The following is a 52,238-nucleotide window of genomic DNA, read 5'->3' on the forward strand; positions in this document are numbered from 1 at the left end:
TCGGCGGGTTCGGAGACCTGTCGTCGGCGCCGCTGAGCGTGGTTCCCGAGCGCACGGACGCACGATACGAGCGCACTGCCGGACGAGCGGATCGCGCCGCAGAGCGAGCCGAACTGAATGAGGCGACCGCCGTGGCAGAGGGTGCGCGCCGTGCGGTCGAGCATGCGCGCACCACCGCGACGGAAGCAGATGAGGAACTCGCCCGCCACGAGGCGGAGGTCGCGGCACTGCAGGAGAAACTGCTCCACGCCGAACAACAACGCAAGTTCGCACGTCGCGCGGTCGCGGCGGCGAAGAAGGACGTCACCGCTGCGGAACGCGAGGCAGCCGCAGCCGAAGCCGCCGTGGTGCGGCTCGAGAGGCGTCATTCACCCGAGTGACGGGAACCGTGCGACGAAGCGGCGTTGCCACGGGGTTTCGACCGCGCGCGGGTGGTAATGGCGGCGGACGAATGCGACTGCTTCCTTCGCCGGAACGCCGTCGAGTACCGCGAGGCACGCAAGTGCGGTTCCGGTGCGCCCCCGCCCACCCGTGCAGGCGACTTCCACCCGTTGCCGTCCTGCACGGACCCACGCCTCGTACAGGGTGTCGTATGCGTCCTGGGAGTCGGACGGCACCCGGAAGTCGGGCCAACGGACCCAGCGCGAATCCCAGTCGATGGCGACCAGCGGACGCCCCTGGAGGTAGACACCGAATTCGGGTAGTGGGATTTCGGGTAGGGGGGCACGCAACGAGCGACCACGAACGAGCCGCCCCGACGGGAGCTGCAGCACGCCGGGGGAGGCGATGTCCCATTCCTCTTGCACGGTGGAAACCTACCTGTGCTCGTGTGGTCGACCTGTCTCACACGCTTCGTGTCGGTGGTGTGTGTCAAGGTGCACTGTGGCTACCGGCACTCTGACCGATCGGGCGCTCGGGCGCGCGACCCTTGCTCGTCAGCATCTGCTGCGTCGGAGCGACACGGATCCGCTGGCCATGATCGAGCATCTACTGGGGCTGCAGGCCCAGGCCCCGACCCCGCCCTACTACGCACTGTGGACTCGTCTCCGCGGCTTCCGCCCCGAGTCGCTGTCGGCGCTTCTCGAGTCCCGACGTGTGGTGCGGATCGTGCTGATGCGCGGCACCGTGTTCGCGGTGTCCGCGGCCGACGCACACGCACTGCGTCCATGGGTGCAACCGCTGCTCGACAACGACCTCGACGCCAACCCGATCCACGGCGCCGGCCTGCGCGGCGTCGATCGGACGGCCCTCGCGTCGCTTGCGCGAGAGCTGCTGTCCGACACCCCGCGAACCCAGGCTGAGCTCCGGCCGCTGCTGGCTGATCATTTCCCCGGTCAGGACCCTGCAGCGCTCGCACACGGTGTGCGGTGCCTGCTTCCGCTGGTGCAGGTCACGCCGCGCGGGTTATGGGGGCGCTCGGGGCAGCCGCGTCTCGCACCCCTGGACGTATGGGCCGGCCCGCCGGAATCGGACCTCCCGAGCCCGGACCGACTCGTTCTGCGATACCTCGCGGCGTTCGGCCCCGCGAGCGTTCGCGACGTGCAGGCATGGTGCGGCCTGACCAGGTTGTCGGAGATCGTCGATCGGCTGCGCCCGCAACTCGCGACCTTCCGCGACGAGCGTGGGATCGAACTGTTCGATCTGCCCGACGCCCCGCGCCCCGACCCGTCCACCCCCGCACCGGTGCGGATCCTCGCTCCGTTCGACAATGCGCTGCTCTCGCACGCCGATCGCCGACGGTTCATTTCGGACGAACACCGTGCCCGCACGATGACGAAGAACGGAATCATCGCTCCTCTGGTGCTCGTCGGCGGTCGAGTCGCCGGAGCCGCGAAGCTGACCATCGGCGGCACATCCGCGGTGCTGGAAGTCACGCCGTGGCGCTCGCTGACGTCATCGAACCGGTCGGCGATCGAGACCGAAGGGATGAAGCTGGTGAGGTTCGCCGCCCCGGCGGCAGGCGACCACGATGTACGGCTCGGTACCGACTCTGCGTGAGAGGGCCGACCAGCCATGAATCGAGGCCCCAGGGTCGGGCGTATGAGAGTGTCGGGCGTATGAGTGAACACCCTGACGTCGCGATCCGAGTACTCGAATCCGAGGAGGAGTTGCGGCAGGCGATGGCGCTGTTCCGCACGGCCATGGTCGGTCTCCCCTCCGGGCCGGACTATCCCGAGGGACGCATGGGCGACTACCTCGAGAAGGGCCGCACCGTCGGCGCATTCATCGACGGCGCACTCGTCGGAACCGTCGATGCGACGTCGGGGTTCCTGGTGCTGCCGGGCGGCGAGCGCGTCACCCACGCCGCTGTCACCCACATCGGGGTGCTCCCCACCCACACACGTCGCGGTGTGGTCACGTCGCTGGTGCATCGGCAGTTGCGCGACGCCCGCGACCGTGGCGACGTCGTCGCCACGCTCCGGGCCTCCGAGGCCACGATCTACGGACGATTCGGCTACGGCATCGCGTCGACGTCGACGACCCTCGAAGTCGAGCGACGCCGCGCGGTGCTGCACCCGGGTGTGCCCGAGGGCGGTCCGGTCAGCTTCGCGGAGCTTCCCGAATCCTGGGATCTGTTGGAGCGCATCTATTCCGAGTATGTGGCGCATCGTCCGGGGCGCATCGAGCGCACCTCGTTCTGGTGGGCTTCGCAGCGCTTCCGTTTCTCGGCCACGAACGGACCCTCGTACGTCGCAGTGCACGGCGGCGCAGGAGCCGAGGACGGGTTCGTCCGGTATCGCCCGGAGAACACCGGGGCATGGTTCGGAGGGCGCGACCGGACCATCGTCGTGAGTGACTTCTTCGCTCCCACCGCGGAAGCGCACGCGGGACTCGTCCGTTTTCTGCTGAACCTCGACCTCGTCGACCGGATCGTCTTCGATGCGGTGCCCGCGGATGATCCACTGCCGTGGATGCTGGCGGACCACCGCGCAGCGAATGTTCGTTCGGTATCGGACGAGACCTGGTTGCGGATCCTCGACGTGCCCCGCGCACTCGAAGCACGCTCGTTCGTGGGCGCCGGGAGGGTCCGGGTTGCGGTGACCGACACTCTCTTCGCGGAGAACACCGGGGTCTTCGAGGTCTCCGCCGATGGTGTATCGACCTCGACCGAACCTGCGCAGCTCGAATTCGGAGTCGCCGAACTCGGATCGGTGTTGCTCGGCGGGGTGGGGTGCCACGAGCTGGCGGCGGCGGGACGGATCACGGTGCACGACCGGGCAGCGCTTCCGGTCGCCGAGGCGCTGTTCGCGTGGCCGCTGGCACCGTTCGCGGGAACCATGTTCTGAGGGGTGTGCTCGCAGCTCCCGCTGCCGCCCCGGCATCGGATCCCTCGGGAGCGATAGATTGCAGAGGTGACCGAAGCCGTTCTCACCGCAGTCCATGCCCACCTCGCTGCGAATCTGTCCGACGCGACCGGATCGGCGCCCGAATCGGCGTCGGTGACGTTCCTCGGTCTCGAGCCGATCGAGATTCTGCGGTTCCACGCGAGCGATGACCTCACCCGATTCGCGACGCTGGGTTGTTCGCGTCATCCGATGGGCGACCCCACCACCATCGTCGCCGACCCGACCCGCGGTCCACGAGCCGAACTCGTGTTGAGCCTGCGCAGGGCGGAAGGGCTCACAGCCGGTGTGCACCGCAGCCTGGCGGTGCTGGCGGCGCTCCCGGCCGTGGAGGGAGTGGTACTCACCGACGATGCACTCCTCGATCTCGGTGAGCCACTGTGGGAGGGTGCGCCGTTCACCGCGGTGCTTCTCGAAGCGAGTGACGTGCCCGAGTTGGAGTTGCCCGAGCCCGCCGATCCGGTGCGGTTCTTCGAAGCGGTTCCGATCACGGCGAACGAGGCGGCGTGGAAGCGACTGCGCGGCGCCGATGCCCTCCGCGAGGCATGGGTGGAGGCAGGCATCGATGTCCGAGATCCCGAGCGTGGCGCTGCTCGCATGTGACGGTCAGCTCGGGACTACGACACCCATGGATCCGCCGCCGATGCACACGTTCAGGCCCGGTGTCGCCGACTCGACCTGCAGCGCAGCGCCGCCGCCGGGGATTCGCACGTAGACCGAGCCGAGTCCTTCGGTGACGGGCACGGAGACACTGGGACGACCGGGGAATCCGAGATCGATCGCACCGTCGTCGGCGGCCATGTAGTGGAGCTCCACAGTCCACTCCCAGTCGCCGGCAGGCTCGTTCAAGAGCAGTGGTGTCACCACATCGTCGGCCACCGCGTACCCGCACTCGGGCACCGGACCGGGGAGGACGCCGCGCAGCGGCATGAGTTCGGCGGGCACCAGTGCGCCGCGATCGTCGAGGACACGCAGCGCGGTGGTGTGGTCGCTGATGTCGGAGCGTCCGGGCAACGAGGAGAAGACCGACCCGACGAGATTGTGCGGGTACGTGACGGGCAGGAGGACCCACACCGACACCGGGTGGTCGAGGACCGGATCCTGCGGGTGTTCGGTGAGTGCAGCTTTCGCGGTCGCGAGGTATTCGCCGGTGGGGTTGTCGGTCCAGCTGCGGGCGAACGTGACGGTCGACCACGCCGAGCTCACGAGGAACGCGACCGCGCAGGCGAGGGCGACCGCACGCGACCGCAGCCCCCATGTTCTGCGTTCGGCGCTGCGGAGGATGAGTGCAGCGGCCACCGCGACGATCACGGACGAGTCAGCGAAGTAGCGCAGGGTCTGCGCCAACTCGTATGTCGTCTCGGGACCGAACCGTGTGCTGATCATGGCCACGAGAGAGGCGCACACGTACGCGGTCGCCGCGATCCACACCCACCCGGTCCGGGTCCGGCACCGCAGGCTCCACACCAGCGCACCCGCGACAGCGACCCACGCGGCGACTACGAGGACCATCGGTGGGTCGGCCCATGGCGGACTCGGATTCCAGCGGTCCCATTGCCACGGCCCACCGAGCAGCGACGGCGCGAGACCGTACGACAGGCCGTGGTGGGTCAGTCCTGCCACCATCGACCAGGGCGGCACACCGAACCGCGATGCGACGACGGTGGTGTACCACGCGGCCCAGACCGCCAGCACGACTCCGGATCCGAGCCACAGGGGGCGTGCTCGCTGCCACGCGACACGGACCGGCCGCACAACACCGTCGACGCGATACAACAGCGCGACCGTCGCGAACGCGACCAGAGGTACGAGGATCGACTTCTCGAAGAACGCCAATGCGCAGAGGGCGACGACGACGCCGGACACGGCATGACGTCGCCGGCCCGTCCGCGCGAGCTGCAGGGCGTCACCGGCCACCCAAGCGAGTGCAGCCTGCATGGGGAGTGAGTTGAGGCCGGCAGCCCACCATGCGAACGCGGGCAGCGTCAACGGCGAGAACAGGTAGAACAGCAGGGGGCCCCACAACACCCGACGCGGTCCGAGTATCAGCCACAACAGACGTAACACCGCGAGAGACGCCAGCAGCTGGGCCACGACGAGAGTCATTGCGGCAGGCCACCATTGCATCGGTGCGAGCCACGTGCCCAGCGATGCGACCGCGAACGCCCCGGGCATCAGGTGACCGTCGTGGTCGTAGTTCAACAGTTCCGGTGACGACAGCGGGTAGGTCCCCGCGCGACCGATCAGAATGAGGTCGTCCCAATAGAATTCGCCCCGGAATGCGAGGACGCCGCGGATCGCCACCTGTAGTGCGATGAGCGCGAGTGCGACGACCGGCACCGAACGCGTACCCGGGCGCGAACCGGATGAACCAGGTTCGCGTTCGAGAAGTGCAGTGCTCACAGCCACTTGTTGTGGCGGAACAGGACGAACAGCACCGTCACGATCAGGGCGATGATGCCGACCACCACGTAATAGGAGTACTCCCAGTGCAACTCCGGCATGTGGTCGAAGTTCATGCCGTACACACCCGCGATCATCGTGGGCACCGCCGCAATGGCGACCCACGCGGAGATTCGGCGCATATCGGTGTTCTGCTGAACCGTGACCTTGGCGATCGCGGCGTCGAGCAGAGTGCTCAGCGTTTCGTCGAAGGTCGCGATGCGGTCGGACACCGTCGTGTGATGGTCGGCGACATCGCGGAAGTAACGCCGAATGTCCTTGGGGATCGGATTGCCGGGTGAGCGGATCAGTCGTTGGAGCGGCTCCGCGAGTGGCACCACCGCCCGGCGAAGCTGGACGATCTCGCGTTTGAGGAGATAGATCTGCTCGACCGCAATCCTGGTGTCGGGGGTGAAGACGAACTCCTCGAGATCATCGACGTCCGGTTCCACCGCGGTGGTGACCGCAAGATACGTGTCGACGACATGATCTGCGATCGCATGCAGCACCGCTGCAGGCCCGAGACCGAGTTGCTCCGGGTCGGCTTCGAGGTGGGCGCGTACTGCCGACAGTTCCGAATGATCGCCGTGACGCACGCTGATGATGAAGTCGGGGCCGGTGAACAGGAGGACCTCCCCGGTTTCGACGATGTCGTTGGTGGTGGTCACCGATTCGTGCTCGACATAGGTCACGGTGCGCAGAACCAGGAACAGCAGATCGTCGTAGCGCTCGAGTTTCGGGCGCTGATGGGCGTGTACCGCGTCCTCGACCATCAGTTCGTGCAGATCGAACGTGCGGGCCACGCTCGTCATCTGGTGTTCGTCCGGTTGGTGGAGGCCGAGCCAGACGAAGCCCTCGCCGCGTCGGCGAACCTCCGCGAGGGCGGCGGCGTGGGCGTACCGGCCGGGGAGTCGCTTGCCGTCGATGTAGATCGCGCAGTCGACCACCGCACGTTCGGCGGGGACGTGGATCGTCGGTATGTCCGTTGTCGTGCGGCGTCCCGGACGCGGCAGGGAGGGATTCGGCAACGGGTTCCCTTCCGTGTCGAGGTGCCTTCGGCACGTTCCGAGGTGTCATCGGCACGTGCCCGTAGGGTGCTTTCGGCATGAGTCGAAGGCGCTGTCCGGTCGCTGGACCATCGTAGTCGCTGCACCTGACACACTTGTGTGGTGCGCATCGATCTTCACTCCCATTCGGCCGCCTCCGACGGTACGGACACCCCCACCGGGTTGGTCCGGAATGCGGCGGCCGCGGGCCTCGACGTGGTGGCCCTGACAGACCACGACACCACAGCGGGATGGGACGAGGCTGTGGGTGCTCTACCCTCCGGCCTGCGGTTGGTCCGGGGAATGGAGATGTCGTGCACCGGTCGCGGCGAGGACGGCGATCCCGTCGCGGTGCACCTGCTGGCATATCTGTTCGATCCCACGGATCAGGTGTTCGTCGACGAACTCGAGCGATTGCGCGGTGAGCGCGTGTCGCGGCTGCGAGTGATGGCGGAACGCATGGCGGCGGACGGGCTGCCCATCGACGCGGATCATGTTCTGGAGCAGGCGGGACCGGCGGCCGGTCGCCCGCATCTGGCGCGCGCCCTCGTCGAGGCCGGCGTCGTGTCGACGATCGGAGATGCCTTCACCGAGCTGTTGGCGCCGCGGGGCCGCTACTACATCGACAAGAGCGACACTCCGCTGGCCGAGGCGGTGAAGATGGTGACGGCGGCCGGTGGCGTCGCGGTCGTCGCACATGCCCGGGCGAGATCTCGCGGGCGGTTACTGGCGCTCGACCAGATCGAGGAGCTCGCCGAGAGCGGTCTCGGCGGTGTCGAGGCCGACCATCCCGACCACAGCGACGCGGATGCTCGGCTGATGAAAGACCTGGCGTCGAATCTGGGACTGTTCGTCACGGGTTCGTCCGACTATCACGGCGACAACAAGTCGGTCGGGCTCGGCCGGTTCACGACCGATCGCGACGCGTTCGAGGACCTGCTCGATCGTGCGCACGGTGCCGAGGTGGTCGAGGGATGAGGTCGCGGGGCCCGCGTCGCGACGACGCACATCAGAATGAAATCTACCGGGACAGTAACTATTACGACGATAAGTACTACGCAGACGAGTACTACTCGGGAGAGTATTACGGCGACGGTGCGCGCTACGGAACTCCTCCCGGGCGGGCGGGCATCGTGGTGAGGGCGGCACGCGTCGTCTCGGGGATCGTGACCGGCGCTGTCCTGGTGCTCATGATCGTTGTGTGCGGTGCCCACTATCTCGGGGGAGATGGCAGTTTTCCCGGTCCGGGGACCACGTCGGTGGTGGCGCACGTCGTGGCGGCGGTCGTCGCGGTGGTGGCGCAGGTGATCGCGGACCGTCGGAGAGGGCCGATTTCCGTCATTGCCGCAATTGTGGTGGTTTTCACTGCATCGATTCTGTTGGTCACCCAGTGGTGGGGTTGAGGACGTGAAATCTTCGCGCTACTCGCCGGTAGCTCGGGCGTAACCCCAGGAGTCGCTGAGGAATCACCGAAAAATAGGCGGTCGCAGTTGCAAACTCACAGGTAGGGAGTGCAAATCGGTGAGAACCTTCGCAACCAACACCGATTTGATGTTTGGTCTGTGAAGGTGGCAAACTTCTGTGTGGTTCGAGGTGGTGCTACCGCCCCGCTTCGGGCAGAAGATGGCAGGTCCTGCTGAAGGGCCGCCGCCAGGGCCACCCTCCTAGGCGCCATCACGCTCCGGAAGTCGTACAGCGTTGTACAGCGGCAATCGTGATCGCGCCCGGAAGCTTCACCGAACCCGTCCTTGGCGAAGCTGCTGCAACTACATAGACGGTCGATGCACACTGGTGCATACCAATGATGTTCTGTTGCAGTTACTTCGCAGTAACCGGGACCCGACTGGTCTCGGAACACGCAGGAGTGTCATCGTGTCAATTGTGTCCGACGCACAAACCCCTCAGAAGCTCGCGTTGACGGACGACGAGATCTTCGGCAGCCACGTCGACGGCAAGCTCTCCGTCGAACTCACCTCGCCGCTGGACACCCAGCGCGACCTGTCCATCGCATACACCCCGGGCGTTGCCCAGGTCAGCCGCGCGATCGCGGCCGACGCGACGCTCGCCGAGCGTTACACCTGGACCAACCGTCTCGTGGTTGTCGTGTCCGACGGCACCGCCGTGCTCGGCCTCGGCGACATCGGCCCGCGTGCCTCCCTTCCGGTCATGGAGGGCAAGGCCGCACTGTTCAAGAAGTTCGCCGGGCTCAACTCCATCCCGCTCGTCCTCGACACCAAGGACCCCGACGAAATCGTCGAGACCATCGTCCGGTTGCGTCCGAGCTTCGGCGCCGTCAACCTCGAGGACATCTCCGCTCCGCGTTGCTTCGAGATCGAGAAGCGTCTGATCGAGGCACTCGATTGCCCGGTCATGCACGACGACCAGCACGGCACGGCCATCGTCCTCCTCGCGGCGCTCAAGGGCGCAGTGAAGGTGCAGGGCCGCGACATCACGAAGCTGCGGGTCGTCATCTCCGGCGCCGGCGCAGCTGGTGTGGCGTGCGCAAACATCCTGCTCGCCGCAGGAATCGAGGATGTCACGGTGCTCGATTCGAAGGGCATCATCTCGCACGAGCGCACAGACCTGTCGGGCGTGAAGACCGATCTGGCCGACCGTACCAACCCGGCCGGTCGCCACGGCGGAATCGTCGAGGCGCTCGACGGTGCCGATGTGTTCGTCGGTGTGTCGGCGGGCACCGTGCCGGAGGAGATCGTCGCGACGATGTCCGACGACGCGATCGTGTTCGCGCTGTCGAACCCGGATCCCGAGATCCACCCCGACGTCGCCTCCAAGCACGTGGCGATCGTCGCGACGGGACGCAGCGACTTCCCGAACCAGATCAACAACGTGCTCGCCTTCCCCGGTGTGTTCAAGGGTGCGCTCGACGCAGGCGCCCGCCGCATCACCGAGGGCATGAAACTCGCCGCCGCCGAGGCCATCCTCTCGGTCGTCGGTGATGAGTTGGCTGTGGACAAGATCGTTCCGAGCCCGCTCGATCCGCGTGTCGCGCCCGCTGTTGCAGAGGCCGTTGCGGCCGCTGCAAGGGCAGAAGGTGTCGCCGACTGACGTGATCGCACCGTGCGCCCCGGCTCGAACCCGCACCAAGGTTCGGACTGGGGCGTTCGGCGTCCGTACACCGGGCGCCCGGCCCGTGCCGGCGATGCGCGACAATGACCGCCGTGGGAATCCAGTGGATGCGAAACCGGTTGTCGATCGTGGCGGTCGCGGCCGTGTTGCCGCTCTCGGCCGGATGCGCATCGTCGGTACTCGACCCGGCGGAAGTGTCCGGTCCCGTCGTCGTCGGGGCACGGGACGGCGCCGACGGGGCGCTCCTTGCGCACCTCTACGCCGGGGTGCTGCGCACAACCGGTATCGACGTACAGGTGCGTGACGGTCTCGGCAGCCGCGCCGCCGCCCTCGCTTCGCTCGATACCGCAGACGTGACGGTGGTCCCCGACTACACCGGTCTGCTGCTGCAGCACTACGACCCCGGAGTCACCTTCGGTGATGTCACTTCGGGGGATACCGAGGACGTCTTCGAGGCGCTGGCTCGTGCGCTCCCCGACGAACTGACGATCGCGGACTATGCGTCCGCACAGAATCGCGCTGTGCTGGCCGCAGGCACCGAACTCGCCTCACAGCAGGACGTTGCCGGCCTCGCCGGCCGCTGCACCGGCCTGACGTTCATCGTGACCCCGGAGTTCGAGGCCGTGGGTGGGCTCGAGGCGCTCATCGAAAGCGGGTGCGAGCCGCTGTCGGTGGAACGCGCAGACCCCACCGAGGCCTTCGCCGCTGCATCCGGCGAGACCGTCGCGGGACTGACCACCCTCGCGCCGGTGTTCGCGGAGGAGGGCGGCGGAAGCGATGTGATCACCGTGCCCGACGTCCCGGATCGCGCTCCTATGGAGGAGGCCTCCGCCGATGCGGAGACACCGGTGTTCGTCGCGCAGAACGTCGTCCCGGTCTTCCGTAAGGACGTATTCGGTGAGGCCCAACTCGATGCGTTGCGCACTGTTGCCGGCGACCTCACCACCGCGGATCTGGCCGAGATGCTCGCCCGCGTCGACGACGGCGACGACATCACCGCAGTCGCCGACACCTGGCTCGCCGAGCACGCCTGACCGCGCCGGCCGATCAGGGCAGTGACGGCGCTGCCATGTGCGAACGCAGGAATTCTCCGAACTCGACCACGGCATCCGCAGCCTCCTTCACGAGAGACGCCTGCAGGCCCGCGACGTGCCACAGCTCCGGTTGCTCCACCAATGTCAGATCCACACCGGCTGCGCGCAGCTTGCCCGAGAACTCGATGATCTGCGGATGGAGCACCTCGGTGGTGCCGACCTGGATCAGCGTCGGCGGGAGGCCCGTCGGGTCCGCGCGGATTGGTGCGTAACCCGGGTCGCTGGGGTTTCCGTCGCCGAGATACGCCTCGGCAGAGGTGTACGCCCATCGGGTGTTGACGACGACATCCCGGTCGATGGTTGCCGAGCGTGAACCCGGATCCACCCACGGCGAGAACAGACCCAGAGCCGCCGGGGTGACGCCGTGATCGCTGATGAGCCTGTTCGCGGTGGCAACGGTGAGCCCGCCCCCTGCGGAATCTCCGGCGATGGACAGGGATCCGGGAGTGAATCCCCGCCGGTCGAGGAGTTCGAGGTAGGCGCCGACAGCGTCGTCCAGCGCGGCCGGGTACGGATGCTCCGGCGCGAGACGGTAGTCCACCGCATAGACCACGGCACCGCTGGCGGCGGCGAGGTGGGCCACGAGCGACCGGTGTGTGGCCGGCGACGCGCAGGTGTAGGCACCGCCGTGCAGGTACAGCACCGCGGTGGGTCGTTCGGTGGCGCCCACCGTCACCCGTTCGGCCGGCCGGCCCGCCAGGGTGGTCGGTCGGACCACAGTGCCGGCGGGCAGGGTCTGGATCGGCGCGGCGGCCTCGAGCAGGCGTCGTTGCACGGGATAGGGGAGTCGCGCGTTGAGCGTGAGCGCGTACAGGGGCCGGAGTGCGGCGCGGACGAGCGGCAGCGGCAGGTGGGGCATGGCGAACGCTAACCCTTCGGCAGGACGCGCGCCGTCACGAACGCGACGACACGCTGATACGCCGGACCGACGAGACGCACCCATCCGTCGAGCAGTTTCGCGTCGGCGCCGATCAGCACGCGGCCCTTGTTCTTCCGGACGCCATTGACGATCGTCGCCGCCGCATCCTCGGGGGTCGTGCGGGCCAGCTTACTGTCGAAGAACTGCGCGAAGCTCACCTGATCGTCGCCGTCGGGCACGGCTGCGTTGCGCGCGATCGCCGTCTTGATTCCGCCGGGATGCACGCACGTGACCTGGACGGGATACTTCGCGACGAGCATCTCCTGCCGCAACGATTCGGTGAACCCGCGTACCGCGAACTTGGCTGCGTTGTACGCGCTTTGGCCGGGAATGGACAGTAGCCCGAACAAGGACGACACATTGATCAGGTGCCCGTCGCCCGAGTCGATGAGGTGGGGAAGAAAAGCCTTGGTGCCGTTGACGACCCCCCAGAAGTCGACATCCACGACGCGCTCGAAGTCCTTGAACTCCGTGCGCTCGAACTCCCCGTGGTAGGCGACACCCGCGTTGTTGTAGACCTGGTTGACCACGCCGAAGTGCTCGGCGATCTTGTCTGCGTAGTCCATGACCTTCTCGCGCTGCGTGACGTCGAGCGGGTCTGCCTGAACCTCGGCACCGAGATCGCGTGCGCGACGAGCGGTTTCCTCGAGCCCGACGGTGTCGACATCGGACAGTGCCAGCCGGGCGCCCTTCGCTGCAAGATTGAGCGCGAGGGCACGCCCGATGCCCGAGCCGGCGCCGGTGATGACGACGACCCTGCCGGTGAATTCACTCATTGTGCTGCAACCTCTCGGGTGGTGTCGGCTTCCGCTGCTCGAGCGGGAACAGGTGAGGGAAGATCGGTGGCGGCGACGCTACGGTACGCCTCGAGATCGAATTGCTTCGTGATGTTGCGGAATTCGAAGGTGAATCCGGGCCATACCGTGGTGTTGTTGCCGTGCTTGTCGAGGTACCAGCTCGCGCAGCCACCGGTGTTCCACACGCTCGATTCGAGGGCATGCTGGAGGGTGCGGTTGTAGTCGTCCTGGACGTCCTCGCGTACCTCGATGGTGCCGATGCGGTGCTGGTCGATGGTGCGGATCGCGTCGACGAGGTAGTTGAGCTGCGATTCGATCATGTAGACCATCGAGGTATGGCCGAGCCCGGTGTTGGGCCCGACGAGGAAGAACATGTTCGGGAACCCGGCGACGGTGGTGCCCTTGTATCCCTGCATGCCGGTGTCGTCGAAGACTTCGGCGAGGGAGCGCCCGTCCTTGCCGAAGATGCCGGCGAACGTGGGGGAGTCGGTGACGTGGAAGCCGGTGGCGACGACGATCGCGTCCACCTTGCGGGCGGTGCCGTCCGTCGTGACGATGCCGTCGGCTGTCACCTCGCTGATGCCGGCGGTGACAAGGTCGACGTTCGGCCGCGTTAGTGTGGGGTAGTAGGCGTTGGAGATGAGCATGCGCTTGCAGCCGATCTTGAAGGTCGGGGTGACCTTGCGTCGTAGCACCGGGTCGGAGATCTGACGACGGATCTGGGCGCGGGCCGCAATCTCGAGGGGTTTCATGAAGATCGGGGCTTTGGCGAGACCGACGACCTGCGTCTCGCGCGTCAGGTACTGCATGGTGCGCGAGAGACGCTGGAAGCCCGGTACGTAGCGGAACGCGAATCGCTCGGCCTTGGTGTATTCGCGGTCGGCGCGGGGGAGGATCCACGGTGCGGTGCGCTGGTAGACGTCGAGATGCGAGACCTTGCCGGCGATCGCGGGGACGATCTGAATGGCGGACGCGCCGGTGCCGATCACGGCGACGCGCTTGCCGGAGAGATCGGCATCGTGGTTCCAGCGCGCCGAATGGAAGATCTCGCCTTCGAAGCTGTTGATTCCCTTGATTTCGGGCAGTGACGGCTCGCACAGTGCGCCGACCGCGGAGACGAGGATCTTCGCACTGAACGCGCCCTTGGTGGTCTCGACGTCCCACCGGAAGGTCGTCGTGTTCCAGTTTGCGGAGTGCACGTCGCAGCCGAAGACCGTGCGGCGGCGGACATCGTACTTGTCGGCGACGGAGGAGATGTATGCCTGGATCTCGGGTTGGGGGGAGAACGAGCGGGTCCAGCCGGGGTTGAGGGCGAAGGAGTACGAGTACAGGTTCGACGGCACGTCGCACGCGGCGCCGGGGTAGGTGTTGTCGCGCCAGGTGCCGCCCACCTCGTTGCCGCGTTCGAGTACGAGGAAGTTCTTACCCGCACGCGTGAGTTCGATAGCGGCGCCGAGTCCGGCGAATCCGCTGCCGATGATCAGCGTGTCGACCAGGCGGGGGCTCGTGTCGGCCGCGGCATTGTCTGTAACCGTGAGACTCATGTAACTCAGCGTAGGCACTTGTTGAGCGGCGGTCAATAGTCTTGTTGACTCTAATTCAGTAAGGCGGTTGCATGGAAGCGTGAAAGGCACCGACACCAAACGAAAAAGGCTCGGACCGGCAGAACGTCGTGCCCAGTTGATCGACCTCGGAATGCGGATGCTCGCCGAACGTCCGCTGGATCAGATCTCCGTCGAAGACATCGCAGACGAAGCGGGAGTGTCGCGCGGACTGCTCTTCCACTACTTCTCGTCCAAGCACGAGTTCCACGTCGAACTCGTCCGGCATATCAGCCGCGACATGCTCGAATGCACCGCACCGGACGAGACTCTCGACCCCTTCGACATGCTGCGCGGCACCATCGTCGCCTATGCCGACTACGTGACCGAGCGCCGCGACACCTACGTGTCGATGCTGCGCGGAACCGCGAGCGGAGACCCGGACATGCGCGAGGTCTTCGAACAGACGCGCACCGCGATGGTCGAGCGAACACTTCGATACCTGCCGGACATCGGGATCGACGCCGGTCCCGCGGTCCGCCTCGCCGTACGTGGCTGGGTGGCCTTCGTCGAAGACATCACCATCGCGTGGCTCCGGGAACCGGCCATCGACCGCGACGAGTTCATCGCACTCGCGGTCGGTGCACTCCCCGCCGTCACCTACGCAGCCGTCGCACTCGGTGAAACGGCGCGAGCCGGGTCGGTCGTCCCGAAGGACGAACCGACCCGGCTCGCATGAGAACCGTCATGCCCTGATCGAGCACGAACGGGGCTTGCGTGGCACTCGAGCGACTATCTTCCCGTCGCTTCGCTCGCTCTTGTCAGTGCTCGAACGCCTTGTCGAGGATCTCCTGCTGCTCGACCGCGTGCACCTTGCTCGAGCCCGACGACGGAGCCGACATCGCGCGACGCGACACCCGCTTCACACCGGAGAGGTGATCGGGAAGGAGCTCCGGCAGAGCCAGGCCGAGGAACGGCCAGGCACCCTGGTTGGCCGGCTCCTCCTGCACCCAGAAGAACTCGGACGCATTCGGGTACTTGTCGAGGGTCTCGGCGATCCGGCGACGCGGTACCGGGTACAGCTGCTCGACACGGACGATCGCGATGTCGTCGCGGCCTTCCTTCTGCTTCTTCGCGAGCAGCTCCCAGTAGATCTTGCCCGAGGTCAGCAGCACACGCGTCACCTTGGACCGATCCGCTGTCTCGTTCTCGTACGGGACCTCTTCGAGGATCGAGCGGAACTTGCCCTGCGTGAAGTCCTCGACGTTGCTGACCGCAGCCTTGTTGCGCAGCATCGACTTCGGTGTGAAGACCACCAGCGGGCGGCGGATGCCGTCGAGGTGGTGGCGACGCAGCAGGTGGAAGTAGCTCGCCGGGGTGGACGGCACGGCCACCGTCATCGAGCCCTCGGCGCACAGCTGCAGCCAGCGCTCGATACGACCGGAGGTGTGGTCGGGGCCCTGACCCTCGTGGCCGTGCGGCAGGAGCATCACGACGTCGGAGAGCTGACCCCACTTGGCCTCACCGGACGAGATGAACTCGTCGATGATCGACTGCGCGCCGTTGACGAAGTCGCCGAACTGCGCCTCCCACAGCACCAGCGCCTCGGGGTTGCCCACCGAGTAGCCGTACTCGAAGCCCACGCCCGCGAACTCGGTCAGCGCCGAGTCGTACACCATGAAGCGGCCACCGTTACCGGAGTTCGCAGCGAGCTCCGCGAGCGGGTTGTACTCCTCGCCGGTCTTGCGGTCGATGAGGACCGAGTGGCGCTGCGTGAACGTGCCGCGCCGCGAGTCCTGTCCGGCCAGGCGCACGAGTGCACCCTGCTCGGCGAGCGACCCGAATGCGAGCAGCTCCGCGTAGGCCCAGTCGATGTGGCCCTCGCGGGACATCTCGCGACGCTTCTCGATCACCGGCTTGACACGCGGGTGCACGCTGAAGCCCTCGGGAACGTTGACGAACGCATCGCCGATGCGGTCGAGGACACTCTGGTCGACGGCCGTGGTCAGGCGCGGTGCGGGCGTCTGGTCGAGCTCGACGGACTCGGACGGTTCCGGCTGGAACTTCTCGAGCTCGCGAACCTCGTTGAACACACGCTCCAACTGACCCTGGTAGTCGCGCAGTGCGTCTTCGGCTTCCTTGAGCGAGATGTCGCCGCGGCCGATGAGGGCCTCGGTGTAGCTCTTACGGACGCTGCGCTTGGTGTCGATCACGTCGTACATGGCCGGCTGCGTCATCGACGGATCGTCGCCCTCGTTGTGGCCGCGACGGCGGTAGCAGATCATGTCGATCACGACGTCCTTGTGGAACGTCTCGCGGAAGTCCACGGCGAGCTGCGCAACCCACACACAGGCCTCGGGATCGTCACCGTTGACGTGGAAGATCGGTGCGCCGATCATCTTGGCGACGTCGGTGCAGTACTCGGACGAACGCGAGTGCTCCGGCGCGGTGGTGAAGCCGACCTGGTTGTTGACCACGATGTGCACGGTGCCGCCGGTACGGTACCCGCGCAGCAGCGCGAGGTTCAGCGTCTCGGCGACCACGCCCTGGCCTGCGAACGCGGCGTCGCCGTGCAGGAGCAGCGGCAGGACCGTGAAGCCGCTCTCACCCTTGTCGAGAATGTCCTGCTTGGCGCGGACGAGGCCCTCGAGAACCGGGTTGACCGCTTCGAGGTGTGACGGGTTCGCGGTCAGCGAGACCTTGATGTCGTTCTCGCCGAACATCTGGATGTAGGTGCCCTCGGCGCCCAGGTGGTACTTCACGTCACCGGAGCCGTGTGCGGCCGACGGGTTCAGGTTGCCCTCGAACTCCGTGAAGATCTTCGAGTACGGCTTGCCGACGATATTGGCGAGCACGTTCAGGCGACCACGGTGCGGCATGGCGATCGCGACCTCGTCGAGCTGATGCTCCGCGGCCTGATCGATGATGCTGTCCATCATCGGAATGACGGACTCGGCGCCCTCGAGCGAGAACCGCTTCTGGCCGACGTACTTGGTCTGCAGGAACGTCTCGAAGGCCTCGGCGGCGTTGAGGCGGCTCAGGATGTACTTCTGCTGCGCGACCGTCGGCTTGACGTGGTGCGCCTCGACCCGCTCTTGCAGCCACTGCTGCTGTTCGGGTTCGAGGATGTGCGTGTACTCGATGCCGACGTGGCGGCAGTACGCGTCGCGCAGCACCGACAGCACGTCCCGCAGCTTCATGCGCTGCTGGCCGTGGAAACCGCCGACGTTGAACTCGCGGTCGAGATCCCACAGGGTCAGGTCGTGGGTCGTGACGTCGAGGTCGGGGTGCGAACGGAACTTGTCGCGAACGAACTGCAACGGATCGGTGTCGGCCATCAGATGGCCGCGGTTGCGATACGCCGCGATCAGCTCGAGCACTCGGGTGTGCTTGTCGACGAGGCCTTCCGGCACGTCCTTGCGCCAGCGAACCGGCTCGTAAGGAATATGCAGCGTGTGGAAGATCTCGTCGTAGAACTCGTCGGAGATCAGCAGCTGATGGATCTGACGGAGGAACTCGCCCGATTCGGCGCCCTGAATGACGCGGTGATCGTACGTCGAGGTCAGGGTCAGCAGCTTGCCGATACCCATATCGGCGATGCGCTCGTCGGAGGCCCCCTGGAACTCCGCGGGGTACTCCATCGCACCTGCACCGATGATCGCGCCCTGGCCGTTCATCAGACGCGGGACCGAATGCACGGTACCGATGCCGCCCGGGTTGGTCAGCGAGATCGTGACACCGGAGAAGTCCTCACCGGTGAGCTTGCCGTCGCGGGCACGACGGACGATGTCCTCGTACGCCGAGTAGAACTGCGCGAAGTTCATCGTCTCGCAGTTGCGGATAGCAGCGACGACGAGGGAACGCTGCCCGTTCTTGCCGGGCAGGTCGATGGCGAGACCGAGGTTGGTGTGGGCCGGGGTGACGAGGTTCGGCTTGCCGTCGATCTCGGCGTAGTGGTTGTTCATGTTCGGGTACGCCTGGATCGCCTGGACGATCGCGTAACCGAGCAAGTGAGTGAACGACACCTTGCCGCCGCGCGTGCGCGCGAGGTGATTGTTGATGACGATCCGGTTGTCGAACATCAGCTTTGCAGGGACCGCGCGGACGCTCGTGGCAGTGGGGATCGACAGCGAGGCGTTCATGTTCTTCGCGACCGCGCCGGCAGCACCGCGGAGAACCTTCTTCTCCTCGGTTGCGGGTGTGGCGGAAGGCGCGGCAGCAGCCTTGGGTGCGGGCTTCGTCGCGGCGGGCTTTGCTGCGGCAGGCTTCGCAGCCGGCGCCGCCTGGGATGCAGGCGCAGCCTTCGGTGCTGCAGCCTTAGGAGCAGGGGTGGCCGAAGCAGTCGTGGCGGGTGCGGACTTCGCCGGTGCGGGCTTCTCGGGTGCCGTGGTGTCGGATCCGTTCACACCTCCCGCAACCGCTGCTTCCGGCGAGTAGTCGGTCAGAAACTCGTGCCAGCTCGCATCCACGGACGACGGGTCGTCCTGGAAACGCTGGTACATTTCGTCAACCAACCACTGGTTCTGTCCGAACTGTGATGTAGAGCTGCTGCTCACGGCAGTTGTTCGCCTCGTTTCTTTCTTCGGTACCCGATCGGAGCGCCTGTGGTTATGAGGCTAGCCCTCGGCATGTGACGATTCGAACCGATCTTGCATGCCGGAGAGCCACCTCACAATCTCGAGTCGACGGGGTCTCCATCGATGACGGTTCTCGACCGCAGATTATTCCCTGTTACGTGCATCGCCGCAGCACGGACCCCGTTACAAAGTCGAGCTGCGCGGGGTCGCAACCGGTTCGGGGTCCCGCTTCGGCGTGTCGTCCTCGACGTCCGGTACCAGCCCCGCGGTCGCGAGTTGCCACAAAGTGGTGTACAGGCCACCCGCGCGACGCAACGTCTCGTGCGGTCCACGCTCGACCACCCGGCCTCCCTCGATCACGACGACCAGGTCGGCCCGAGCTGCGGTGGCCAGCCGGTGCGCGACGATCACCGCCGTCCGCGACCGCGAGACCGACGCGCCGGCCTCGAGCACCGCCTGCTCGGTGGCCGGATCGAGGGTGGCCGTCGCTTCGTCGAGCAACAGCAGGTCAGGATCGACGAGTTCGGCCCGGGCCAACGCGATCAACTGACGCTGACCGGCCGACAGACCCTGACCACGCTCGCCGACGGGATGAAGCATCCCTCCGCCGAGGCCGGCGATCATGCCGAGTGCTCCCACCGTGCGAGCCGCGGATTCGATGTCGGACCGGCTCGCGTCGGGTCGGCCGTACGCGATGTTGCTCGCCACAGTTCCGGTGAACAGGTGCGCCTCCTGCGGCACCACACCGAGCCTGCCGCGGTACTCGGGTAGCCGATACTCGCGCAGATCCGTCCCGTCGACGCGCACCGAACCGGACGTCGGGTCGTAGAAGCGGGCGAGCAATTTGACGATCGTCGACTTCCCGGCCCCCGTGCGACCCACCAACGCGACCGTCGATCCCGGAGGGAAGCTCAGGTCGACGTCGGCGAGCGCATCGGTGTCGGCGCCGCTGTACCGGAACCCGACATCCTCGAGACGAACGTCGCCGCGAAGGTGCCCGGACACATCGACGGTGCCCGCCGGTCCGGACTCGAGCGAACTCTCGGTGCGCAGGAGGTCGCCGATTCGGCGCAATCCGACACGTGCCTGCTGATAGCCGTCGAACACCTGTGACAACTGCTGGATGGGACCGAACAACAGATTCAGGTACAGGACGAACGCGATCAGGACACCGGCAGTGGTGGCGCCGGACGAGACCTCGCGGGCACCCACGAACACGACAGCAGCCAATGCCAGATCCGACAGGAACGTGATGAACGGGAAGAACAGGGAGATCGCCCGCTGCGACCGCATGCGGCTGCGGCGGTACGCATCGGCACGTTCGGCAAACCGGCGCGCGGAGGTCTCCTCGCGGCGGTACGCCTGAGCTGCGCGCAATCCGGTGATGTTCTCCTGGAAATCGGCGTTGACCAGGGAGATCCGTTCCCGCGAGACCGCATAGGCCACGCCCGAGACCTTCCGGAACCACAGCGTGGCCGCCACCAACACCGGGATGACACCGAGGACCACCACCGCGAGCGAGGCGTCGGTGGCCAGCAGCGCCACGGAGATACCCAGCAGAGTCAGTACGCTGACCACCGCGGTCGACAACCCCGTCTGGATGAACTGCGACAGTGCGTCGACGTCGGTCGTCATCCGCGTCATGATCCGGCCCGACAGTTCGCGCTCGTAATAGTCGAGGCCCAGTCGCTGCAGGTGTGCGTAGCTACGCACCCGCAATCCGAGCAGCACTCGTTCCCCGGCCCGGGCGGTGAGCACCGTCAGGACGGCCACCGCGGCCCACCCGAGCAGCGCGAGTCCCACGCCCATCGCCGCAGCGAACCACAGCATGTCGGGGTCGCCGGGGGTCACACCCCGGTCTACGGCGAACCGCACGATCGACGGAAACGCGATGTTGATCGCGGACTCGACCGCGAGACACACCATCACTGCGGCGAGCAGCCGGCGCACCGGACGCAGCGTTCTCAGGAGCCGGAACTGCGGGTCGGGTCGGCGCAACGCACGCGACTGCAGGTCGGGGTCGGCGCCGGGTTGCTCCGTGGCAGGTGGCAACGCGGCGACCGCTGCGCGCAGTTCGGGGGTGGGCGCCACCGCGCCGAGCGCGCCGCTCATGGGCCCGGCCCCTCCACGGCCACCACCGGGACCGCGGTTCACGGGAGCGAGAGCCGCCGGCCTGCTCGGGGAATGGTCGTCGGATGGGGTCTCGGTCTCGGGCCACAGTGCGTGCGGGCCGTTCGAAGCGCCCTCCCGGGGCGATATGGAGTGTTCTGAGGGGGCTGGTCGCTCGGAATGGGAATCGGGTGATGCGCCCGTCAACAAGCGGCGGAACACAGGACTGCGCCGATCGAGTTCGTCGACGGTCCCGATGTCGACGATCGTGCCGCCGTCGAGTACCGCGACACGGTCGGCGAGCGTCAGTGTCGACCGGCGGTGTGCGAGCACCAGGGTGGTGCGGTCGGGCTGCGCGCGGAGCGCGGCGTAGATCGCGGCCTCCGTCTCGGCATCCACCGCGGATGTCGCATCGTCGAGGAGCAGCACTCTGGGACTGAGCAGCAGCGCGCGGGCCAGCGCGACTCGTTGCCGTTGCCCACCCGAGAGTGTGAGGCCGCGTTCGCCGACGACGGTGTCGTACCCGTCGGGCAAGGACTCGATGAACTCGTCGGCACGTGCTGCGACGGCGGCGGCGCGGATCTCCTCATCGGTGGCGTCGTGCCGGCCCAGCGCGATATTCGACGCGATGGTGTCGGAGAACAGGAACGGCTCGTCGAACACGAGGCTCACCGCTTCGCGCAGCCGGTCGGCGCGCAGCGAGGTCACATCGATGTCGCGGCCGTCGGATGTCAGGCACACCGCGCCCGCCGACGGGGTGTAGAAGCGCGGTGCGAGCAGCGACAGGGCGGTCTTGCCCGAGCCTGCAGGACCGACGATCGCGACGGTCTCACCGGGCAGCACCTCGAGGTCCATCCCGTCGATCACATCGCGGCCTTCGTCGAAACCGAAGGTCACATTGCGGAACGCGAGTCCGAGCGGTCCGTCGGGAAGCGGTACGGGATGCGCAGGATCAGCGACGTCGGGCTCGGTGTCGATCACCTCGTACACCCGCTCGACCGCGGCGCGTGACAGCTGCGCCATGATCACGACCTGAGCCAGCGTGCGGGTCGTTGCGCTCATCGTCGCGACGTACGCGGTGAACGCGACGAAGGTGCCGACGGTGATCGTGCCGTTCAAGGTGAGCCAGCCGCCGAGCGCGATCGTCGCGACCAGACCGAGCTGCGGGATCGCACCCATCGGCGCGGCGAACCGTGCGTTGATCCGGGCCGCCCGCATGCGCTCGGAGTACAGGATCCGGCCGTGGTCCTCGAGCTGGTCGACGGCGCGGTCCTCCTGGCCGAAGCCCTTGACCACCCGGACACCGGTGACGGTTTCCTCGACGTGCTGCGCGAGGTCGGCGGCCCGCTGCTGCGCCGACCACGTCGCGGCGAAGACCTTGGGGCGGACCACCCGGACGATGGTCACGATGACGGGCACGGTGGCGACGGCGATCAGCGTCAGCAGCGGCGAGAGGGACGTCATGATCACCAGAGCCAGCGCGAGCTGCAGCAATGCGCCCGCCGACATAGGGACCATCGCGAGCAGACCTTGGATGAGCTGTAGATCCGTGATCGAGCGCGACACCACCTGTCCGGTGCGGATTCGATCCTGACCGTGGCCGTCGAGGCGTTGCAGCGATCCGAGCAGGCGTAATCGAAGGTCGTGCTGGACGTCCAGCGAGAGCCTGCCCGCCAGCATCCGACGACCGTACTGGCATCCGAACCGGACGGCCGCGCCCACCGCTATTGCCGCGGCCGCGAGCCCGATCACGTTCGGGACAGAGGTGAATTCGGTGGCCTCACCTGTAGCGCTGTCGAGTGCGATCTTGGTGAGCAGCGGGAATGCGATATCTATCAGGGCGGCGATCGCCGTGAGTGCGAGTGCGCCGATCGCCGTTCTGCGGTGGCGCATGCATTCCGCGCCGAGGCGACGGACCCAACCTTGATCGTGTGTGTCGTGTGGCATTTCCTCCGACAGTAGCGCCGGGCTACGACAGCAGCGCTCAGGTGAGATCGCGACTGCGGGTCCGCCACCATCCGAGCCCGCAGACCAACGCGGTCCAGAAGATCAGGACGAGCGGGGCAAGCGGCCACGACACCGGCATCTCGGCCTCGCCGGACAGGTCCACGACACCGAACAGCGTGTACCAGGTGATCTGGGCAGGCAGGAACTGCGCGACGCCACCGAGACCCATGCCGTGGAGCACGAGGGAGACGGTCAGCTCCCCGAACGGAACCCACGCGCAGATCGCGAGAACGCTGCCCACCATCGAGCCGGTGAACAGTGCCAGACCGGAACCGATGAGCGCCCACAGCACCGCGCAGAGCAGACCGGCGCCGAGGACGCCCGCGATACTGCCGAGGTCGGCGCCCGAGAATCCACCACCGAACATGAGGATTGTCAGAGCCGACACGACCTCGGCGATCACGCAGTACAGCAGTCCGAACAACGCCGCGGTCGTGTACTTGGAGGCGATCACCAGATCGCGTCCGCGGGTGGTGAGGAAAGTGGTGATGATGGTGCGGTGCTGGTATTCACCACCGGAATTGACGACCCCGAACAGCCCGGCGAACAGGAACACCAGGGCAAGCGTGAACGAGATGCCCACCGCTGCGGCCGCAGCCTCGGCGAAGCCGGGCCCGAGGACGTCCTCGACCTGACGCATCACCGGGAGCGTCAGTGCCCCGCAGAACAACCCCACCACCAGCGGTGCGATACCCAGGATCCACCAGAATCGCAGACCGAGCACCTTGCGGAACTCAGCTGTCAGGAGTGCGGTCACGAGTGTCCCCCGGATCCGGTCGGCGGTTGCTGGAAGTTCGGTTGGCCAGGGTAGTTTGGTTGGCCCGGAAAGCTCGGGGTGTTCTGGGGCGCGCCGAAGCTCTGCGGTGCCGCCGTGTACTGGCCGGCCGTCATAGCGAGGAAGACCTGTTCGAGGTCGACATGCTCGATGCTCGTGCCGAACAGCGTGATGCCGTGTTCACCCGCCAGTGCGGCAATTCGATCGGGTTCGACGCCCACGACGGCCAGCCGGCCGTCGGGCTGGATCTGCGCATCGGTGAAACCGCTCGCCGCAAGTGCCGTCGCCAGCTTTACGGGATCGGATACCGCGACGAGCACGCGCGAACGGTAGGCGTTGCGCAGATCCGCCATGCTGGTCTGCATCACGAGCGCTCCGCGGCTGATGATCACGAGGTGGTCGGCCATCTGCTCGACCTCCCGGAGGATGTGACTCGAGATCAGGACGGTGCCGCCGTTTCTCGCGAACGTCACGAGGAAGTCGCGAAGCCACGCCATTCCCTCGGGATCGAGACCGTTGGCAGGTTCGTCGAGGACGAGGTAGCGCGGTTGGCCGAGCAGCGCGGTCGCCAACGCGAGTCGCTGACGCATACCGAGCGAGAACTCGCCGACCCGTCGACGCGCCACGGAGGTCAGTCCCACGAGGTCGAGCATCCGGGTGGCCCGATCGTCCGGCACACCCATCGCCGCGCAGTATGCCTTCAGATGTGTGGCTGCGGTGTGCTTCGGATGTGCGCTGTGTGCGTCGAGCACCGCACCCACGACCTGAGCGGGCTGTTCGAGCCGGGTGAACGGCACACCGTCGATATAGGCCGCGCCGGCTGTGGGTCGTACCAGCCCCGTCAACATGCTCAGCGTCGTCGTCTTGCCCGACCCGTTCGGGCCGAGAAACCCGGTGATCGAACCCCGAGGCACGGTGAAGCTCAGGTTCGACACCGCGGTGACATTGCGGAACGTCTTGGTCAGGCCGTCCACTGCAATCCCGGGAGGGGGGCCACTTGCCGGTGCCGTGAAATGCGGCTGCCCGTGCGGAGTGTTCGCTGACGGTGCTGTCACAGAAATGTTCCCCCGGTTGCCTCTCGCTGTTGTGTCGCCGCGAGCATACGTGCAGGCAGGGTCGCGGCCCGTACCTCAGGCTTCCGAAGCCGACGTGGGGCGGGACGGCAGCAGCGCGCTCTGCTCGGCAGGCCACGTCGTGGGAGGCGCTCCGAATGCCTCGCGCGCGTTGATGATCGTGCGCTTGCCGATCGTCCGGTTGCCGGCACCACCGATCGCAGCCCCGATACCTGCAGGTACGAGCTTGCCGAGCAGAAGTGCCCCCCGCCTGGCCGCGTACTTCCGGACGAACTTCTTCACGAGTGTGTTGTTCATCAGCTTGAGCTGCTTTGTACCGACCTGGCCCGTCAGGGCCTTCGGCCAGTTCTTCAGTGACGTTCCGGTGGCGGCCGCGACGATCTCCTTGCCGGAATCCCCGAGCGCGATCGCGAGCACGAGCGCGCGCCGCTGGTTGTGGTCGTGGGGTTCGATTCCGTACACTGACGCGACAGCGAGCGTGAGCAGCGCCGATGCTTCGAGGAAGAACACCGACTCGGCGCCGATCGCACCGATGGCAGCGATGGTGCCGACGCCGGGGAAGGCCGCGGTGGCGCCTGCTGCGGCACCACTTCCCGTGATGGTGGTGAGGAACTGCTTCTCGAGCCGCGTGATGATCTGCGCGGGCGACTCGTCGGGATGCGCGCGACGCAGCCTCTCGACGTACTTCGCGACCGCGGGGCCCTGCAGCCGGCTGCCGTTGTCGAGCAGCGTGATGAGTGCGCGTTCGATCGCGCCACCCTTGATGGGCTCACCGTTCTTGTCGACGGCGCGGGACTTTTCGCTCATTTCGATCCTTGTCGTGTGTCCGCCGGTGGTTACGCTGGTGATTGTGGCCCGGTCGTCAACTGTTGTCGGCATTTCCGACGGCGCCCGGCAGCGGCCCGCGCCGTTGCTGCAACCTTACGTGCGTTGGTACGAAGGATATCGGCTGACGGGTTTCCCACCGGGGCAGCATCTGGGCTTGTCGTCGCCGGATCTCACCGTCGTCCTCAGCCTCGACCGACCCGTCGACATCACCAGGGCGGCCGCGCCCGGCCAGCAACCGGGTCGGTTCACCGCATTGGCGAGTGGACTGACGACGTCGGCGGTGACGATCGCGCACGACGGCAACCAGCACGGTATCCAGCTCGCGCTGACGCCGGCGGGAGCCCGTGCCCTCCTCGGGGTTCCGACATCCGCGCTCGGTGCGTGGGTGGTCGAACTCGACGACCTGCTGGGTCCCGACGCGCAGGAACTGCTCGAGCGGATCGCCGCGACACCCGGGTGGCAGGAACGGTTCGCGGTCCTCGATGGCGTCCTCACCCGGCGACTGCTCGAGGCCCGCGATACCGCGCAGATGGATGCGCGTGTGGCGCACGCATGGCAGCAGCTCGTCGCCCGACCCGGCACCGCAGTGCGCGACGTGGCCGACGACCTCGGGTGGAGTCGCCGCTACCTGACCGCCCGCTTCACCGCGGAACTCGGGATCACACCCAAGGAATCCGCGCGCATCGCCAGATTCGACCGGTCGAAGGCGATGTTGCGCAGGCCCGCAGCGCGGCTGTCGGAGGTGGCAGTGCAATGCGGGTTCTACGACCAGTCCCACCTCGCCCGCGAGTGGCGTGAGTTCGCGGGCGTGCCGCCGTCGCGCTGGAGACAGGACGAGGTGTTCCCATTCGTCCAAGACTCCGACGCCTGATCCGAGGACGCTTGTCCCATGTCCAGCACAGCAGCAAATCCGGAACGCATCAGCACCGACAACCACGCCCCGAACGTATGGCCGTGCCTGGCATATACCGACGCCCGGGGCGCCATCCGCTTTCTCGTCGAGACTCTCGGATTCACAGAATCCGCCTGTTACGGGGACGGCGACACCGTGGACCACGCAGAACTGACGTGGCCGTACGGCGGTGGAGTCATGCTCGGCTCCGCCGGACGCGACACCCCACTCGATCAGCACGCCGACTCGGGATCGGTGTACCTCGTCGTTCCCGACAACACACTCGCCGATGCCCTCTACGAAAGGGTCCGCGCCTCCGCCGCGACCATCACCGTGGAACTCCGCGACGAGGACTACGGCTCACACGGTTTCTCGTGTCGTGACCCGCAGGGGGTGTACTGGAGCATCGGTACCTATGCAGGGCACGGATTCGGTGAGTGAGATTCACCGGTGAGTGAGATTCACAGCGGAGTGTGATCGGACGGCACCGTCTCCTCCGCGCGCGGCGGGGGCGGAGGGGTGCCGTCGCCGAACGGCCGGCCACCGAGTTCTTCCCGGCCGTGCGGCGTCACCCAGCCCGACAGGTCAGGGCCCTTCGGCACGATCTGCGTGGGATTCACGTCGGTGTGCACGATGTAGTAGTGCTGTTTGATCTGCACGAAATCGGTCGTATCGCCGAATCCGGGTGTCTGGAACAGGTCGCGCGCGTAGCCCCACAGCGCCGGGAACGCGGTGAGCGGATTCCGGTTGCATTTGAAATGGCCGTGATAGACAGGATCGAATCGCGCGAGGGTTGTGAACAACCGGACGTCGGCCTCGGTGATCGTGTCGCCCACCAGATAGCGCTGCTGGGTGAGCCGGTCCTCGAGCCAATCGAGCCGAGCGAACAACCGGTCGAATGCGACGTCGTACTTGTCCTGTGAACCGGCGAATCCGCACCGGTAGACGCCGTTGTTGACATCGCGATACACAAGATCAGCGACCTCGTCGATCTCGCTCCGCAGCGACTCCGGATACAGGTCCGGTGCACCGTCGCGGTGGAACGCGGTCCATTCGGTCGAGAAGTCCAGCGTGATCTGCGCGTAGTCGTTGGTCACGACCTTCCCCGTCGGCACGTCGACGATGGCCGGCACCGTGATGCCCCGGGGATATTCGGGCTGCCGCGCGAAGTACGCGTCCTGGAGGCGTTCGATGCCCAGCACCGGGTCGACGCCACCGGGGTCGAGGTCGAAGGTCCAGCTGCGCTGGTCGTGCGTCGGACCGCACAGCCCCAGCGACAGTGCGTCCTCGAGACCGAGCAGCCGTCGCACGATCAACGTGCGGTTTGCCCACGGGCAGGCACGTGCTGCGACGAGACGGTAGCGCCCCGCTTCGACCGGGTATCCGTCGCGGCCGTCGGAGGTGATCCGCGTCGAGATGTAGTTCGTGTCGCGGGTGAATTCGGCACCCGGCTCGACGTAGCTCGCCTGGTCTGCCGTGCCTGTCGTGTCTGTGGCTTTGCTGCTCATGAGGCTCCCTCGAATCGAATTGGTCACCGGCCCGAGTCGGCTACCCGGCCGACGTACGCACTGTGATGAGAGTTCCCCACTCGACGTACCCACACACCGCGGCCAGCCCCCGCGCCGAGAGATTGTCGCGGCGGGCCCGCCACTGGGGGATCAGCCCGGCGTCGAGCGCGTCGTGCGTGCACAGCGTCGCGACGGTGGCGCCCAGCCCGAGGCGCCGATTCTCCGGTGTCGTCAGCACCCGCACGTCCGCGAGAAGCGACTGGAGTTCGCGGTAGCCCGCAACGGCAAGCGGCTGGTGGTCGTCGTCGAGCAGGACGAATGCCCGATCGGGCACATCCGCGCCCACCTCGCTGCTGTCGTCGGGTGGGCAGCGTCGTACCAGTTCGGCCAGGTCTGCGGTGTCGTGCGAGATCAACGGATCCTTCAGCCGTACCGCATCCGTCCACTCCGGGCACAGGCAGAGCACCTCGGTGCGAGCGGCGAAGCCGCCGGCCGCAGCGCGTACCGCGCCTTCGTCCGAACGCGTCGACAGTGCTGCTACGGCAGAGACGGCGGGGGCAGGGCCCACCACCGCGACGGTATCGCCGACGTCGAGCACTCGGACCGTGCTGAGCGTGTCGGCCACCTTCGTCACGAGTCCGCCGGAGGAGAGTGCGTCGTCGGCGAGGCCGAGTTCGCGACACCACGCGAGGGCCGCGATGCTCGAGAGATGGGGGTCCACGCGGATACCGTATCCCGCAGACCGCGGAGGGGGACGTGCAGTGGGATCAGGAGCAGAGCCGCCCGCACCTGATTCTCATTGGGCCGTGCTCGGTGCGTTGTGCTTGGGCTTCTTCATGATTCTGGTCGACAGCACGATCGTGTCGGTGGCGAACCCGGCGATCATGCGTGCCCTGGACGCCGATATCGAGAGCGTCGTGTGGGTCACCAGCGCCTATCTGCTTGCGTACGCGGTGCCGTTGCTGATCACCGGTCGCCTCGGCGACAGATTCGGTCAGCGCCGGCTCTACCTGTCGGGCCTGGTGGTGTTCACCGTCGCGTCGTTGTGGTGCGGAATGTCATCGACGATCGAGGCGCTCATAGCGGCGCGTGTGCTGCAAGGGCTCGGGGCTGCACTGATGTCTCCGCAGACCATGGCGGTGATCACCCGCGTGTTTCCGCCCGACCGGCGCGGCCGGGCGATGGGGCTCTGGGGCGCGGTCGGAGGGGTCGCAACTCTCGTCGGGCCACTCGCGGGTGGGGTGCTCGTCGACAGGCTCGGCTGGGAATGGATTTTCTTCGTCAACGTTCCGATCGGACTGGCCGGTGTCGTGCTGGCCTTGCGATTCGTGCCCGTCCTCCCGACGCAGGCCCACCGATTCGATGTCCCGGGGGTGGTCCTCAGCGGCGTGGGTATGTTCTTTCTGGTGTTCGGGCTGCAGGGGGCCGACGAGTACCCGTGGTCGTCCGACGTGTGGGCGAGCATCGTCATCGGCGTCGTGTTCCTTGTGATCTTCGTGTGGTGCCAGGCGCGGGGGCGGGGTGAACGGCTGGTGCCGCCGACACTGTTCCGCGACCGGAACTTCGCGCTCGCCAACATCGGGATCGCGTCGATCGGCTTCGCGATCACCGCTTTCATGCTTCCGCTGATGTTCTACGCGCAGGATGTCCGCGGGCTCGGTCCCACCGAGTCGGCGCTCCTCATGGTCCCGATGGCGGTGTTGAGCGGTGGGCTCGCGCCGTTCGTCGGCAGCCTCGTCGATCGGGTGCATCCGCGATATGTCGCGGGCCCCGGTTTCGCGCTCCTGGCCGTCGCGTTCGTGTGGCTCTCACTGGCGATGACGCCGGACGCGAGCATATGGCAGTTGCTGTTGCCGATCGGATTGACCGGATTCGCGTCGGCGGGCATCTGGTCGACGCTGTCGACGACTGCCACTCGCAACCTCGATCTCCGGCTGGCGGGTGCCGGTTCGGGTGTCTACAACGCCACCCGGCAGCTGGGCGCGGTCCTCGGCAGCGCGGCGATCGCGGCCGTGATGGCAGCGTCGCTGTCGGGACGCGGACTCGGAAACGGTGTGTCGCAGAACCCTGTCGGTGAACTGCCCGGACCGATACGCGAGGCATATGCGGCGGCGATGGCGCACTCGATGTGGCTGCCGGCGGCAGCATTGACAGTGGGGTTCGTCGCGTCGGTGTGCTTCGCGCGCCCCCCAGCAGCCGGAAAACCGGCGCACCTCGGAACGCAGTTCTCCGGCCAGAATGTGACCCACACCATATAGTGCAAGCACGGACGGCGTTGGGAGGTGGCGATGTCGCTGGCGGTCGTCGGAGTTTCCGTGGGAGCGGGTTGGCTGCAGGGTGAGCGCGTCATGCATCGCTGCGGCGGGATTCTGCACTACGACGATCTCGAACCGTGCCTGGCGGAACTGCTCGATCGCAGTGCATTGCGGTACTCGAACCGTGTCGCTGCGGTCGACGGGGGCGGTCGCGCGGTCACCTATCGTGACCTGTGGACCGAAGCGGCGAAAGTTGCGGGAGGGCTCCTCGACCAGGGCGTCGGCCCGGCCGACCGCGTCCTGGTGCATCACCGGAACGGCTTCGAATGGCTGCATGCGTTCCTCGGGGTCGTACTCGCCGGAGGCGTGCCGGTTCTGCCTGATCCCACCTGCAGCGACACCGAAATCGACTGGATGGCCTTCGACAGTGGTGCCGTGCTCATTCTCGACGGTCCCCTCCCCGAAGGAGTTCCGTTCCTCGATGGCGGTGCCTCACCCGACGAATTGGCGCTGCTCTACTACGTCCGAGGCTATGGCGGTGACCTGCGCGGCGTGGAACTGACCAACACGAACGTCCTGTCGACGATCGAGGCCGTCGGGCACGCCATGGATCTGGTGAACGAACCCGGCCGCACCGTGATCACCGCACCGCTGTGCACGGCGGTGGGTTGCAGCGTGCAGCTGCTCCCGACCCTCGCGTTCGGAGGAACCGTCGTCGCGGCGGGCGCACGAGGGACACGAGTGCCGTGGCGGCACCTTCGAGCGTCGTTTCCCGCCTCGCGTTGCATCCGAGGTTGGGGTGTGGCCGAGACCGGAGGGATCGGTCTTCTGCTTCCGTCCGAGCATCGCCGCAGACATCCGCGCAGTGTCGGCGTGCCTTTCGGTGGGATCGAGGTCGCCTTGCTCGGCCCGGAGGCCGAGGAAGGGCGGGGCGAACTGCTGTGCCGCGGGCCGAGCGTCGCCCGCGGCTATTGGAACAATCCGGCGGCGACTGCAGAGATGTTCGACGACGGCTGGTTTCGTACCGGCGACCAGGTATCCATCGACGCCGCCGGCTTCGTCAATCCTGTCGCAGTGCGGGTGTCGTGACGTACGACTGCTTTCCGCGGTGTTTTGTGACCCAGTGCGCTTTCGCAGGTCAGGTATTCTTTTCCGGAGCCGCGTGAGGGTGCACTGGCATTCGCGGAGAGGCACACACCCGTCCGGAAGGCGATGGATCAATGGTCGAGGAAGGCGCGGTGCTGCACGAGCACGGCTTGGCGGAACTGCATGTGCACATCGAAGGAACCTTCGAACCCGAGCTGATCTTCGCCCTCGCGGAACGCAATCGCATCGAGCTTCCATACCGGGACCTCGATGATCTGCGTGGCCGATACGAGTTCGGTGACCTCGCGTCGTTCCTCGACCTCTACTACGCCAACATGGAAGTCCTGCGCACGGCAGAGGATTTCGCCGACCTCGCCCGCGCGTACTTCGCGAGGGCGGCGCAGGCCGGAATCACGCGGGCCGAATTCTTCTTCGATCCGCAGGCCCACACGGCTCGCGGAGTGGAGTTGCGTGAGGTCGTCGACGGTCTCGCGGATGCCGCCGCCGGTGCGCGCAGCGAGTACGGCATCGACGCCGCGATGATCGCGTCGATCGTGCGTGATCGTCCCGTGGCCGAAGCGAACGACACCTTCACCGGTCTGATGAAGATGCAGGCCCCGATCATCGCCCTCGGACTCGACTCGGCGGAGGTCGGATACCCGCCGTCGCTGTTCGAGGATGTGTTCGCCCGTGCCCGCGCAGAGGGTTTGCACATCACGGCGCACGCGGGGGAGGAGGGACCTCCGGAGTATGTCCGGCAGGCACTGGATCTACTCGGCGCCGAGCGCATCGACCACGGCATCCGGTCCCTCGAAGATCCGGAACTCGTCGCACGGCTGGTGGACGAACAGATTCCGTTGACGGCGTGCCCGTTGTCGAATGTCCGGTTGCGAGTGGTCGATACGCTTGCAGATCATCCGTTGCGCCGCATGCTCGCGGCCGGGTTGTCGGTGAGCGTGAACTCCGACGACCCCGCGTACTTCGGCGGCTATGTGGACGATACGTTCTCCGCGCTGCGCGAACAGCTGGGATTGACCGATGAGGAAAGACAGGTCCTGGCCCACAATTCGATGCGCGCTGCCTTCCTCTGAATCCGATCCGGACCCTTACTCGCCGAGTACGCGCTGCAGGTAGGCGTTGTCGAACACGCGCCGTGGATCGACACGGTTGCGCACCGCGAGGACGTCGTCGAATCGGGGATACGCCGTGCTCAGTTCGGCGGCGGTGAGGCCATGGAGCTTTCCCCAGTGTGGGCGTCCGCCGACGGACCGTGCGATGGCCTCGACTGCCGAGAAGTACTCGCGATGCTCGCCCCGGTGGAACTGGTGTACCGCCACATAGGCGGTGTCGCGTCCGTGGGCGGTTGACAACCAGACATCGTCCGCGGCTGCGAATCGCACCTCGATCGGGAATCCGATCCGCACGTCGGAGCGGCTCAGCCATGTCGCGATCTCGCCCAGGACCGTGGGTAGCGCGTCTACCGGTATCGCGTACTCCATCTCCTTGAACCGCACACGCCGCTTCGACGCGAACACACGGTGGCTGCGATCGGTGTACGTGCGTTCCGACAGCGCACGCGACGACACTGAGTTGAGTCCGGGGATCAATGCGGGCACCCGGGTGCCCAGGTGCTGGAACGCATTGAACACGCCGTTGGAGAGGATCTCGTCGTCGACGAATCCCCGAATCCGACCGACGGGGTCGACCGGCGCGGCACCGGGCAGCCGGGTGTTGGTCTTGGTGAGCACGCCCTCGGTGTGGGGGAACCAGTAGAACTCGAAATGGTCGGCGCGGAGCCGGTCGTCGAGGCCGTCGAGTGTGTCACTCAGCGAGGCCGGCGCCTCGTGGGCGCGCAGCCGGAATGCGGAGACGCAGTCGAACGTCACGCTCGAGAGAACGCCGAAGGCGCCCACCCCGAGCCGCGAGACCTCGAACAGTTCGGGTTCGTGGTCGGGGGAGCACTCGACGACCGATCCGTCGGCGAGCACCGTCGTCACTGCACGAACCTGTGCTGCGAGGCCGGTGAAACCCGCTCCGGTTCCGTGGGTTCCGGTGGAAATCGCTCCGGCGACGGACTGGACGTCGATGTCGCCGAGGTTGGGTAGCGCGAGACCGAGTGCCCACAGTTGGTCGCTCAGGTCGTGCAGGCGCGTCCCCGCCTGCACGCTCACGAGTGCACCGGTCGCCGTGGGCAACACGGTCTCGATCCCCGTCATCCGGTCGAGTGAGAGCAGAACTCCGTCGGTGACGGCGACGCCGGTGAACGAATGGCCCGCGCCGACGGCCTTGACGTGTCGGCCCTGTTCGGCGGCGCGCGCGACCACTGTTGCGAGTTCGCCCGTGCTTTCCGGTGTGTCGAATCGTCGGGGGCTCGAGTGCTCGTTTCGCGCCCAGTTGTGCCACGTCGCCATTCCCACATGATCGACCTGGACACGCGTTCAGGTCAATACACCGCTTCTGACCCCGTCGCGAACTACCATCGGGACATGTCGAACCGGTTACCTGCGGACGAGCGTCGAACCCAACTCGTCGAATCTGCACTGGAACTCGCCGAAGGCGGTGGCGTCGGCGCGGTCACCGTCCGGGCAGTTGCGGAGAACGCCGGAGTGTCGTTGGGGGTGGTGCACTACTGTTTCGACAGCAAGGAAGCCCTCGTCGTCGCGATGGCAGAGGCGTTGATTCAGCAGCTCGCCGACACCATGCGCACGGCGTTCGACATCCCCCACGACGAGCCCGCGCCGCAGGGCGTTCGCGGTCTGCGAGAACTGTTGTTCAAAGGGCTCAGTGCTGCGTGGCCGTCGATCGAGGCCACCGCCGGACGTCAACTCCTCACCTACGAGATCACCACCTACTCGCTTCGTCACCGCAATGAGGCCGCGCTCGGTGGTGACATAGCCCTGCAGCAGTACCGCATCATGGACGAACAGGCGCACGCGTTCCTGACGGCGTGTGCCGAACAGACCGGAACGACGTGGACGGAGCCGATCGAATGTGTGGCGCGCATCGCGCTCGCGCTCATCGACGGACTGACGCTGCGCTGGCTCGTCGACCGGGAAAGTGATTCGATCGTCAGCGAACTCGACGACATGGCAGCGATCATCGCATCCCGTGCCATCGGGAAACCCTGACACTCACCCCTGCACCACACTCACCCTCGCACCGATGGGATCACCCTTGAGCACTGCTGTACCCGGCAACACGGCTGTACCCGGCAACACGGCTGTTCTCGACCGCATCGATGCAGCGACGTCGGATCTGGATCCACCCTTCGCGGCATTGGACCTGACGACATTGCGGTCCAATGCGGACGATCTCGTCCATCGTGCGTCGGGCACCCCCGTCCGGGTCGCGAGTAAGTCGGTGCGCTGCCGAACCGTGCTCGAGGAGGTGCTCGGTTCCGGTCTCACCGCGCAGGGCGGGTTCCGCGGCATCATGGCGTATTCGTTGCGTGAGGCGCTCTGGCTCGTCGGGCGCGGTGCACGCGACATCTTGCTCGGGTATCCCACCGTCGACCGCGGGGGCCTCGCGGAACTCGCTGCCGACCCTGTCGCGCTCGGGTCGGTGACCCTGATGGTCGATGCGCCCGCGCAGCTGGATCTGATCCGAAATGCCTTGGGCACCGGAACTGTTCGCCCACGCGTGTGTCTCGACGTCGATGCGTCACTGCGTGTCGGACCGATCCACCTGGGGGTGCGGCGGTCACCGCTGCGCACCCCTGATCGAGCGGCCGAACTCGCGAGGCTCGCTGTGGCGGGCAGTTTCGACGTCGTCGGAATCATGTTCTACGAGGCGCAGATCGCGGGCCTGCCCGACTCGTCGCTGCCCGTGCGGATGGTCAAGAGAATATCGGCGCGGGAACTCGCGACACGGCGCGGCGACGTGGTCGACGCGGTCCGCGCCGTGGTCGGCGACCTCGAGATCGTCAACAGCGGCGGCACCGGATCACTCGAGGTGAGTGCGTCCGATCCGGTGGTCACCGAGGTCACCGCCGGATCGGGGCTGTACGTACCGACCTTGTTCGACGCCTACGACTCGTTCACGCCGAATCCTTCGTTGTTCTTCGCGTTGTCCGCAGTGCGCAAACCCGCGCCGTCGATCACCACTCTGTTCGGCGGCGGGTACATCGCGTCGGGACCGCCGGGTGCGGCCCGTGTTCCCCGGCCGGTCCGGCCCGCAGGACTGAAGCTTCTGCGCAACGAGGGAGCGGGGGAGGTGCAGACCCCGGTGCGCGGCCGAGCCGCTTCGGATGTCCCGATCGGTGGACGTGTGTGGTTCAGACATGCGAAGGCGGGGGAGCTGTGCGAGAGATTCGCGCAGATCCACGTCGTCGAGGCCGGTGCTCGCACTGCCGTTCCCACCTACCGAGGTGAAGGGCACTGCTGGTGAACGCTCGGTGGCGGTGAGCGGATAATGCACCCATGCCGTTCTTCGACGGGGCCGCAGGCCGCATCCACTACCGCAGCTGGAACACCGACGCGACTTCGGTCGGGGTCGTCTTCGCCCACGGCATCAGGCAGCACACCGGCAATTACCACCGATTCGCCGCGGGTCTCGGCGCTCGCGGTATCGCACTGTGGGGCATCGACCTGGCCGGGCACGGATTGTCGGAGGGCGAACCCGATGCCCCCGGGTCCGTCGAGTCCCACGCGGCCGATCTGTCCGCGTTGACCGCGATCGCGGAGGACGCGGGGGTCCCGCTTGTGCTGATGGGGCATTCGCTCGGAGCAGCGTCTGCGCTCGCGCTCCTGCGCACCGACACCGACCGTTTCGGGGCCGCGGTTCTGTGTGGGACCCCGCGATCGGCGACACGCCCCGAGTTCGCTCGGGCACTGGCGGAATCCCGCCTGCCCGTCCTTGCCGTGCACGGAATCGATGATCGGCTCGCCCCCGTGGAACCGGTGCGGGCGTGGGCCGCGGAGGTACCGAACCTGCAGCTCGACGAGTACCCCGATGCGGGGCACGATCTGCTCCACGAGCCGGTCCATCGTGCAGTCACCCGGGACATCGCAGAATTCGTCCTCGAGGTCACCGCCCGACGCCGACCGCTTCCCTGAGCGAGCGAAAGTGCCGTTCATCTCGACCAGGCGAGTGAACGGCACTTTCGCTCAGTGGTGCTCGGGACAGGGCAGACGGGTCAGGAGTAGAGCGCCTCGATAGCCGCCCCGTGCTTGTCGTGGATGATGTTGCGCTTGAGCTTGAGCGTCGGGGTGAGCTCGCCGGTCTCGATCGAGAAGTCGGTCTCGAGGATGCGGTACTTCTTGATGGCCTCGGCCTTCGACACCTTGGCGTTCGTGGCTGCCACGGCCGAATCGATCTCCGCGATCAGGTCGGGGTTCTTGATCAGATCTGCGATCGTGCTGTCCGCGGGCAGACTGTGGCGCTCGAGCCAGCCCGGGAGGGTTTCCGCGTCGATGGTGATGAGCGCACCGATGAACGGCTTCGCATCGCCGACGACGAGGACCTGGCTGATCAGCGGATGCGCACGCAGGGAATCCTCGAGGATCGCGGGCGCGACGTTCTTGCCGCCGGCGGTGACGAGCAGTTCCTTCTTACGTCCGGTGATCGCGATGAACCCCTCGGCGTCGATCGTTCCGATGTCGCCGGTGTGGAACCAGCCGTCGCGGATCGAGTCGGCGGTGGCCGCGTCGTTCTGCCAGTAGCCGTCGAACACCACAGGACCCTTGAGAAGCAGTTCGCCGTCCTCGGCGATCTTCGCGGTGTGCCCGTTGAGGGGACGCCCGACGGTGCCGACCTTCTGATTCTCCGGGGTGTTCATGACGATGCCGCCGGTGGTCTCGGTGAGACCGTAGCCTTCGTACACCGTCACTCCGATACCGCGGAAGAAGTGACCGAGACGCGCACCGAGTGCAGCGCCGCCCGACACGGCCCGGGTCGCGTTTCCGCCGAGAGCATCGCGCAGCTTACCGTAGACGAGCTTGTCGAACAGCGCGTGCTTGGCCTTGAGAACGAGGCCCGGACCGCCCGCTTCGAGTGCCTTGCTGTACTCGATCGCGGTGTCGGCTGCCTTGTCGAAGATCTTGCCCTTGCCGCCGTCGTACGCCTTCTGCTTGGCGGAGTTGTAGACCTTCTCGAACACGCGCGGAACCGAGAGGATGAAGTTGGGCTTGAACGCGGCGAACTGGTCGAGCAGGGTGGTCAGATCCGAGGTGTGACCCACAGTGACCTTGTGATCGAACGACGCGAAGGAGATGAGCCGGGCGAACACGTGAGCGAGTGGCAGGAACAGCAGCGTGCGCTGACCGGCCTCCATCGAGTCGGGTAGCCCCAGCTGGGCGGCGGTGGACTCGGCGTAGAAGTGGCGATGCTTGAGCTGCACGCCCTTGGGCCGGCCGGTGGTGCCCGAGGTGTAGATGAGGGTGGCGGCGGATTCCGCATTCACCTGGTTGCGGCGTTCCTCGACCTGCTCGTCGGTGACCGCCGCGCCGCGTGCGGTGAGTTCCTCGATTGCACCCTTGGCGCCCGAGGCCGGATCGATCTGCAGGAGCTCGCGCACGGTCGGTGCGGCCTCGGCGACCTCACGGACGATGTCGGCCTGCTCGGTGTTCTCGACGATGAGAAGGGATGTTCCCGAGTCCTCGAGGATCCACTTCGACTGGTCGGCCGCGGAGGTCTCGTAGATCGCGACCGTGGCACCGCCTGCGGTCCAGATCGCGTAGTCCAGCAGAACCCATTCGTAGCGGGTGCTCGAGAGGATCGCGACGCGGTCGCCCAGCTCGACCCCGGATGCCATCAGGCCCTTCGCCACGGCGCGGACCTCGGCGGCGAACTGGACTGCCGTGACCGGTACCCACTCGCCGTCGATGAGGCGTTCGAATGGCACGAAGTCGGGAGACTCCTTTTCGTGCCGGAACACCGAATCTGCCATCGACACGTCGTCCGGAATCGCGAACGACTGCGGAACGGCAATCTCACCCATCTGTGACCCCTCCATCTTTTTGAAACTTGCGGTGTGCATTGCATCACAAAGCGTTCGCTTCCGCACCACCCGGGCTGCCGGTTTTGGGAAGTTTCAGGGTCCATTGTGCGTGATCTGCGACACGAAAGCTACCCGCAGGTAGCTTGAGGGGTCGCTCGACGCTCTTACGTGCTGTCGCGCAGGATGCCTGTCGCGCAGGATGCCTGCGGCTTCGTCGTCGCTCAGCTGATGGAAGTCGGAATAGGCCGCCCCTACGGAGTCGTAGCCCGGGGGTGTCCACGGGCAGATCACTTCGTCCGCATCCCGAGCGACCCGGCTCGAGGCCTCGGGGGAGGCGATCGGAACCGCGAGCACCACTCGCGTGGCACCGGCAGCGCGTGCGGCCAGGCATGCGACCGCTGCGGTCGCCCCGGTTGCCATCCCGTCGTCGACGATCACGGCGGTGCGCCCGCTCAGTGCGACACGTTCGCGACCGGAACGCAGCAGGGCGCCACGACGTTCCAGCTCGACCTGCTCGTGTGCCTGAACGTGTTCGATGGACTCGGCGCCGATCCTGGAGATCCGGATCACCTCGTCGTTGAGAACCCGGATGCCGCCCTCGGCGATCGCGCCCATCGCAAGCTCGGGATGCCAGGGCACCCCGAGCTTGCGGACGACGAGGACATCGAGCGGAGCACCGAGAGCGCGGGCGACTTCGCGGGCCACCGGAAGCCCACCGCGGGGCAACGCGAGAACGACGTTGTCCGCTCCACGGAGATGCTCGACCGAGCGGGCGAGCCGCCGACCGGCCTCTTCACGCGAGGAGTACCGCCGCACTACCCCAGTATGGACTCGGCGCGGGATGAAATCAGCCCAGCTCGCCGGACAGATAGGAGTGATACGCCGGGAGGTCGAGCTGGCCGTGCCCGGACAGACCGATCACGATGACCTCGGGCTCGGACAGGCTGCGCGCGTACTCGGCGGCCGCGGCGATCGCGTGCGACGACTCGGGCGCGGGAACGATGCCTTCGGCGCGGGCGAAGGTCACGGCGGCCGCGAAGGCGTCGGTCTGTTCGACGGCCTGCCCGCGGACGTAACCGAGTTCGACGGTGTGGCTGAGCAGCGGAGCCATTCCGTGGTACCGCAGCCCGCCCGCGTGGATCGGATCCGGGATGAAGTCCTGGCCCAGCGTGTGCATCTTCAGCAGCGGGGTCAGACCCACGATGTCGCCGTGGTCGTAGCGGTACTCACCCTGGGTGATGGACGGGCAGGCCGCGGGCTCGACCGCGACGATGCGGGTGTCAGCGCGGTCGCGGAGGACCTCCCGGATGAACGGAAACGCCAGACCGGCGAGGTTGGAGCCACCCCCGGCGCAACCGAACACGACGTCGGCCTGCGTCTCACCTGCAGCACGGAGTTGGTCGACCGCCTCGAGGCCGATGACCGTCTGGTGCAGCACGACGTGGTTGAGCACGCTCCCGAGCGTGTAGCGGGCGGCGGCGTCCCCGATGGCGACCTCGACCGCCTCGGACACTGCGATGCCGAGGGAACCGGGCGTGTCCGGCAGTTCCGCGAGGACCTTGCGTCCCGCTTCGGTCAGCTCGGACGGACTCGGGTGTACGGTGCCGCCGTATGTCTCGATGAGGAACCGGCGGTAAGGCTTCGAATCGTACGACGCGCGCACCTGCCACACCTCGAGGTCGATGCCGAACTTGGCGCATGCGAACGCGAGGGCCGAGCCCCACTGGCCGGCACCCGTCTCCGTCGTCAGCTTCGCGACGCCGTCGATGGAGTTGTAGTAGGCCTGCGCGACCGCCGAGTTGACCTTGTGGCTACCGACCGGGCTCACACCTTCGTACTTGACGTAGATGCGGGCGGGTGTGGCGAGTGCCTTCTCGAACGATCGGGCGCGGATCAGCGGGGTCGTACGGTACGTTCCGTACACCTCGCGGATCGGCTCGGGGATCTCGATGTCCGTCTCGGTCGAAAGCTCCTGCTCGATCAGGCCGGAGGCGAACAGCGGAGCGAGGTCGTCCGCAGCGATCGGTTCCCGGGTGCCAGGGTGCAGGTGCGGCGGCGGAGCAACCGGTAGATCCCCGGCGATGTTGTACCAGTGGGTGGGGACGGCGATCGAATCCGACACGATGGCGACTCTTCTCTCTCGGCGCGGTGCTGTTTCCGAGCGGCGACGGTGGGCGCGCTCCACTTGTTCTACCAGCGGGTAGAGTCGCAGATCGAGGGGACTCATGAGTGCCGACACACGACTGTTCGGGGCGTGTTTCGGCACACTCTTGCGTGGGTGTGGCGCGGAATCGCCGAGCGATCCGATAAACTGCTGGTCAAATGAGTGAAATTCAAGACGCCCCCGACCAGGAGACCGCATCCCTCACGTTTGCCGATCTCGACATCGACGACCGTGTGCTGAAGGCTCTTTCGGACGTGGGTTATGAGTCCCCGTCGCCGATCCAGGCGGCAACCATCCCACCACTGCTGGAGGGTCGGGACGTCGTCGGTCTCGCTCAGACCGGCACCGGCAAGACTGCCGCGTTCGCAGTGCCCATCCTCTCCCGGATCGACACCTCGAAGAAGCGGCCCCAGGCGCTCGTGCTTGCGCCCACCCGAGAACTCGCGCTGCAGGTCGCGGAGGCTTTCGGTAAGTATTCGTCGCACATCCCGGGCCTGCATGTGTTGCCCATCTACGGCGGTCAGGCCTACGGTGTCCAGCTCTCCGGGCTGCGCCGCGGTGCTCAGGTCATCGTCGGCACTCCCGGACGTGTGATCGATCACCTTTCCAAGGGCACCCTCGACATCTCGGAGCTCGAGTTCCTCGTCCTCGACGAGGCCGACGAGATGCTCACGATGGGCTTCCAGGAAGATGTCGAGCGGATCCTTGCCGACACCCCCGACACCAAGCAGGTCGCGTTGTTCTCGGCGACGATGCCCGGCGCAATTCGCCGGCTGTCGAAGCAGTACCTGAACAACCCGCAGGAGATCACGGTCAAGTCGAAGACCACGACCTCCTCCAACACCACCCAGCGCTGGGTGCTCGTGTCGCACCAGCGCAAGCTCGATGCGTTGACGCGGATCCTCGAGGTCGAGTCGTTCGAGGCGATGATCATCTTCGTTCGAACGAAGCAGGCCACCGAAGATCTGGCAGAACGGCTCCGTGCCCGAGGCTTCTCCGCCGCGGCCATCAACGGCGACATCGTGCAGGCGCAACGTGAGCGGACCATCGGTCAGCTCAAGAGCGGAGCGCTCGACATTCTGGTCGCGACCGACGTCGCGGCCCGCGGACTCGACGTGGAACGCATCAGCCACGTCGTCAACTACGACATCCCCCACGACACCGAGTCGTATGTGCACCGCATCGGCCGGACCGGTCGCGCGGGACGCAGCGGCGACGCACTGCTGTTCGTGGCGCCGCGCGAGCGGCACCTGCTCAAGGCGATCGAACGGGCCACCCGCCAGCCGGTCACCGAGATCCAGCTACCCAGCGTCGACGATGTCAACGCACAGCGTGTGGCCAAGTTCAACGACTCGATCACCGAGGCGCTGACATCCGAGCACCTGCAACTGTTCCGCACGTTCATCGAGGACTACGAGCGCGAACACGATGTTCCGCTCGCCGACATCGCGGCCGCGCTGGCCGTGCTGTCGCGCGATGGCGATTCGTTCCTCATGGAGGAACAGCCGGAGCCCGTCGCCCCGGCTCGCCGCGAGCGTGAACCCCGCGAGCGTCCGCCCCGCCGTTTCGACGACGGGCCGAAGGTCGGTCGCGACGGCCAGGAGATGGCGACCTACCGCATCGCGGTGGGCAAGCGCCATCGCGTGCAGCCGGGCGCGATCGTCGGTGCGATCGCCAACGAAGGCGGCCTGCGCCGCGGCGACTTCGGGCATATCAGCATCCGCGCCGACCACAGTCTCGTCGAGCTCCCCAAGGACCTGCCGCAGCAGGCCCTCGAGGCGCTGCGCGCCACCCGGATCTCCGGTGTGCTGATCCAGCTTCAGCGCGACGCCGGTGCACCGGGCGGACGTCCCTCGTCGTACCGCGGCGGCGGTGATCGCGGTGGCGATCGTCGAGGTGGAGACCGACGCGGAGGCGACCGCGGAGACCGCGGTGGCGATCGTCGCGGTGGCCGCAAGGACTACGGCAGCAGCGGCGACTTCACTCACCGGAGTGATCGCAGCGACCGCGGTGGTCGCGGCGGCTATCGCGACTGAAAGTCGTTCACAGGGTATCGATCACGGCGCCTCCGCCAGAACATCGGCGGTGGCGCCGTCGATCGATTCCCGGATGATGTCGGCGTGGCCGGCATGCCGGGCCCACTCCTCGACTTGGTGCAGGACCAGGAACCGCACGGTGAACGGCACGCCCTGATCGAGCCAGACTGCGGCCCCCGCGGGAATGTCGACGACGCGGTCGAGGTCGGGTTCCGCGCGCAGCCTCGCCGCGAAACGACCGGCTGTGGCATCGAGGCGCGCGACCTGGTCGGCGACGGACTCTTCGTCGTCGACCTCCCATCCGGCCATCCACGCGGCGACCGGGTCGGAGGTGCGGCTCTGCTCACCGGAGATCCGGTTGATGGTCGCTTCGAGACCGTCGATCAGGTGGTTGAGCAGCGCCGCCAAGCTCATCGCCGACGCGCTCGGGATACTGCGCGCCTGTTCCGCTGTCAGACCGGACAACGATCGGCGTAGTCCGGCGAACTGGTTTGCGAGGATCGTCAGCAGCAGTTCGGTTTCTCGGTCGGTCTGTGTCGTCATGCCTGAAGTATCGGCGCATTCGCGGACGACTTCGGTCCGGAATCTGCGAATTGGGTGCGATACAGCTCGGCGTAGCGTCCTCCGGCCGCGAGCAACTCCTGGTGCCCGCCGCGTTCGACGATGCGCCCGGCCTCGACCACGAGAATCTGATCGGCCGCCCGAATCGTCGACAAGCGGTGCGCGATCACGACCGATGTGCGCCCTGCGAGTGCCTCGGTGAGTGCTTCCTGCACGGCGGCTTCGGACGTCGAATCCAGATGCGCGGTCGCTTCGTCGAGGATCACCACACGCGGTTGTGCCAGCAGCAGACGCGCGATGGTCAATCGCTGACGCTCACCACCCGACAGGCGGTAGCCGCGTTCGCCGACGACCGTGTCGAGACCACTCGGCAGGCTCCGGATGAGTTCGTCGAGCCGGGCGCGGCGCAGTGCGTCCCATACCTGCTCCTCGGTGGCCTCGGGCCGGGCCAGCAGCAGATTCCCGCGAACCGTGTCGTGGAACAGGTGGCCGTCCTGCGTCACGAGGCCGACCGTCTCCCGTATCGAATCCGCAGTCAAGGTTCGCACGTCCGTGTCGCTGAGCAGTACGGTTCCCGTATCGACGTCGTACAACCGCGGAATCAGCTGCGCAATAGTGGATTTCCCCGCTCCCGAGGATCCGACGAGTGCGACCATCTCGCCCGGCTCGACGCGGAACGACACGTCGTGCAGCACCGTCTCGCCGCCGCGCGAGTCGAGCACCGCGACCTCCTCGAGCGATGCGAGCGACACCTTGTCGGCCGACGGATAGGCGAAACCCACATCGCGCACCTCCACTGCGACCGGGCCGTCCGGAACGGGTTCCGCGTCGGGGATCTCGCGGATCAGTGGTGTGAGGTCGAGGATTTCGAAGACCCGCTCGAAGCTCACCAGCGCACTCATCACGTCCATCCGCGCGCTGGCCAGCGCGGTCAGGGGAGAGTACAGGCGGGTGAGCAACATCGCCATCGCCACGACCGAACCCGGATCGAGCTGTCCACGTAGCGCGTAGAAGCCGCCGAGTCCGTAGACCAGTGCGAGCGCGAGCGCAGAGACGAGCGTCAGGGCGGTCACGAACACGGTCTGGAGCATCGCGGTGCGAACACCGATGTTGCGGACGCGTCGTGCGCGCACCGCGAACTCGGACGATTCGTGGGCGGGGCGTCCGAACAGCTTGACCAGCGTCGCGCCGGGTGCCGAGAATCGCTCGGTCATCTGTGTGTTCATCACCGAATTGTGGTTGGCCGCTTCGCGGCTCAGCTGAGCGAGCTTCGCGCCCATCGTGCGTGCGGGAATGATGAAGATCGGCAACAGCAGCAGCGCCAGCAGGGTGATCTGCCACGAGATGCCGAACATGACGACAAGAGTGATCACCAGCGTGACGACGTTTCCGGCGACACCCGACAGCGTGTCGCTGAACGCGCGCTGCGCACCTATCACGTCGTTGTTCAGTCGCGAGACCAGCGCACCGGTGCGAGTGCGGGTGAAGAACGCGATCGGCATGCGCTGCACATGATCGAAGACCGTTGTGCGCAGATCGAGAATCAGGTCTTCACCGATGCTGGACGACAGCCACCGATTGACGATGCCCAGACCTGCCTCGACCAGCGCGATCGCGGCAATGATGACCGCCAGCCATACGATGACCGACAGCGCTGCGTTGTCGACGATCGCGTCGATGACACGGCCGGCGAGGACCGGTGTCGCCACCCCGAGTGCTGCGATGAGCACACTCAGGATCAAGTACGCGATGATGTTGCGCCGATGTGGCCGCGCGAATGCGCCGATCCTGCGCATTGTTGCGCGCGAGAACGGGCGTCGGTCGCTCTCGGCGTGCATCGCGTTGTACATCGCGTTCCACGCCGTGACTTCCATGCTCATGGGTGAGCCCTCCTTGTGTCGCGCTCGACGTTAGAACCTCGAGCGCGCTCGAGGTCAAGCGTAGGCGCGGGGGAGAGCAGCTAGTTCGCCACGTCGATCACCAGGCGGGTGGGATCGGTGAGGGCAGAGACGGAGAACGGAGTCTCTGGGGCGGCCACTCCGATGAACGACTGGGTCACGCCCTCGAACACGCCCGAGCCGTTGACCTCCACCACCGAGCCGCCCGGCGACCCGAGAACCGGGTTGGGGCCCGAGTACGGCTCGACACCGCTGTCGAAAGGATACGCGGATCCGTCGATGAGCACCTGGATCACAGCGCTTCCCGCGAGCGGGATCTCGTTACCGCTGCCGTCCTGGACCGCCTCGTCGACATAGCCGACACGCCAGCCGGGCGTGCCCTCCCCGCCCAGTTCGTAGACGACGCGGTCGAAGCCGTCGTGCCTGCCGGTGCGGATATCGGTGACCGTGAGCTTCGCGCCGTCCCCCGCGGGAGAGACCTTGTCGGCTGTGTCGGTCGGGGTGGTCGCCGGAGCATCCGGCGACTCGACCTGCGTCTCGATGGACGCGGCGGGATCGGGTACGGGATCCCCGCTGGCGGTGCACCCCGCAAGAACCAACGCGGCGGCGGTGACGGCGAGGGCGTGACGGGTGCGAAGCATGCGCCTCATGATACGGCGTGACATCGCGGGATCGAGGGAGGCGCGATGGAGGTATTGACGCGGGCGGGCCCGGGTTGCACAATTCAACACTCGATGAATTGAGTGCGCCATGAATATCGCTTCCGAATCCTTCGCCGTCGACGTCCGTGATCTGCAGGTCCGCCGCGGCACCCACCGAGCGCTCGTAGATGTGAACGTGAAGGTCGCCCGCGGATCGATCACCGGGTTGCTCGGCCCCTCCGGTTGTGGAAAGACCACGCTGATGCGATCGATCGTCGGCACCCAGATCGTCGAATCCGGCAGTGTCACCGTGCTCGGGAAACCCGCCGGTTCCGCAGACCTACGCCGACGCGTCGGGTACGTCACCCAGGCGCCGAGCGTGTACCTCGACCTGTCGGTCACCGAGAACGTCTCCTACTTCGCTGCGCTCTACGGCCGACGAGGCTCCGCCGTCGCCGACACGATCGCCGCAGTGGGACTGACGGACCATGCACGCAATGCCGCGAGTGCTCTCTCGGGAGGCCAGCTCGGGCGCCTCTCACTCGCGTGTTCCCTCGTCGGAGACCCCGAGCTTCTCGTACTCGACGAGCCCACCGTCGGCCTCGATCCGGTCCTGCGTGCAGAACTGTGGGAACACTTCCGAACCCTGGCTGCGCGTGGCACCACACTCCTCGTCTCCAGCCACGTCATGGATGAGGCCGACCACTGCGACGAACTGGTCCTGCTCCGAGACGGCCGATTGATCGCGCAACTCACGCCGGGCGAACTGCGCGATCGGACCGGCGAGCCGAGCCTCGAAAACGCCTTCCTCCACCTGATCCGAACCTCGACGGGAGCATGATCATGAGCGCCGTCATCTATGCCTCCACCACCACCCGAATCCTTCGGCAGCTCAGATCCGACCACCGCACGGTCGCCATGATCGTGTTCGTGCCGAGCCTGCTGATGATCCTTCTGTACTTCATGTACCAGAACGCACCTGTCGGGCCGGGCGGCTTCTCGCTGTTCGATCGGATCGCCGTGACCATGCTCGGGATCCTGCCGTTCGTCGTGATGTTCCTGGTCACGTCCATTGCGATGCAGCGCGAGCGAAGCTCGGGCACGCTCGAGCGGCTCCTCACCACGCCGTTGACGAAACTCGACCTGCTTGCCGGATACGGCAGCGCGTTCTCCCTCGCAGCGGCACTTCAGGCCGGGCTTGCGTGCGCCGTGGCGTTCTGGCTGCTCGGCGTCACCAGCGCGGGGTCGGTGGCATGGGTGCTCGTGACGGCGGTGCTGGTCGCGGTACTCGGTGTGTCGCTGGGATTGTTGTGTAGCGCCTTCGCCCGCACCGAATTTCAAGCCGTGCAATTCATGCCGGTGCTCGTCATCCCGCAGTTCCTGCTGTGCGGTCTACTCGTTCCGCGCGATCAACTGCCGGACTGGCTGCGCTGGATCAGCAACGTGCTCCCGCTCAGCTATGCGGTGGAGGCGCTGCAGGAGATCACCCGGTACCCAGGGACCACCGCCGTCATGGTGCGTGACCTCGTCGTCGTTGCTGCTTTCGCCGCGGCAGCCCTTGCGTTCGGCGCTGCGACACTGCGCCGGCGGACGGAGTGACCACCGAATCGCCGGGCGCTCGGCGTCCGGGCCGACGCCCCGGCAACTCGGGTGCCCGCGAGTCGATCCTCGCCTCGGCGCGGGAGCTGTTTGCCTCCCATGGGTTCGACAAGACGACCGTGCGCGCCGTGGCGGCACGCGCAGGTGTGGATCCAGCGCTCGTGCACCACTACTTCGGCACGAAGATGGCGCTGTTCACCGCATCCATCGCGTTGCCCGTCGATCCTCGAGATGTTCTCGCGCCGGTGTACGAGACGCCGGTCGAGGAACTCGGTCACGCACTCGCCTCCGCACTGATCGGAGTGTGGGAGTCCCCGCACCGCGACGCGGCAGTGGCGATGTTCCGTGCACAGATCGCGGGCGGCGACACCGGGCTGATCCGGACGTTCCTGCTCGAGGTCGCGCTCGAACCACTCCTCGGCAGGATCGACATTCCCGAAGGCGCCGGCCGGTTGCGCGCCGAATTGGTGGCAACCCAGATGACAGGGGTGATGCTGGTGCGCTACGTCCTCGGGTTCGAGCCGTTGGCGTCGTTGCCGCCCGAGCAACTCATCGAGATCATCGCGCCGACAGTGCAGCGCTATCTCACCGGCGAGCTACCCGACGGCACCACGCCGGATCACCACGGCACGGGTCCGTGACGGTCGATGAACATCCCCGCCGGTGAATAGGCGGTACACGCCTCGACGATCGCGTCGGTGCCTTCCTCGACCGATTGGGTGCCGGAGAAACCGTTGAGCGCGGTGGCGGTGTAGCCAGGATCGGCAGCCACGACCCGAATACCTGGAAGTGCCTTGGCGTACATCGTGGTCACCATGTTCAAGGCCGCCTTCGACGACGGATACACCAGCCCGTGCAACGTCGATTCGATCCGTGCGGGATCGTTCGTCACGGCGAACGAACCCATTCCGCTCGATACCATCACCAACCGCGGCGACGGGGACTGCGCGAGCAGCGGCAGGAAGGCGTGGGTCACGCGGACCGGCCCGAGCAGGTTCACACCGAACACCGGAAGGAAATCGGTGGGGACGGTGTCGGCGGGTGCAGCGACACTGCCCGCGATACCGGCGTTGTTGACGAGGACATCGAGACCGGTGCCGGACTCCGACACCGCCCGGTAGGCGGCGGCGACGGAGTCGTCGCTCGTGACATCGAGTTCGACGACGCGGACGTGGGCGTCGGGGCTGTCGGCTCTGATCTTCCCCGCAACGTCGTGGCCGGCTTCGAGAGTGCGCACGCCCATCCAGACGGTGTGTCCGGAAGCGGCAAGACGACGGCAGGTTTCGGCGCCGAGGCCTCCGGTGGCGCCGGTGACGAGGACTGTGGATGCAATGTGAGTGGTCATGTCATCACGGTCGCCCGCTGGTTCGCGTTCTACCAGGGCCGGACGATCGTGGGATCGACCGTACTACCCATATGCCACGACAAGACGTCATGCTGGATTCCATGGCCATCAACCGCACCGAACTGGCGGCAGTGCTGCGACACGCTCGAGAACTGATCTCACCGGGTGAGGTCGGTCTGCCGTCAGGGGTGCACCGTCGCACCCCCGGGTTGCGCCGCGAGGAGGTGGCGATGCTCGCGGGCATCAGTGTCGACTACGTCGTCCGACTCGAACAGGGACGCGGATCGGTTCCGTCAGCGCAGGTCCTCGGAGCGCTGGCCAGGGCGCTACGACTCGATCTCGACGGACGCAACCAGTTGTTCCATCTGGCAGGTGTTGCGCCTCCCGGCCCGGGCGTGATCGACATGCACGTGCGGCCCAGTGTGCTGCGCCTGATCGACCGGTTCGCAGACCTGCCCGTCGTGGTGATGAGCGCGAAGGGTGATGTCCTCGCGTGGAACGCGATGGCCTCTGCGCTGCAGGGTGATTGGTCGGCGTTGCCACCGCATCGCCGGAATATCAACAGACTGCGGTTCCTCCCCGATCCAGCGGATCCTCGGATGAGCACGGTCGGTGCCACCGAAGAGGAATTCGAGGCGACGGCGCAGCAGTCGGTCGGGAGTCTTCGGTCGGCGGCTGCCCGGTACCCCGACGACACGGGCTCGAGCGCGCTCGTGCACGAACTACGGACCAAGTCGGCACACTTCGCCGAGTTGTGGGACAAGGGCACCGTCGGAGGGTGGCGGAACCACACGAAGACGGTGAATCATCCCGCGTTGGGTCCGATCGTTCTCGACTGCGACGCCTTGCACATCCCGGATGTCGACCAATCGGTCATCGTGTACTCGGCTGCACCCGGGACACACGCTGCGGAGTCGCTCGCGTTGCTACGTGTTCTGGGCGTTCACGAGTTGTCCTCCAGATAGACCAGTCCGTTGCCGTCGGGGTCGGCGAAGGAGAACATCGCCGGCACACCCTCCATCCGGATCGGATCGTCGTTGTGCAGGGTGGTCCCGGACGCGCGGATCGCGTCGTGTGCTGCCCGAGCGTCGGTGGTGCCCAAGCGGATCGCGACCGGGATCTCGCTGTCAGGCTCGAGGAGCAGCAGCGAGACGTCCGAACCGGGCGGTGCGACCTCGACCAGCCGTGCACCAGGCCAGATCTCGATGTCGGTGCGGAGTTCGCACCCCAGTACCTCGGTGTAGAACTTCAGGGCGGCATCCTGGTCGGTCACCGGAACCGACACACTCAGCACTGTCGTTGTCATGGTCATGCTCGGATAGACCGAACGGGAGACCGGAATTCATCACGGCGGCAGTCGCCGGATCGGGGAACCACCGCTCAGGAAGTCTGCTCACGCAGGTAGGCGATGTCGTCGGCGAGTCCGCCTGCGGGTGTCTCCAGGATCACCGGTGCATTCGCCTTCAACGCGACCTCGGCGAGCAACTGCGGGTCGATGGTGCCGTCGGCGAGATTCGCGTGGCGGTCGCGGGCCGAATCGAACTCGTCGCGAGAGTTGTTCAGATGCACGAGATCGATGCGACCGGTCAGTGCCCGCACCCGTTCGACGGCGTCGACGAGATCCTCACCCGCCGCCCACGCGTGGCACGTGTCGAGACAGAACCCGACGTCGTAGTCGCCGATCACATCCCACAACCGGCCGATGGCGTCGATGTAGCGGGCCATCGCGAAATCCCCGCCGGCGGTGTTCTCGACGAGGATCGGCACCGCGAACCCGCCCTTGTCCTCCTGCCGTTCGAACAGTTTGCGCCAGTTCTGGACGCCGGACGCCACGCTCTCGCCGTCGCGGACGTGCCCGCCGTGCACGACGAGGCCGAAGGCGCCGATCTTCGCCGCGGCGTCGGCGTGCTCGGCGACGGCTTTACGCGACGGCATACGAAGCCTGTTGTTCAGGCTCGCCACGTTGATGACGTACGGCGAGTGCACCACGACGTCGATCTCGGACGCGAGAATCTGCTCGGTCCGAGGATGCTCGCCCGGCGTGTGCCATTTCTGCGGGTCCGACAGGAACAGTTGCACCAGGTCTGCGCCGAGCCGTTCCCCCTGGCCGATGGGATCGTCGTCCTGCCGGACATGAGCACCTATCCTCATGCCTTCCAGGTTAGCGGCGAAATGGGGTGCGCCGAGTGACTACGCCTCGGGCTGTCCGACCGGGATGTCCGCACCGAGGTCACCCGCATCCTCGCCACTGTGGCCGCACGTGCAGCCCTCACCACAGCCGCCGCCCCCGCACGGTCCGGCGTACGAGGTGTCGTCGGCATCGCAGTCGAGGACACCACCGAATCGCGCTGCGAAGTCGTCGTCGAGATCGTGTGTGAGGTCGTGGATCTCGTCGATCAGGTTGATCAGATGCTGCGGCGCGAAGGGATCTGCGTCGAGGATTGTCGAGACGAGCAGGTGCCCGTCCTGGATGGTGAAGCGCAGACGCGCCCACTCGCTCGACAGGTCGGCAAGCTCATCGGCAGCCTTGGAGCGGTCGGCGAGATCACCGAGCAGCGACGACCAGATGTGCAGCTGCGGGCCGTCCTCCGCGACCGTCACGTACACACCGAACCCGTGGACGGGAATCGCGATGTCGCCGTCCTCGTCGGTCTCCGGTGCGCTGCCGAGCAGTTCGCTGAGCGCGCGGATCGCCAGGTCGCGGAGCTGCGTGTACTCCTCGGTTGCGACCGCCAGCGCGCCGTCGATACGGAGTGGTTCGGGAGCCGTCGTGTCCTGGCCGTGGTTGTGCTCGCTCATGCTGCCCTCGCTTGTGGTGCCTGCGGTCCGGGTGTCGGCTAGCCTAGCGTATTCACCATATGGGGTGCGATACGCGAGAACTGGGCAAGTCGCGGCTGGGAGACAAGCCGGTTCGGATTTCCCACTACCAACGAATACTCATTAGATGGCGGCTGGGCTCAAAATTTTCAGAGTGGAACAATTGACTGGCGCCCCGGCGACCCTATTACACCAGCGGACGTTGCACCGTCAAATCTTCCCCGTGAATCAGCCGATTACACCGACCCTGGGGGCGTGGACGCCTCGACCCAAGATCAAAGCGATTCACCCTCACCTCAAGATGTTCAGCCACTAGCCGAGGGTGACCCTGGAGAGACTGACCCGGACGGCGACCCTCTACCCGAGACGGGTTGCAGGATTATCGTTGCCAATCCCCACGATTCAAGGGCTCGTGCTAACGGTGCCCTACTGTATCCGAGGGAAATTCACACTCAGGTCAAATCTACTTGTCCTTCTGTCTCGGTTCCCGCCAGAAACCTTGCCAAAGCTGCCAGCTACCGACTTAGGTGGTGGGGTGTCCCTCAAATCCAGCCTCAGATCCCAAAGCCGGGAAAGACCATTGTCGATGGTGGAAATGCGGCTCAGAACATCAAAACTGCAAGGACCGTGAAAGTGGTATCAGCAGTTTCTTGTACGCCTGGACAGTACTTTCGCTGGATGACGATCGGAACCGGGGAGTACACCTTCCCGAATGGGCAAACCGATCGCAAGGCCGCGTACATGGACAATCCGCCGGGTGGTGAACAGGGTCACGTCAAAGTCGTCTTTCCGCTGGTGAGAACCAGTTCTATCGCATCCTGAATGCAGAGTTGATACCGTCGGCAGGCCGCAGCGATATT

Annotated in this window: 46 protein-coding genes (1 of these 46 running past the window's edge); 22 read left to right on the forward strand and 24 right to left on the reverse strand. The window is 66.5% G+C overall.

Going from position 1 to position 52,238, the window contains the following annotated elements; translation table 11 throughout:
* On the forward strand, nt 1-380 hold the end of the coding sequence (locus EV641_RS09410) for a hypothetical protein (RefSeq protein WP_132471588.1). 475 nt of this gene lie to the left of the window's left edge; the window shows 380 of its 855 coding nt (coding positions 476-855); its start codon lies off the left edge, out of view; the stop codon is at nt 378-380.
* Here EV641_RS09410 and EV641_RS09415 read toward each other — a convergent pair.
* A complete protein-coding gene (locus EV641_RS09415; RefSeq protein ID WP_132471589.1) occupies nt 369-806 on the reverse strand; it encodes a protein-tyrosine phosphatase family protein in 438 nt (145 codons plus the stop codon). The genes EV641_RS09410 and EV641_RS09415 overlap by 12 nt on opposite strands.
* A gap of 76 nt (nt 807-882) precedes the next feature.
* Here EV641_RS09415 and EV641_RS09420 point away from each other — a divergent pair, with 76 nt between their 5' ends.
* From EV641_RS09420 to EV641_RS09430, 3 genes are all read left to right on the forward strand, one after another.
* Nucleotides 883-1,998 carry a winged helix DNA-binding domain-containing protein gene (locus tag EV641_RS09420; RefSeq protein WP_132471590.1) on the forward strand — a complete coding sequence of 372 codons (1,116 nt, stop codon included), beginning with the start codon at nt 883-885 and terminating at the stop codon, nt 1,996-1,998.
* 59 nt (nt 1,999-2,057) lie between these two features.
* On the forward strand, nt 2,058-3,287 hold the full coding sequence (locus tag EV641_RS09425) for a GNAT family N-acetyltransferase (RefSeq protein ID WP_132471591.1): 1,230 nt from the start codon (nt 2,058-2,060) through the stop codon (nt 3,285-3,287).
* Nucleotides 3,288-3,353: 66 nt separating this feature from the next.
* Complete coding sequence (locus EV641_RS09430; protein ID WP_132471592.1) at nt 3,354-3,947, forward strand: suppressor of fused domain protein; 594 nt, start codon at nt 3,354-3,356, stop codon at nt 3,945-3,947.
* A gap of 3 nt (nt 3,948-3,950) precedes the next feature.
* On the opposite strand, the gene EV641_RS09435 is transcribed toward EV641_RS09430, so the two are convergent.
* Together EV641_RS09435 and EV641_RS09440 are read right to left on the reverse strand one after the other, a co-directional pair.
* Nucleotides 3,951-5,684, reverse strand: coding sequence for a hypothetical protein (locus EV641_RS09435; RefSeq protein WP_199233199.1), 1,734 nt, complete (start codon nt 5,682-5,684; stop codon nt 3,951-3,953).
* A 59-nt stretch (nt 5,685-5,743) separates the two neighbouring features.
* Nucleotides 5,744-6,814 (reverse strand): magnesium and cobalt transport protein CorA, encoded by a 1,071-nt coding sequence (locus EV641_RS09440; RefSeq protein WP_054717752.1) that lies wholly within the window; start codon nt 6,812-6,814, stop codon nt 5,744-5,746.
* A gap of 141 nt (nt 6,815-6,955) precedes the next feature.
* On the opposite strand from EV641_RS09440, the gene EV641_RS09445 reads away from it, so the two are divergent.
* The 4 genes from EV641_RS09445 to EV641_RS09460 all read left to right on the forward strand — a co-directional run bounded on the left by EV641_RS09445 (nt 6,956) and on the right by EV641_RS09460 (nt 10,953).
* A complete protein-coding gene (locus EV641_RS09445) occupies nt 6,956-7,810 on the forward strand; it encodes a PHP domain-containing protein (protein ID WP_132471594.1) in 855 nt (284 codons plus the stop codon).
* Nucleotides 7,807-8,235 carry a hypothetical protein gene (locus EV641_RS09450; RefSeq protein ID WP_054717747.1) on the forward strand — a complete coding sequence of 143 codons (429 nt, stop codon included), beginning with the start codon at nt 7,807-7,809 and terminating at the stop codon, nt 8,233-8,235. The genes EV641_RS09445 and EV641_RS09450 overlap by 4 nt, the downstream gene beginning before the upstream one ends.
* A gap of 469 nt (nt 8,236-8,704) precedes the next feature.
* On the forward strand, nt 8,705-9,898 hold the full coding sequence (locus EV641_RS09455) for an NADP-dependent malic enzyme (RefSeq protein ID WP_132471595.1): 1,194 nt from the start codon (nt 8,705-8,707) through the stop codon (nt 9,896-9,898).
* Nucleotides 9,899-10,011: 113 nt separating this feature from the next.
* A complete protein-coding gene (locus EV641_RS09460; protein WP_241996992.1) occupies nt 10,012-10,953 on the forward strand; it encodes a glycine betaine ABC transporter substrate-binding protein in 942 nt (313 codons plus the stop codon).
* A 13-nt stretch (nt 10,954-10,966) separates the two neighbouring features.
* Here the strand turns inward: EV641_RS09460 and EV641_RS09465 are convergent, their stop codons facing one another.
* From EV641_RS09465 to EV641_RS09475, 3 genes are read right to left on the reverse strand one after another with little or no spacing between them, the layout of a single operon-like run.
* Nucleotides 10,967-11,872 (reverse strand): alpha/beta hydrolase, encoded by a 906-nt coding sequence (locus EV641_RS09465; RefSeq protein WP_132471597.1) that lies wholly within the window; start codon nt 11,870-11,872, stop codon nt 10,967-10,969.
* 8 nt (nt 11,873-11,880) lie between these two features.
* Complete coding sequence (locus EV641_RS09470; RefSeq protein ID WP_132471598.1) at nt 11,881-12,708, reverse strand: SDR family NAD(P)-dependent oxidoreductase; 828 nt, start codon at nt 12,706-12,708, stop codon at nt 11,881-11,883.
* Nucleotides 12,705-14,273: an NAD(P)/FAD-dependent oxidoreductase gene (locus EV641_RS09475; protein WP_132471599.1), complete on the reverse strand. Its 1,569-nt coding sequence runs from the start codon at nt 14,271-14,273 to the stop codon at nt 12,705-12,707. Before EV641_RS09475 ends, EV641_RS09470 begins: the two co-directional genes overlap by 4 nt.
* A 79-nt stretch (nt 14,274-14,352) precedes the next feature.
* Here EV641_RS09475 and EV641_RS09480 point away from each other — a divergent pair, with 79 nt between their 5' ends.
* Nucleotides 14,353-15,009: a TetR/AcrR family transcriptional regulator gene (locus tag EV641_RS09480; RefSeq protein ID WP_241996994.1), complete on the forward strand. Its 657-nt coding sequence runs from the start codon at nt 14,353-14,355 to the stop codon at nt 15,007-15,009.
* Nucleotides 15,010-15,091: 82 nt separating this feature from the next.
* Here EV641_RS09480 and EV641_RS09485 read toward each other — a convergent pair whose 3' ends face one another.
* The 5 genes from EV641_RS09485 to EV641_RS09505 form a co-directional block, all read right to left on the reverse strand.
* The gene (locus tag EV641_RS09485) at nt 15,092-18,826 is read right to left on the reverse strand and encodes a multifunctional oxoglutarate decarboxylase/oxoglutarate dehydrogenase thiamine pyrophosphate-binding subunit/dihydrolipoyllysine-residue succinyltransferase subunit (RefSeq protein ID WP_132471600.1); all 3,735 of its coding nucleotides are present in this window, start codon (nt 18,824-18,826) and stop codon (nt 15,092-15,094) included.
* 204 nt (nt 18,827-19,030) lie between these two features.
* The gene (locus EV641_RS09490; RefSeq protein ID WP_132471601.1) at nt 19,031-22,903 is read right to left on the reverse strand and encodes an ABC transporter ATP-binding protein; all 3,873 of its coding nucleotides are present in this window, start codon (nt 22,901-22,903) and stop codon (nt 19,031-19,033) included.
* A 37-nt stretch (nt 22,904-22,940) separates the two neighbouring features.
* Complete coding sequence (locus EV641_RS09495) at nt 22,941-23,720, reverse strand: ABC transporter permease (RefSeq protein WP_132471602.1); 780 nt, start codon at nt 23,718-23,720, stop codon at nt 22,941-22,943.
* Nucleotides 23,717-24,718, reverse strand: coding sequence for an ATP-binding cassette domain-containing protein (locus tag EV641_RS09500; RefSeq protein ID WP_199233200.1), 1,002 nt, complete (start codon nt 24,716-24,718; stop codon nt 23,717-23,719). The genes EV641_RS09495 and EV641_RS09500 overlap by 4 nt, the downstream gene beginning before the upstream one ends.
* Before the next feature lie 150 nt (nt 24,719-24,868).
* Nucleotides 24,869-25,561 carry a hypothetical protein gene (locus EV641_RS09505; protein WP_132471663.1) on the reverse strand — a complete coding sequence of 231 codons (693 nt, stop codon included), beginning with the start codon at nt 25,559-25,561 and terminating at the stop codon, nt 24,869-24,871.
* Nucleotides 25,562-25,655: 94 nt separating this feature from the next.
* Here EV641_RS09505 and EV641_RS09510 point away from each other — a divergent pair, with 94 nt between their 5' ends.
* Complete coding sequence (locus tag EV641_RS09510) at nt 25,656-26,510, forward strand: AraC family transcriptional regulator (RefSeq protein ID WP_241997013.1); 855 nt, start codon at nt 25,656-25,658, stop codon at nt 26,508-26,510.
* Nucleotides 26,511-26,528: 18 nt separating this feature from the next.
* Nucleotides 26,529-26,972 (forward strand): VOC family protein, encoded by a 444-nt coding sequence (locus EV641_RS09515; RefSeq protein ID WP_132471605.1) that lies wholly within the window; start codon nt 26,529-26,531, stop codon nt 26,970-26,972.
* A 20-nt stretch (nt 26,973-26,992) separates the two neighbouring features.
* On the opposite strand, the gene EV641_RS09520 is transcribed toward EV641_RS09515, so the two are convergent.
* Nucleotides 26,993-28,039, reverse strand: a complete 1,047-nt coding sequence (locus EV641_RS09520; RefSeq protein WP_132471606.1) for a glutathione S-transferase C-terminal domain-containing protein — start codon at nt 28,037-28,039, stop codon at nt 26,993-26,995.
* Between the two features lie 40 nt (nt 28,040-28,079).
* Nucleotides 28,080-28,760: a GNAT family N-acetyltransferase gene (locus tag EV641_RS09525; RefSeq protein WP_132471607.1), complete on the reverse strand. Its 681-nt coding sequence runs from the start codon at nt 28,758-28,760 to the stop codon at nt 28,080-28,082.
* Between the two features lie 115 nt (nt 28,761-28,875).
* On the opposite strand from EV641_RS09525, the gene EV641_RS09530 reads away from it, so the two are divergent.
* The 3 genes from EV641_RS09530 (at nt 28,876) to EV641_RS09540 (ending at nt 32,471) form a co-directional block, all read left to right on the forward strand.
* Nucleotides 28,876-30,297 (forward strand): MFS transporter, encoded by a 1,422-nt coding sequence (locus tag EV641_RS09530; protein ID WP_241997014.1) that lies wholly within the window; start codon nt 28,876-28,878, stop codon nt 30,295-30,297.
* Between the two features lie 30 nt (nt 30,298-30,327).
* Nucleotides 30,328-31,383 carry an AMP-binding protein gene (locus tag EV641_RS09535; RefSeq protein WP_132471609.1) on the forward strand — a complete coding sequence of 352 codons (1,056 nt, stop codon included), beginning with the start codon at nt 30,328-30,330 and terminating at the stop codon, nt 31,381-31,383.
* Nucleotides 31,384-31,514: 131 nt separating this feature from the next.
* On the forward strand, nt 31,515-32,471 hold the full coding sequence (locus EV641_RS09540; protein ID WP_132471610.1) for an adenosine deaminase: 957 nt from the start codon (nt 31,515-31,517) through the stop codon (nt 32,469-32,471).
* A gap of 15 nt (nt 32,472-32,486) precedes the next feature.
* Here the strand turns inward: EV641_RS09540 and EV641_RS09545 are convergent, their stop codons facing one another.
* Entirely contained in the window at nt 32,487-33,797 is a 1,311-nt protein-coding gene (locus EV641_RS09545) for a D-arabinono-1,4-lactone oxidase (RefSeq protein WP_199233195.1), read from the reverse strand.
* A gap of 69 nt (nt 33,798-33,866) precedes the next feature.
* Here EV641_RS09545 and EV641_RS09550 point away from each other — a divergent pair, with 69 nt between their 5' ends.
* The 3 genes from EV641_RS09550 to EV641_RS09560 are packed head-to-tail and all read left to right on the forward strand — an operon-like array spanning nt 33,867 to nt 36,434.
* Nucleotides 33,867-34,508 (forward strand): TetR/AcrR family transcriptional regulator, encoded by a 642-nt coding sequence (locus tag EV641_RS09550; protein ID WP_132471611.1) that lies wholly within the window; start codon nt 33,867-33,869, stop codon nt 34,506-34,508.
* Between the two features lie 34 nt (nt 34,509-34,542).
* A complete protein-coding gene (locus EV641_RS09555) occupies nt 34,543-35,766 on the forward strand; it encodes an amino acid deaminase/aldolase (protein WP_132471612.1) in 1,224 nt (407 codons plus the stop codon).
* Nucleotides 35,767-35,798: 32 nt separating this feature from the next.
* Nucleotides 35,799-36,434: an alpha/beta fold hydrolase gene (locus tag EV641_RS09560; RefSeq protein WP_054715318.1), complete on the forward strand. Its 636-nt coding sequence runs from the start codon at nt 35,799-35,801 to the stop codon at nt 36,432-36,434.
* An 80-nt stretch (nt 36,435-36,514) separates the two neighbouring features.
* Here the strand turns inward: EV641_RS09560 and EV641_RS09565 are convergent, their stop codons facing one another.
* The 3 genes from EV641_RS09565 to EV641_RS09575 form a co-directional block, all read right to left on the reverse strand.
* Nucleotides 36,515-38,317, reverse strand: a complete 1,803-nt coding sequence (locus tag EV641_RS09565; protein ID WP_132471613.1) for a long-chain fatty acid--CoA ligase — start codon at nt 38,315-38,317, stop codon at nt 36,515-36,517.
* Between the two features lie 93 nt (nt 38,318-38,410).
* A complete protein-coding gene (locus EV641_RS09570; RefSeq protein WP_132471614.1) occupies nt 38,411-39,133 on the reverse strand; it encodes a phosphoribosyltransferase family protein in 723 nt (240 codons plus the stop codon).
* Between the two features lie 31 nt (nt 39,134-39,164).
* Nucleotides 39,165-40,439 carry a TrpB-like pyridoxal phosphate-dependent enzyme gene (locus tag EV641_RS09575; protein WP_132471615.1) on the reverse strand — a complete coding sequence of 425 codons (1,275 nt, stop codon included), beginning with the start codon at nt 40,437-40,439 and terminating at the stop codon, nt 39,165-39,167.
* A 200-nt stretch (nt 40,440-40,639) separates the two neighbouring features.
* Between EV641_RS09575 and EV641_RS09580 the strand changes: the two genes are divergently transcribed.
* Nucleotides 40,640-42,517: a DEAD/DEAH box helicase gene (locus EV641_RS09580; protein WP_132471616.1), complete on the forward strand. Its 1,878-nt coding sequence runs from the start codon at nt 40,640-40,642 to the stop codon at nt 42,515-42,517.
* A 21-nt stretch (nt 42,518-42,538) separates the two neighbouring features.
* On the opposite strand, the gene EV641_RS09585 is transcribed toward EV641_RS09580, so the two are convergent.
* The 3 genes from EV641_RS09585 to EV641_RS09595 all read right to left on the reverse strand — a co-directional run bounded on the left by EV641_RS09585 (nt 42,539) and on the right by EV641_RS09595 (nt 45,617).
* Complete coding sequence (locus EV641_RS09585; RefSeq protein ID WP_054718533.1) at nt 42,539-43,060, reverse strand: DUF664 domain-containing protein; 522 nt, start codon at nt 43,058-43,060, stop codon at nt 42,539-42,541.
* The gene (locus tag EV641_RS09590; protein ID WP_132471617.1) at nt 43,057-44,958 is read right to left on the reverse strand and encodes an ABC transporter ATP-binding protein; all 1,902 of its coding nucleotides are present in this window, start codon (nt 44,956-44,958) and stop codon (nt 43,057-43,059) included. Before EV641_RS09590 ends, EV641_RS09585 begins: the two co-directional genes overlap by 4 nt.
* Nucleotides 44,959-45,038: 80 nt before the next feature.
* Entirely contained in the window at nt 45,039-45,617 is a 579-nt protein-coding gene (locus EV641_RS09595) for a hypothetical protein (RefSeq protein ID WP_054718536.1), read from the reverse strand.
* 109 nt (nt 45,618-45,726) lie between these two features.
* Here EV641_RS09595 and EV641_RS09600 point away from each other — a divergent pair, with 109 nt between their 5' ends.
* Genes EV641_RS09600 through EV641_RS09610 form a run of 3 tightly spaced genes read left to right on the forward strand, consistent with a single transcriptional unit; the run spans nt 45,727 to nt 47,857 of the window.
* Nucleotides 45,727-46,458 carry an ABC transporter ATP-binding protein gene (locus EV641_RS09600; protein ID WP_054718539.1) on the forward strand — a complete coding sequence of 244 codons (732 nt, stop codon included), beginning with the start codon at nt 45,727-45,729 and terminating at the stop codon, nt 46,456-46,458.
* A 2-nt stretch (nt 46,459-46,460) separates the two neighbouring features.
* A complete protein-coding gene (locus EV641_RS09605; RefSeq protein ID WP_132471618.1) occupies nt 46,461-47,216 on the forward strand; it encodes an ABC transporter permease in 756 nt (251 codons plus the stop codon).
* Nucleotides 47,213-47,857 (forward strand): TetR family transcriptional regulator, encoded by a 645-nt coding sequence (locus tag EV641_RS09610; RefSeq protein ID WP_132471619.1) that lies wholly within the window; start codon nt 47,213-47,215, stop codon nt 47,855-47,857. Before EV641_RS09605 ends, EV641_RS09610 begins: the two co-directional genes overlap by 4 nt.
* Here EV641_RS09610 and EV641_RS09615 read toward each other — a convergent pair.
* Nucleotides 47,836-48,561: an SDR family NAD(P)-dependent oxidoreductase gene (locus EV641_RS09615; RefSeq protein ID WP_132471620.1), complete on the reverse strand. Its 726-nt coding sequence runs from the start codon at nt 48,559-48,561 to the stop codon at nt 47,836-47,838. The genes EV641_RS09610 and EV641_RS09615 overlap by 22 nt on opposite strands.
* 101 nt (nt 48,562-48,662) lie before the next feature.
* On the opposite strand from EV641_RS09615, the gene EV641_RS09620 reads away from it, so the two are divergent.
* Nucleotides 48,663-49,526: a helix-turn-helix transcriptional regulator gene (locus tag EV641_RS09620; protein ID WP_241996996.1), complete on the forward strand. Its 864-nt coding sequence runs from the start codon at nt 48,663-48,665 to the stop codon at nt 49,524-49,526.
* On the opposite strand, the gene EV641_RS09625 is transcribed toward EV641_RS09620, so the two are convergent.
* The 3 genes from EV641_RS09625 to EV641_RS09635 form a co-directional block, all read right to left on the reverse strand.
* Nucleotides 49,505-49,873, reverse strand: a complete 369-nt coding sequence (locus tag EV641_RS09625) for a VOC family protein (RefSeq protein WP_054719078.1) — start codon at nt 49,871-49,873, stop codon at nt 49,505-49,507. The genes EV641_RS09620 and EV641_RS09625 overlap by 22 nt on opposite strands.
* A gap of 68 nt (nt 49,874-49,941) precedes the next feature.
* Entirely contained in the window at nt 49,942-50,712 is a 771-nt protein-coding gene (locus EV641_RS09630) for a deoxyribonuclease IV (RefSeq protein ID WP_054719074.1), read from the reverse strand.
* A gap of 39 nt (nt 50,713-50,751) precedes the next feature.
* On the reverse strand, nt 50,752-51,360 hold the full coding sequence (locus EV641_RS09635) for a hypothetical protein (RefSeq protein ID WP_054719072.1): 609 nt from the start codon (nt 51,358-51,360) through the stop codon (nt 50,752-50,754).
* Nucleotides 51,361-52,238: the final 878 nt, after the last annotated feature.

The organism is Rhodococcus sp. SMB37 (assembly GCF_004345605.1).
GTDB lineage: Bacteria > Actinomycetota > Actinomycetes > Mycobacteriales > Mycobacteriaceae > Rhodococcus.

Excerpts from the sequence above, each read along its gene's own strand:
- EV641_RS09425 (WP_132471591.1), top strand. The coding sequence starts at position 2,058 with ATGAGTGAACACCCTGACGTCGCGATCCGAGTACTCGAATCCGAGGAG.
- EV641_RS09450 (WP_054717747.1), top strand. The coding sequence starts at position 7,807 with ATGAGGTCGCGGGGCCCGCGTCGCGACGACGCACATCAGAATGAAATC.
- EV641_RS09465 (WP_132471597.1), bottom strand. The coding sequence starts at position 11,872 with ATGCCCCACCTGCCGCTGCCGCTCGTCCGCGCCGCACTCCGGCCCCTG.
- EV641_RS09470 (WP_132471598.1), bottom strand. The coding sequence starts at position 12,708 with ATGAGTGAATTCACCGGCAGGGTCGTCGTCATCACCGGCGCCGGCTCG.
- EV641_RS09475 (WP_132471599.1), bottom strand. The coding sequence starts at position 14,273 with ATGAGTCTCACGGTTACAGACAATGCCGCGGCCGACACGAGCCCCCGC.
- EV641_RS09490 (WP_132471601.1), bottom strand. The coding sequence starts at position 22,903 with ATGCCACACGACACACACGATCAAGGTTGGGTCCGTCGCCTCGGCGCG.
- EV641_RS09515 (WP_132471605.1), top strand. The coding sequence starts at position 26,529 with ATGTCCAGCACAGCAGCAAATCCGGAACGCATCAGCACCGACAACCAC.
- EV641_RS09520 (WP_132471606.1), bottom strand. The coding sequence starts at position 28,039 with ATGAGCAGCAAAGCCACAGACACGACAGGCACGGCAGACCAGGCGAGC.
- EV641_RS09530 (WP_241997014.1), top strand. The coding sequence starts at position 28,876 with ATGATTCTGGTCGACAGCACGATCGTGTCGGTGGCGAACCCGGCGATC.
- EV641_RS09535 (WP_132471609.1), top strand. The coding sequence starts at position 30,328 with ATGTCGCTGGCGGTCGTCGGAGTTTCCGTGGGAGCGGGTTGGCTGCAG.
- EV641_RS09540 (WP_132471610.1), top strand. The coding sequence starts at position 31,515 with ATGGTCGAGGAAGGCGCGGTGCTGCACGAGCACGGCTTGGCGGAACTG.
- EV641_RS09550 (WP_132471611.1), top strand. The coding sequence starts at position 33,867 with ATGTCGAACCGGTTACCTGCGGACGAGCGTCGAACCCAACTCGTCGAA.
- EV641_RS09555 (WP_132471612.1), top strand. The coding sequence starts at position 34,543 with ATGGGATCACCCTTGAGCACTGCTGTACCCGGCAACACGGCTGTACCC.
- EV641_RS09560 (WP_054715318.1), top strand. The coding sequence starts at position 35,799 with ATGCCGTTCTTCGACGGGGCCGCAGGCCGCATCCACTACCGCAGCTGG.
- EV641_RS09565 (WP_132471613.1), bottom strand. The coding sequence starts at position 38,317 with ATGGGTGAGATTGCCGTTCCGCAGTCGTTCGCGATTCCGGACGACGTG.
- EV641_RS09580 (WP_132471616.1), top strand. The coding sequence starts at position 40,640 with ATGAGTGAAATTCAAGACGCCCCCGACCAGGAGACCGCATCCCTCACG.
- EV641_RS09585 (WP_054718533.1), bottom strand. The coding sequence starts at position 43,060 with ATGACGACACAGACCGACCGAGAAACCGAACTGCTGCTGACGATCCTC.
- EV641_RS09590 (WP_132471617.1), bottom strand. The coding sequence starts at position 44,958 with ATGAGCATGGAAGTCACGGCGTGGAACGCGATGTACAACGCGATGCAC.
- EV641_RS09595 (WP_054718536.1), bottom strand. The coding sequence starts at position 45,617 with ATGCTTCGCACCCGTCACGCCCTCGCCGTCACCGCCGCCGCGTTGGTT.
- EV641_RS09600 (WP_054718539.1), top strand. The coding sequence starts at position 45,727 with ATGAATATCGCTTCCGAATCCTTCGCCGTCGACGTCCGTGATCTGCAG.
- EV641_RS09605 (WP_132471618.1), top strand. The coding sequence starts at position 46,461 with ATGAGCGCCGTCATCTATGCCTCCACCACCACCCGAATCCTTCGGCAG.
- EV641_RS09615 (WP_132471620.1), bottom strand. The coding sequence starts at position 48,561 with ATGACCACTCACATTGCATCCACAGTCCTCGTCACCGGCGCCACCGGA.
- EV641_RS09620 (WP_241996996.1), top strand. The coding sequence starts at position 48,663 with ATGGCCATCAACCGCACCGAACTGGCGGCAGTGCTGCGACACGCTCGA.
- EV641_RS09625 (WP_054719078.1), bottom strand. The coding sequence starts at position 49,873 with ATGACCATGACAACGACAGTGCTGAGTGTGTCGGTTCCGGTGACCGAC.
- EV641_RS09630 (WP_054719074.1), bottom strand. The coding sequence starts at position 50,712 with ATGAGGATAGGTGCTCATGTCCGGCAGGACGACGATCCCATCGGCCAG.
- EV641_RS09635 (WP_054719072.1), bottom strand. The coding sequence starts at position 51,360 with ATGAGCGAGCACAACCACGGCCAGGACACGACGGCTCCCGAACCACTC.